This is a genomic window from Capnocytophaga sp. oral taxon 326 str. F0382 (assembly GCF_000318295.1).
Taxonomy (GTDB): Bacteria; Bacteroidota; Bacteroidia; order Flavobacteriales; family Flavobacteriaceae; genus Capnocytophaga; species Capnocytophaga periodontitidis.
In genome coordinates this window covers 1-57,671 of sequence record NZ_KB291413.1, presented here as the reverse complement: position 1 = coordinate 57,671, position 57,671 = coordinate 1, and the positions used below count along the sequence as shown (strand labels likewise).

Genomic DNA, 57,671 nt, shown 5'->3' with positions numbered 1-57,671 from the left:
ATATCTTCAAATCCCTTATTTTCTCTAAGGTAACCCTTACTGATGATGAATTTGTGTTGTACCGCAAACTTTTCTATATTCTCTATAGCCAAATCATCAAACCCGATTTGTACGTATTCCTCTATCAAAATACCGATCGCCTTATTGAGAATATCAAAAAACGCGGCAGAGAGTACGAACAGAACATCTCCCCCGATTATTTGAAAAAAATACATTATGGCTATTTGGATTTTATACAGAAAAATACTGCTATCAATTCTCTTATCATCGATGTAACCGATCTCGATTTCGTGCAACACTACACTCACTACGAGTATATTATAGAAAAAATCCGTGAGAATTAAGCTATGAAATGTACCCTTTTGCTTTTAGTATTTTCTACAATTGTCCTCAACCATTGTAATAGTCAATCCCCTGCCTCTACCGCTGTTAAAGAGCCTGAAGTAATAACCATTCCTTTCAGCGATGATATTTCTCTACAATGGGATGTCGCTTCTCAACAACTGCTTCAAAACACCAATTATCAACGCTATCAAGAAGATAGTGAGGCTATCACTCTATTGCTTAATAGTATTACTGATACTACAAATCTTAAAGTAATGGTCTGTTCCAAAGAAAAACCATTGCGCAAAGGTGATGTAGCTTTTCTTTATTTGCAAGAAACACTAAATATTCCTTTGTTTCAATGTTTTTATATCCAATTTGATGTATTTGAGAAAAAATGTACTTATCCTTCAAACTTACTGAATTATGTAGAAGAATATCGGACAGAAGTACAACAAAAGCTACGTACATACCTTGGAAAATCCTTGTCTAATCCAAAAATTGGCGTACAAGCAACACTAAACTACACTGATGTAAACCGAGAATATGCTGAGGCAGTTATTGTAAATTACTCAGGTAAACCCATTGAAATCAATACTTATTATGTGTTTCACTTTGGGTTACAATATGAAGATGAGAATGGCGAAGTTAAAGATATACAAGGTTGTCCACCTCCTTCTGTGCCTCCAGCAAATTTAGATGATTGCAAAAAAACTTTGCAGAAAGGTGAGAAATACAACCTTGTCTATTACATAATTTATGAAATGAACAATTGCGAAGATATGCTCAACTTTGATAAACCGGTTGTAAAAATCCGTGCTTCTATACATTACAAGTATCCAAATGATAAGAAATATAATGTAGCTTATACCAATTGGATAACTTATGAAAAACGCCCTTAATATTTTCCTCTTAACAAATTATTTTCGCTATTCGTAACTCGTATTTCGTAATTATTTGTATCTTTGCCAAAAATTGATTTTTAAGATACAAATGAATATATTACGATTTATCACCGCAGGTAGTGTAGACGACGGTAAAAGTACTCTCATCGGTCGTTTGTTATATGATAGTAAAAGCATTTTAGCCGACCAGCTTGAGGCACTCGAACAACAATCTAAAAATAAGAACGATGATGGTATAGACCTCGCTATCCTCACCGATGGTCTTCGTGCAGAACGTGAACAAGGTATTACTATTGACGTGGCTTATCGCTATTTTGCAACCCCTAAACGCAAATTTATCATCGCCGATGCCCCTGGTCATACGCAGTACACCCGCAATATGATTACTGGTGCCTCTAATTCCGAGCTTATTATTATTTTAGTAGATGCTCGTAATGGTGTAACCGAACAAACTCGCCGCCATTCCATCATTGCCTCACTGCTCAATATTCCAGAAGTAGTTGTAGCTGTAAACAAAATGGATTTGGTAGGCTATAGTGAAGAGGTATTCAAAAATATCCAACAAGAATACGAAGGTATCGCCAAGCGTTTAGGTTTGAAAAGTGTACACTATTTCCCGATTTCTGCTTTTGTAGGTGATAACATTGTGAATACAACCAAAGCAATGCCTTGGTACAAAGGAAATTCATTATTAGACTTCTTAGAAACTATAGAAATCAACAAAGATAATTACGATCAACCTCGTTTTCAGGTACAGTATGTAATACGCCCTCAAACTGAAGCCTTACACGACTATCGCGGTTACGCAGGACAAATCATATCGGGTGTCTATCGCAAAGGGGATGCTATAGTGGTACTCCCTGAAGGTATCAACACTAAAATCAGCAAGATAGAGCACAATGGCGAAGAAGTGGCTGAAGCCAAAGCAGGTGACCCTGTAGTGTTACATATCGAAGATGATATCGATATTTCTCGTGGCGACTATTTTGCTAAACAAGGAGCTGAACCTCAGCAAGGTCAGGATATAGAAGCCCTTGTGTGCTGGATGGATAAACGTGAATTGCGCGAGGGTAATAAGTACTTGTTACAACAACGCAGTAGGATCGTAAAAGCCGTTGTAAAGGAAATTGAATACAAAATTGATGTCAATACCCTTGACCAAACTGAAGGAGTAGAAAGCGTAAAACTCAACGAAATAGCAAAAATCCGACTCAAAACAGCTGCCCCTTTAGTATATGATGCATTCCAAAGCAATCCTCCGATGGGTAGCGCCATCCTCATTGATGAGACTAGCAATGCTACCGTAGGAGCTGTGATGATTGAACATTGATAATTTTTTCAATAGTTCCTCAATAGATACAGGAATGTTAAATAACGTTAAAAAAGAAAAGGGTATATGTATTATGTTTATATTTGCACTTGAATAACATATAAAAAATAAAGCGTATGACAGGTACAGAATTACAAGAAATGGTCGACAAGCTATGCTTAGATATGAAAGCCAATTTGTCAGGATTTATCTTTTGTGGAATCCTTAGATGTGCTGATGCAACTATTATAGGATCATCAGTAGCCAATACAGGAATTTCAGAAATTGCAAAAGAAGTAGCACCCTTTTTCTCAACTATTGTAGAACAAGTGAAAAAAGTAGTTGCTTCAAGTGAATCCTTAGGAGTTAAAGAAACTCATAGTATTCTTATTGAAACTGATAAGATTACTAATGTTATTGGAGTTTCAAATTCAGGGAAATTTTTTATCCTCTTAGCCTTAGAACGAAACAAAGCTAATATAGGAATAACGAGAACTTTGGTTGAAAAAAGTAGACCTATCGCAGCGATATTAGACGAACAACTTTAGAAAAATAGCTAATAGTATTTTTACAGCACAAATTTAGAAACTCTAAATTTGTGCTTTTTTTGTATAGAAATCTGCAATCGCTGGGTGGGTATGTATAAGGTAGGTTTGTTTATTTGCAATTTATTTTTGCTTGACTATAAAACTATTCAACATAAAATATTTTTTTTATAAAAGTTTGATTTTGAGTAAGATGATTAGATTGTTTTAACACAGTGTAAAAGAAGTCTAAAAAATATGTTAAAAACACTTGGAGGTTATCAAAATAATATATAGCTTTGCGCCATAAAAACCAAACACTATATATATTTTTTATGACAGGAACAGAATTACAACGATTACTCGATGCTCACTGTTTAGATATGAAAGCCAATATGCCTGGTTTTCTATTTTATGGAATCCTTAGCTGTAAAGATGGAACCATTTTATCTAAAGCTTCAGCTAATGAAGAATCTTCAAGAATTGTAGAACAAGGTTCTGCCTTTCACTTAACAATTGTAGATCAAGTGAAAAAAGTAATAAACACTAACAAAACTATGGAAGATTTAGCGTTAGATTACATTCTCATTGAGGCTAATAAAATAACCTATATGCTAATGATTTCAGCTTTAGGGAAGTTTTTCTCGATTACTGCCTTAGATAGACCAAAATCTAATGTAGGTATTTCAAGAGCTTTACTATATAAATGTAAAGCAGAATTTGGAACAATGTTAGACGACTTCTTTTAGAAACGAGCACTAAAGTAAAAAACTTTATAACACAAATTTGGAATATCCCAAATTTGTGTTTTTTTTGTTTTTACGAAAATATGTCGTATATTTGTCGTCTGAAAATAAAACGAAAGATATATGACGTTACCAAAATTAACCTCAGAACAAGCAATGGCACTCGAAAACCAGTATGGTGCCCATAATTATCACCCACTACCCGTCGTACTCTGCAAAGGACAAGGCGTGTATGTGTGGGACGTAGAAGGCAAACGCTACTACGATTTTCTCTCTTCTTACTCTGCTGTAAACCAAGGGCATTGTCACCCACGCATCATCAAAGCACTTACTGAGCAAGCTCAAACCCTTACCCTTACTTCTCGCGCTTTCTACAACGATAAGCTCGGAGTGTACGAAAAGTACATCACCGAGTATTTTGGCTTCGAGAAAGTTCTACCAATGAACACAGGTGCTGAAGCTGTAGAAACAGCCATTAAAATATGTCGCAAATGGGCGTATGAACAAAAAGGAGTACCCGAAAGCGCCGCAATCATCATTGTGTGCCATCAAAACTTCCACGGGCGCACCACTACAGTAGTTTCTTTCTCATCCGATAAAAATGCACGTAAAAATTTCGGCCCCTATACACCTGGTTTTGTTTCTGTTCCTTACAACGATTTGGCAGCTTTAGAACAAGTGCTCGCCGATAATAAGGCTACAGTAGCAGGCTTTTTAGTAGAACCTATACAGGGTGAAGCAGGCGTATATGTCCCCTCCGATGGCTACTTGAGTGGAGCTAAAGCTCTATGCGAAAAGTATAACGCCCTTTTTATCGCCGATGAGGTACAAACAGGAGTAGCGCGTACTGGGAAGCGTTTGGCAGTAGATCACGAAAATGTAAAACCCGATATATTGGTATTAGGCAAAGCCCTTAGTGGGGGGGTATATCCTGTGAGTGCTGTTCTTGCCGATGACCGTATAATGCACGTAATCAAAGCAGGACAACACGGTAGTACCTTTGGCGGTAACCCTTTGGCTGCTGCTGTAGCAATTGAAGCCTTACAAGTAGTAAAAGACGAGCATCTGGCTGAAAATGCCGCTCGATTGGGTGAAATTTTCCGCAAAGAAATAGGCGATTATATCAAAACCTCAAAAGTGGCTACCTTAGTACGTGGTAAAGGACTCTTAAATGCTGTGGTTATCAACGATTCCGAAGAGAGCAATACAGCGTGGAATATCTGCTTAAAGATGCGCGATAATGGCTTGCTCGCCAAACCTACACACGGTAATATCATTAGGTTTGCCCCACCATTGGTGATGAATGAAACCGAATTGAAAGAATGTATTGCTATCATTACAGAGGCATTAAAACATTACGAACCATAAAAGTATAATAAAAAAAGTCTGAAAAATTGCTGTTCTTATAACGCATTTTTTCAGACTTTCTTTTGTTGATATAGAGAGAATACTAAAAAAAATCATCTAACATTGTCCCAAACTCAGCTTTACATTTGTAGAGTAAGGCTCTCGAAATACCCATATTCGCCTTAGCTCTATCTAAAGCAGTAATAGAAAAGAATTTACCAAGAGCAGAAATCATCAGCATAAAAGTGATTTTACTCGTTTCAATAAGAATGTAATCAAGCTCTAAATTACCTAATTCTTTATTGCTTTCAACTACCATTTTTACTTGATTGACAATAGTGAGGTGAAAAGCAGAACCTTGTTCAATAATTCTCGAAGCTTCAGCATTAGCCGAGGCTCTGCTTAGAATGTAACCATCAGCACAGCTTAAAATTCCATAAAAGAGGAACCCTGGCATATTAGCTTTCATATCTTGACAATGAGCATCAAGCATCAATTGTAGCTGAGAAGCTGTTAGTTTTTCATTTGTACTTGTCATAATTTGGTTTTTTTAAGTTTTTGTAGAGCAAAAGTAGAAAATAAAAATTAATAATCCTAATTTTTTAGATAGAAAATTTTTTTCTTAAAAAATATTTTTTTGTACATTTGCACCACAGAAACAAATTTTACTTTATAAAAGAAAGAATTATGTACAATTTATTAAAAGGAAAAAGAGGCATTATCTTTGGTGCTTTAGATGAAAATTCTATTGCTTGGAAAACAGCAGAACGCGTACACGAGGAAGGTGGTAAGTTTGTACTTACCAATGCTCCTGTGGCAATGCGTATGGGACAAATAAAAAACTTAGCCGAAAAAACAGGTTCTGAAATCATTCCTGCCGACGCTACCAATATGGACGACCTTCAAAACTTGGTAACTAAAGCAATGGAAATTTTAGGGGGCAAGTTGGATTTTGTGTTGCACTCTATTGGTATGTCGGTGAATGTGCGCAAGAATATCCCTTATACCGAATCTAACTATATGAATACTGAAAAAGGTTGGGACGTTTCAGCACTTTCTTTCCACAAAGTATGCCAAGTGCTTTACAAGAATGATGCAATGAACGAGTGGGGTAGCATCGTTGCCCTTACTTATATGGCAGCCCAACGTACTTTCCCTGATTATAACGATATGGCTGATAACAAAGCTTACTTAGAATCTATTGCGCGTAGTTTTGGCTATTTCTTTGGTAAAGATAAAAAAGTGCGCGTAAACACCATTTCACAATCGCCTACTGCCACCACTGCAGGACAAGGTGTAAAAGGCTTTGATGGTTTTATTGCTTACGCCGATGCAATGTCGCCATTAGGCAATGCCACCGCTCAAGATTGTGCCGATTATACGGTATCTCTCTTCTCCGACCTTACTCGCAAAGTAACGATGCAAAACCTCTACCACGACGGAGGTTTCTCTAATACAGGTGTAAGCCAAGAAGTAATTGAACGATTCGCTAAGTAATGAAATACCTTTTCATTTATTTAGTACGCTTTTATCAGGTAGCTATTTCACCTCTGAAACCGCCTACTTGTAGGTATACCCCCACCTGCTCTCAATACACTTTGGAAGCTCTGCAAAAATATGGCTTTTTCAAAGGAGGTTGGTTAGCTATCAAGCGTATATGTAGTTGCCACCCTTGGGGAGGTAGTGGCTACGACCCTGTACCTTAACAAAAAAGCAAAGTGAAATAAAATCTCCACTTTGCTTTTTTTGTAACTGATTATTTTATACTTTTGTACTTGTAATTAGCATCATTAAATATCTAAACTTTATGAGAACCATTGCTTTTATTGTATTATCCTTACTGTTGTTTTCGTGTAAAACAGTACAGCGCCCTAAAATGACAGCTTTTATGGATGAAGCTGCTATTAAGACTCTTAATGAAGGAACGTATTATGTGTATTCTGAGCCTATGGAAAAGCAAGCACCCTTGTTCTTTCCGCTACTGCCCAAAGAATACCAAGAAAAAGCACAATCTTCAAGTAAATTCAAATTGCAAGTAAAAGCTGATTCGCTGTACGTGAGTTACCAAAAGGTGAAGGATAGCACAACTACCGTTACGATGAGGGCTGGCTTCAAAGGCAAACAAAAAAAGAACTTTTGGCAGCGTTATAATAGGTTTAGAATCTATCCGTTTATTCCTATTTATTTAGGAGTGGATATCGATAGAATACGTATAGCTCCTGATAAAGACGGTAATTTATTAGTAGAAGTGTATAGAGACCTACAAGGCGCTGTATTTTTAATACAATTTTTCAACACTTATTACGATACTTTCGTATTTAAAAGAGAAGAACAAACTCAAAAACCTATATCTAATGAATTATCTAAAGAAACTACAACAAAGTGATGAATTTGAATACTGTGAAGGTGCTACCGCCGAAGAAATTCAAATTGTAGAAACATCTTTAGGGGTATTACTCCCTGAAGTGTATGTAAAGTTTTTGAGCGAATGTGGCTCTTGTAACTTTGGGGATACTTATATCAATGGAGTTTACAAAGAAGATGGAATATTATCATACCCAATAATAGAACTCACAAAACAGTTGAGAGAAGAGCTCAACCTCCCCGATGATTTTATTGTACTCAATTACGAAATAGATGAATACTTGATTCTATATAAAGTCTCAAAAACAGATCGCCTCAACGATTCAAAAGTATATGGTGCTGAAGTACATTGTAATAAAAACAATGATTTTGTAATGAGCAAACCTACACTTCTATTCAATTCTTTTGATGAATATTTTGAGGATTTCTTAGAATTAGCAGACTAATTACTATGTAAAAATAAGCCTTTAAAATGTTGTAAAATTGCTTATTTCTACAAAAATGTAAAAATAAGCTATTGTTACTATGTTTATTTTTACTATTTTTCTTTCCAAAAAAATGAAATATTTTATAAAAAAGAGCAAAGCACTTTAACGCGCTTTGCTCTTTTTGTTCCTTAAATAATGTAAGTTTGGTATAAGTAATTGTTTAAAAATCAGCGAAATATTCTAAGTCTTCCACGAATTTTACGAATTTTCACGAATTTGAGTTCTCATAAAATTTTCCTCTTTACATTATCTCACAAATTTTCACCTGACAGTGAATTATTTTAATGTGAGTTCGATATAAGAAATATCTATTTAATTATATGCTAATCAAATAGATAAACAACTTTGCTGTTTTTGGTAAGCTGGTGCTGCTGGATTTACACGGATTATGACGCAAATATAATTTATTCTGTTATATAAATAATGTGAGCTACAAGCTATTTAAGTAGGCACGAGCTACAAGAAATGCGTCAGTGAGGGGATTTTTTTATAATTTTACTATTAGATGATTTATTACTTCCAATCTATTACGAGGTCTGAAAGTTCAAGACTCGCAAACTCACTAGACCAACTATCAGCTGGTCCAAATCCTACTCTTGCTGCTGCAAATTTCAATCCTTTAACACTTGGAAGTATCTGTTTAAATACTATATAGGACTTTACAGGTACTTCTGTAGGAATTGTATTACAGCTAAAATCACCACTTTTTGCATTACCTACAGCAACTGCTTTAGAATAGTACTCATTACCTTCATAATCAAAAGCATTTATTCTGCTATTATCAAGACATACCTTTTGATGTACTAATTTATGAGAAATCAAGAGATTTACAGTTACGGTTTGAGCTTTTTTATCACCTACTACCGAAAGAATTTTTACGTCAATATTAGGTGAAAAGCTTTTTACCTTCCCATTGCCATCACCTTGACCACTAGTTGCATTTGCAAAGATTTTATCAGCAGTAGTTTGAAAGTCTTGGGCTTGTGATTTGATTTCACCATTTTGTAAAGCCTTATCAAAGAAAGCTCTTATCTCTTTCTTATCATCTAATTTTAGAACTACCAACTTATTATTGTCTATACCATTGGCAAAATGTTTAATTGTAGCCTTATTACCTAAAGCTGAAAGTTGCTCTTTAGTAGCATTGTCAGAGCTCTTCTCTTCGATAGTACCTCCTGTGAACATAGAAATATAGTCACCAGTGGTTATAATATCATTGATAAAGATATTTTCGTACTGAGTACCTCTTGCAGGTACTCCAAGAACTAATGTTTCACCTTTTTTATAGGTGTGGTTATCTACAGCAGTATACTCTTTTCTGGAGTTTTTAGCTTGAGCTACTGCAAAACTGAGATTTAGTACTAAAAGTGCTACTAAAATGATGCTTCTTTTCATTTGTTTATTAATTTTTTGGATTACTATACCTACTCTATTCAGGCTTTTCGGTTACCGCCTTTATCGTGTAGGTTTCGTTACATTTAAGCAATAAAAAAACGTGGAAACATTCCTTATTGCTCAATTTCTGAAGCCCGACCAAAGGCTATGTTACAAAGCAAAAGGAATGCCCACGTAACCGCAGGCATTTCCACTTTCACTTTCCTTGTAACATTGAAAAATTGGTCGTTTTCAGAAATTAGGAAACTGTAAAGCGAAACGCTATATGTTATTTTATAATACTATTTTAAAAACTATACAAGTTAATACTTCTTATAATAGCTATTTTGGTTTAATGAGGCAAATGTACAAAAAAGTTTTATTTCTACAAAGCAAAAGAACAATTTTAACACAAAAAAGCAATGTGCATTTTCTCGCACATTGCTTTTTTTATTAATTACTTCTTATTTCTTATTTGTAAAGATTGCGAAGTTCTTTGGCGGTATCAACCATTGCGTGGAGAGCTGCTTTGGTTTCTGGCCAGTGGCGTGTTTTGAGTCCGCAGTCGGGGTTTACCCACAATTGCTCTTTTGGCACTACCGAAATGGCTTTCTTCATCAAGTTGGTCATTTCTTCTTGTGAAGGTACGCGTGGTGAGTGAATGTCGTATACCCCAGGTCCTATTTCGTTAGGATATTTGAAGTCACCAAATACATCGAGGAGTTCCATTTGTGAACGTGAACACTCTATGGTAATCACATCGGCGTCCATATCGGCGATAGCTTCAATCATATCGTTGAACTCGGAATAGCACATATGGGTGTGGATTTGAGTTTCGTCTTTCACACCTGAGGCTGAAATGCGAAATGCTTTGATTGCCCAATCGAAGTAGGCTTTCCACTCGCTCTTGCGCAATGGCAAACCTTCGCGGATAGCTGGTTCGTCAATCTGAATGACTTTGATGCCAGCTTTTTCGAGGTCTACCACTTCATCACGGATAGCCAAGGCTATTTGCAAACAAGTTTCAGAACGCGGTTGGTCATCGCGTACGAATGACCATTGCAAGATAGTTACAGGTCCTGTAAGCATACCTTTCACAGGCAATTTAGTAAGCGATTGTGCGTATTTACTCCAGCGTACAGTCATTGGTTCAGGACGAGAAATATCACCAAAGATAATCGGTGGCTTTACGCAACGTGAACCATAGCTTTGTACCCAACCGAATTTGGTGAAGGTGTATCCTTTGAGCAATTCGCCAAAGTATTCCACCATATCGTTGCGTTCGAACTCTCCGTGTACGAGTACATCGATATTGGTATCTTCTTGAAAACGGATAGACTCTTCAATTTCTTTTTCCAATAACTTGTCGTATTCGGCTTGAGTGAGTTCTCCTTTTTTGAAGCGAGCACGCCAGCTGCGTACCTCGTCGGTTTGAGGGAATGACCCAATAGTAGTTGTAGGGAAAAGAGGTAAGTTTAACGCTTTGTGTTGTGCTACTTTACGCTCGTTGAACGGACTGTGGCGCACATCGTCTTTGGCTGTGATGTTGTTCACGCGCTCTTTCACTTTGTTGTCGTGGATAAGCGGTGAAGTTTTACGTGTTTCAGCTGCTTTTTTGTTTTCTTCAAAAACGGCTTTTACCTCAGGTGTTATGTGACCTGTAGCAAGGGCTTGCAAAGTAGTTACTTCTTTTACTTTTTGTTTAGCAAAAGCCAACCATTGTTTGATTTCAGGGGTAAGCACTTTCTCGTTGTTTTCGAGTTCGAGATTGCAAGGAGAGTGCAATAATGAGCAAGAAGTAGCTATCAATAGGCGATCAGCCCCGATAGCTTCTTTGGCTTTCTCAATCAATGCTAATGAATGTTCGAAGTTATTTTTCCAAATATTACGTCCGTCCACTACTCCAAGCGATAGTTTTTTATCGGCAGGAAGTGCTTTGAGCACTTTGTCAAGCTGAGCTGCGGCGCGCACTAAATCGATGTGCAATACATTGAAAGGCAATGATACAGCCAATTCGGTATTGTTATCCAATGCCCCAAAGTAGGTAGTGAGGATAAATTCGGTAGTAGGGAATTTGCTTCTTAGCTCCGTATATACTTTTTTGTATACATCGGCAGCGCCTTCAGGAAGGTCGAGAGCTAAGTAAGGCTCATCTATTTGAATAGTTTTAGCACCTGCATCTACTAAACTTCGTACGATTTGTACATACACAGGCAACAAACGTTCAGCCAAGTCTAAACGGTGGAAACCTTGTTCTTTTTCTTTACCGAGAAGCAAATAAGTTACCAAGCCGATAAGTACAGGTTTAGTGTCGAAACCGTGTTTTTTAGCCAAGTTATATTCTTGCAAAGGTTTGTTTACAAGAATTTTGAAAGATTGGTCTTTAGTAAATTCGGGTACGATATAGTGGTAATTGGTATCAAACCATTTGGTCATTTCCATAGCAGTAATATCGATACCATTTTTTTGATAACCACGTGCTAAAGCGTAATAACGCTCCAAATTACTCAACTGATGAATAGGAGTAAAACGCTCAGGAATAGCGCTTACCGTGAACGAAAAGTCAAGCATTTGGTCATAGAGAGAAAAGTCGTTAGAAGGAATCAAATCTACTCCTGCTTCTCTTTGTAGTGTCCAGTTGTGAACACGAATATTTTCAGCTACTGCTAAGAGTTCTTCTTCTGATATTTTACCAGCCCAGAATGACTCATTAGCTTTTTTAAGTTCTCGTTTTTCACCGATACGAGGATAACCTAATACGTTTGATTTCATATAAAATTCTTATTTAAAGTGCAAAACTACAATATTTTATCAATCTACCAAAATAATGTATTAAAAAATATTTTGGTGTTTTTATAAGTTTATTAAAACAGTTTAAAGCTCGCTCTTGCAAACACATAACGCCCGTTGAGCCCGAATTGAGAAGTGGCGCGTGAATATACAAATTGATCGTTGTTGTTATTCACTTTTACGTTCTTTTCGGGGTAAAGATCGAAAAGGTTGTTTACGCCCAGAGTGAGGGTAGCTTTTTCGCTGAAATTATAAGCAATAGAAAGGTCGGTAATGAGTTTGCCGCGTATCACTTGATGACCGTAGCTATCAAACTCAAAGTCTCCTATTTGGTCGGTAGTTTTGATGATATCAGGACCTGTGGTTTTGCCGTAATAGGTATTGCGCAAATAAGCGTTCCATTTGCCTATACTGAGGTTGTGAGAAAGGGTTGCTTTGAATCGTGGAACGGCTTCTTCTAAATAAATACGAGCTCTTTCGGAGAAGAATTTACTCTCTAAACCTGCATTTTTTATTGCTTCGGGGGTGTGAATAGTCCCTACTTTGCGCGTTTGGGTGAGATTGAGACCAAAATCGTTATTGATACTCCATTTATCTCCTTGATAATGATGTGCTATTACAACATCTATCCCTTTGGTTTCGGCATCAACGCCATTGGCGAAGAACTGTACGCTGTTCACATTAGCAGTATCGAATATTTGTTTGAGTTCGTTTTCAGCAGGTGAAGAACCTGTTGGCTTGCTAAAAGTTTCGGTGAGGATGATGCGATTGTCTACACGGATGAAGTAGGCATCGGCACTGAGAGAAATACCCGCTTTTGGCAAGTTTAGAGCGAACCCTGCACTCACTGATTTAGATTGTTCTTCTTTGAGTTTTTCGATGCCAAAGAGTTCAGCCGCTTTAGAGATATTGTTGAACGTACCTGTTTCTTGCAAATTTCCGTTGAGGTAGAGGGTGCCTATATTGGTGTAATACAATTGGTGGATAGAGGGGGCGCGGAATCCTGTAGAGGCAGCAGCGCGCAAATTTACATTAGGGAGGAGCTTCACGCGAGTTGCTAATTTATAGTTGAAAGTATCGCCAAAATCGGAATAGTTTTCATAGCGCAAGGCGGCATTGGCTAAGAGCCAACGAGTGATGTCGGTTTCAAATTCGGCATAACCCGCCCATACATTGCGCGTTTTGGTGAGAGCACTCTCCTCACGCAAACCACTGAATACCTGTGCACCACCAGGGAGGTAAGCCCCAAAAAAGTCAGTAGGTTTTTGGTTATTAGGGGTATTGCCGTCCTGCACTCTGCCCAAAAGATCATAAGTAGCATAAGAACTTTCATCACCTGCTACAATACTATAGGCTTCGTGGCGTTGCTCAGCACCCAATGAGAGGTTGGCTTTCTCGAAAAGGTTGAGGGCTCTGGAAAAATCGAGGTTAAGAGTGTTTTGCAAGAAGCGCAATTTGCCAGCATCAAAAGAAGAAGGAGAGGCAAAACGCAAACTGGTGTTGCCCGTATGCTTGATAGTATAGGCAAACTCATTGCGTCCAAAAGTATTGCTGACATCAATATGCCACGCTCCTGCTTCGCCTTTAAAACCTGCTGAGATAGAACTATCCTGAATATCAGTAGTTATCCAAGGCAGATATCCGTTAGGATGTAACCCTGTGAAGGTGCGCGCTTGATTAGGTCGCCTAAAGAAACCACCAGCCTCACCATAGCGGTAACTCTGTCCGCCAAAAGCATAGAATTTCCAGCTATCGGAAATAGGAAGTTCGGTATTGAGGAAGAATTGCGTACCGCGCAGACGCGATTGCCCCACGTGCATATTAAAGTCTTTACGCGTTAGCTGACGATAAGCGAGTTCATCATCGGTAACATCTTTACTCAGAATACTGCGCAGACTGGTGAGCGAAGTAGCATTTTGAATTTGTGATAGGAAGGAACTGTTGAAATAGCTAACTTGACCAGCGTAGTTTTTGATGAGCCCCAATAGTTGAGGGGCGGCATTTACATTGCTATTGCTAAAATAGTTAGATAGATTATCGCCTGCTTCTAAAGCGCGCTGTTCAATTGCATTATAGGCGTTGAAGATAGTGCCATCAAAAGTGCCTGCTCTAAAAGTAGGGTTGCGGAATTGCGCTGAGAAAGTGAGGTTGATAAAGCCGCCTTTTTTGCCGAGGTCAGTGCTATAATTGAGGTCTAATTGTCCTTGTTCGCCGTCGTAATCACCGCGATGATCATTGGCTTTTGGGGTTATGTTAGCCCCGTAACTCACTTGGGCAGAGAGTCCTTTTTCTTTTTTGAGGTTGAGATTGAGTACCCCAGCAATGGCATCCGACCCGTATTGAGCAGAAGCACCATCGCGTAAGATTTCAATTTTAGAAAGTGCAAAAGAGGGAATTGCATTGAGGTCAGTACCAACGGTACCACGACCAGGTGCGCCATTTACATTGATAAAGGCAGAAGTGTGTCGCCTTTTGCCATTGAGAAGCACTAAGGTTTGATCGGGGCCTAAACCGCGTAGTTGAGCGGGGTCTAAGTGGTCGGTGCCATCGGTTACCACTTGAGGTGTAGAGGTGAAGGAAGGCGCTATACTATTGAGTATCTGATTAATATTCACTTGCGGTTGTGTTTTTACGGTTTTCACTACATCAAACACATCCACCGGCACAGGACTATCTACTTTTGTGCGTCCACCAGCACGTGACCCAACGATGAGCACCTCGTCAAGTGCTTCAGCATCACTTTCTAAGAGAATGTTTAAAGTAGTGGTTTTGCCTACTTTCACTTCTTTGGTTTTAAAACCTATATACGAAAATACAAGTACATCGTTTTCGGAGACTTGTAGACTAAACTGTCCGTTTTCATCAGTATTAGTACCTTTTGGGGTATTTTTTACAACGATGCTCACCCCTATTAGAGGTTCTTTTTGGTTATCGGTTACGATACCTTTAACGGTTTGAGCCGAAGCAACGGCTGAAAACAGAAAGACTAAAAATACTAAAAAGCGGGTTTTCTTTCTCATCACTAAATTATTTTTAAAAAGGTTATTACTAAGGGGAAATAAAAAAGGAATGCAATGTAACATCATTGCATTCCTTTTTATATAGGGTAAAGTAAAGAAACAACGATGCCTTCCTATGGGGAAACCATAGAACAAAGCATCATCATATTTTTACTTGTGAAAGTCATATTATGTGTTATGTGTTAAATTCGGGGGCAAAGTTAGTGATTTTTTCTGAACTACCAAAAATTTTAAGTATTTTTTTTTAATACAACCACTAATTGTTAACTACTAATACCCTACGGCAGTATCATCACCACGAGGGTCGGCACCACCTTCTAAACTACCATCGGGCTGTACTAAAATAGCATCTACTTTACCAATGATAACAAAGTTTTCTTCACGAGGTTTATAGCCTTTAGCTTTGAGTTTGGCAATGACTTCGGGAGCAAATCCGTTGGGCTCATACATCACATCATCGGGTAGCCATTGGTGGTGGAAACGCGGTTTACTCACCGATTCTTGCATCGTCATACCGTATTCGGCTACGTTGAGAAAACATTGTAATACCGAGGTGATAATCGTTGAACCGCCAGGGGTGCCTATCACCATAAAGAGCTTGCCTCCTTTTTCTATAATGGTGGGGCTCATAGAACTAAGCATACGTTTGTTAGGAGCAATGGCATTTTTTTCAGAACCTACTAAACCATAAGTGTTTGGTTCACCAGGTTTGATGCTAAAATCGTCCATTTGGTTGTTGAGGAAGAAACCGCCTCCTTTCACATATACCTTACTACCATAATTGGTGTTGAGGGTAGTAGTAACCGCTACGGCATTGCCAAAACGGTCTACAATGGAGTAATGAGTCGTTTCATCACTTTCGTAACCTGCAATTTTTCCGTGTGCTATTTCAGAAGATTTGCTCGCTTTATCCCACGAAAAACTACTCATACGTTCTTTGAGATAATCGGGAGAGAGAAGTATTTCGGTAGGGACTTTCACAAAGTCGGGGTCGCCCATATAGTAAGCCCTATCGGCATAAGCACGGCGTTCGGCTTCTACTAATAACTGAATGTATTGCTCGCCGTTATGAGGATACTGACCTATATTATAAGGTTCTACACTTTTAAGAATCTGTGCCAAGCAAATTCCTCCACTTGAAGGCAATGGCATAGAGTTGACAGTATATTTTTTATAAGTAAAAGTAACAGGCGTACGCCATTGAGGTTCGTAGTTTTTGAGGTCGTCTAAGGAGAGGATACCACCGAGTTCTTGCACGTAGGCAACAATACGTTTGGCAGTTTCACCTTCGTAGAATTCAGCTCTACCATTATCGCGTATACGCTCTAAGGTTTTAGCAAACTCTTCATATTTAAAGCGCTCACCTGCTTTCCAACCATTTTCAAAAGGAGTAACATAGTTATTCACTTGCTTGATGAGCTCTACATTTTTATTCATATAAGAATCAGCCTGCAGTTTGGTGATGATCACCCCATTGCGCGCCAAGTCGATAGCAGGCTGGATGAGTTCGGCAAAAGGGAGAGAGCCAAACTTTTGATGTACAGCGAAGAGTCCTGCAATAGTGCCAGGTACACCTACAGCCAAAGCACCCAGAGTACTCTTATTGGCAATTACGTTGCCATCTTTGTCTAAATACATATCGCGATGCGCTTTAGCAGGTGCTTTTTCGCGGTAATCTAAAGCTCCTTTTTCACCATTAGCTAAACGGTATACCATAAAGCCTCCACCCCCTATGTTACCTGCATTGGGGTAAGCTACTGCTAAGGCAAGTTCGGTAGCCACCATCGCATCGAAAGCATTGCCTCCTTTTTTGAGGGTAGCAAGACCTATTTGAGAGGCTTCTTCTTTGGCACTCACTACCATAGCGTGTGCGGCTACTACCCCTTTTTCGGGAGAAGATTGTTTTTCAGTAGGAGTATTGCGGCAACTCACCAATAAAGCAATTGCCGTTAGTATAGAGAAGATTTTTTTGAGCATAAGTTTTCTGTTTTTAGAGATGAGAAAAAAGCGTCAGAATTATCATAATAGGCTTTGTCAAAGTCCTTGGACTTTGACAAAGCTTTGGATACAAATCTGACACTTGTTATCTAAATTCTAAGCAAGTACCGCTTTTACTTTATCGGCAGCTTCTTGGAAGAGGATTGCTGAGTGAACGGCTAAGCCTGAATTGTCTAATATTTCTTTAGCAAGCTCGGCATTCGTACCTTGCAAACGTACAATGATAGGCACTTTGATAGCATCGCCCATATTTTGATAGGCATCTACCACGCCTTGTGCTACGCGGTCGCAACGCACAATACCACCAAAAATATTGATGAGGATAGCCTTTACATTAGGGTCTTTGAGGATAATGCGGAAAGCAGCTTCTACGCGTTTAGCATCGGCGGTACCTCCTACATCAAGGAAGTTAGCAGGTGAACCACCCGCTTGTTTGATCAAATCCATCGTAGCCATTGCGAGTCCGGCACCATTTACCATACAGCCCACGTTACCATCGAGAGCGACATAGTTGAGCCCTACTGCTTTAGCTTCTACTTCTATTGGGTTTTCTTCACGTGTATCGCGATAAGCTGCATACTCAGGGTGACGGAAAAGCGCATTGTCATCAAGAGTTACTTTGGCATCTACTGCCATTATTTTATTATCAGAAGTTTTTAGAACAGGGTTGATTTCAAACAAGCTAGCATCAGAAGATACATAAGCATTGTAGAGTGCTGTTACGAACTTTACCATTTCTTTTTGAGCGTCACCAGTAACTCCTAAGTTGAAAGCTATCTGGCGAGCTTGAAAAGGCAAGAGCCCTACGGTAGGGTCGATTTCTTCGGTGAAGATAAGATGAGGTGTTTTTTCGGCTACTGCCTCAATATCCATTCCGCCTTCGGTAGAATACATAATCATATTTTTACCTTTGGCACGGTTTAATAGTACCGACATATAGAACTCTTTAGGATCGCTTTCACCAGGGTAATATACATCTTCCGCGATGAGTACTTGATGTACTTTTTTTCCTGAAGGTGGTGTTTGAGGGGTAACGAGTTGCATACCTATAATTTGAGAAGCGATAGGTTCTACTTGGTCTAAACCTTTGGCTAACTTAATGCCGCCGCCTTTACCGCGCCCTCCGGCGTGCACTTGTGCTTTTACCACATACCACTGAGTATTAGTGGCTTCGGTGAGTTGTTTGGCAGCCTCTACGGCTTCAGTGGGGGTGTGAGCAACGATGCCACGTTGTACGCGCACCCCAAAACTCGAAAGGATTTCCTTTCCTTGGTATTCGTGTAAGTTCATACGAGATTGATTTGGTAACTATTCGGCAAAGATACGAAACAATTTATTAATTAGCAAAAAAAATAATTAATAATACTTCTAAAAAATGCTAATTTGCTAATTAGCAAATAATCCTTACTTTTGCGCTCTAAACTGAAAAAGAATGAAAAATACCTATATATTAGCTATAGAATCTTCTTGCGATGATACTTCAGCTTCAGTGCTTTGCAATGATAAAGTGCTTTCTAATGAGGTGGCAAATCAAGAGGTGCATAAACAATACGGCGGGGTAGTGCCCGAATTGGCTTCACGCGCTCACTTGCAAAATATAGTGCCCGTAGTGGCTCAAGCGCTCAAAAAAGCAGGAATAACCAAAGAAGAGCTCTCGGCTATTGCCTTTACCAGAGGGCCAGGATTAATGGGGTCGTTGCTCGTGGGGACTTCATTTGCAAAATCGCTGGCAATGGGACTAAATATCCCACTCATTGAAGTGAACCACATGCAGGCACATATTTTAGCACATTTTATAGAGGAGGGTCAGCCGAAACCCGAGTTCCCTTTTCTCGCGATGACTATCAGCGGAGGACATACCCAAATTGTGAAGGTGAACAGCTTTTTTGATATGGAGGTGTTGGGCGAAACCCTTGACGATGCAGTAGGGGAGGCGTTCGACAAGACCGCTAAAATATTAGGACTGCCTTACCCTGGAGGACCTCTCATTGATAAATACGCCCAAGAGGGCAACCCTAAAGCCTTCAGTTTTTCTAAACCTAAAATATCTTTCCTAAACTTCAGTTTTTCAGGACTTAAAACAGGTATTCTCTACTTTATACAGAAAAACACTGAAGAAAATCCTAATTTCATAACTGAACATTTAGCTGATATTTGCGCTTCAGTACAACACACGATTGTAGAAATACTGATGAGCAAACTCAAAAAAGCTGTAAAAGAAACAGGTATCAAGCAAGTGGCTATTGGGGGAGGAGTATCGGCTAATTCGGGTATTCGCAATGCGCTCACAGCTTTAGGACAGCAATACGGTTGGCAAACCTTTGTGCCTAAATTTCAGTATTGTACCGATAATGCAGCGATGATAGGTATCGTAGGTTATCACAAGTTTTTGGAAGGAAATTTTGTAGCACAAGAAGTAACTGCCCAAGCGCGACTTTCTTTTAATTAGCAGATTTGTTAATTTATTTTGAAACATTCAAAATAAATTCGTACTTTTGTCTCCTAAATTATAAAAACCATTAAAACGATGAAGACAGAAACATCATTAAATGAAAAACAAGGGCACTGGATTCTCGCCAAGCTCGGCAAGAAAGTGTTACGCCCAGGAGGAAGAGTACTCAGCGAATGGTTAGTAAAAAACTTAGAGATTACCTCCAAAGATGATATTGTAGAGTTTGCCCCAGGCTTAGGATTCACGGCTAATATAGCTTGTTCTTATAAGCCTTTCAGCTATACGGGAGTAGATATGAATGAGGCAGCCGCAGCTTTGGCTAAAAAGAATATTCACTATGAAAATGCACGTGTGATTGTAGCTGATGCCGCTGCTTCTACACTTCCCGATGCTTTTGCTAATAAAGTGTATGGAGAGGCAATGCTCACTATGCAACCTCTTGAACACAAAAAAGCTATTATTGCAGAGGCTTTTAGGATACTCAAACCAGGAGGTTATTACGCTATTCACGAATTAGGCTTACAGCCAGACAATGTGAGTGATGAGGTGAAAAACGATGTTTTTAAAGAACTAAGTGCTAATATACGTGTACACGCACGCCCAATGACCCCCAGTGAGTGGAAAGCTCTTTTTGAAGAGCAAGGTTTTAAGGTGGTGAAAGAACAGCACAACGCAATGCTCCTACTTGAAAACAAGCGTGTATGGCAAGATGAAGGGATATTCCGCACGCTTAAATTCTTCTTTAATCTCTTCACCCACCCCGATTTGCGCAAACGCGTGATGAATATGAAGAAAACCTTTAGAAAACACCAAAAGAACTTAGATGCTATTGCTATTGTTGTTCAAAAACCCCTTTAAACGATTTTACAAAAAAGCTCATATCTTTATAGGAAATCTCCTATAAAAATATGAGCTAAAAAAAGTAACAAATAAAAATAATTCTTCTCTTTTATTGGTCTTTTACAATTACGAGTCGTGCTTTTGAGCCTGTTGCTAAATCCCAACGGTTGCGTATAATGGTGTTGCCTTTGTCGTCTAGCACCATAAACTCGGCAGTATTAGGCCCCGATTCTCCTTGGTTGAGCGCTAAAAACTCTACTTTGTTGAAGCCAGGTTTCAATTCTACTTTAAAACCTCTGAATTCTCCAAGGAGAAAAATGTCGCGAACTTCTTCTACTCCATTCACATATAAACTCACTCGATCGCCATCAATAGCAGCGAAGTCGCGACAATATACATTTACAAACTTTCCATTATTGGTGAAGTCGCCAAAGAATTGATCGCCTTTGGGTGCTTCATAATCTTCTCGCTTATGGTCGTTGAGCACCTCATAATTAGGTTTGAACTCTACTTTGCGCTGTACTAAATTACTCTTCCCCGTAAAATCAATGTTTTTTTCAGGCATCTTCATCCAAGGATTATTCTCTTTTTTAGGAGCTACCCGCAGATTGATAGGCGTTCCCTTATACTCTAACTCAGGTGATTTCTCTAACGGAATGACAACCTTATTATCTTTCTTTTGTATTTCAAAAGGTTGAGCCTGAGCAGCTAAGCATCCTAATAAAAGTGATATGTACAAGCATAAATATTTCATAATGTTTGAGCATTTACTTTTTTATAGCGATAACTATGCCAAATTTGCTATTCTGCTAATTCTTTCATACCTTTGCGCTTCATTATTAAGTATTCTTTTATGAAAAATATTACATTATTTGTAGCGCTATCTTCCTTTTTTATAGGAACTGCACAGGACGACCTTATCAAATCGGTAGCTGGTAACCACTCAGAAAACGCTGGTTTTAAGTTTACTACCGTTATCAACCTCGAACGCACCGACGTGAAAGACCAAGGTAGCAGCGGCACTTGCTGGAGCTATGCAGGGGCTTCGTTTATAGAAAGTGAAATGAAACGTATGGGCAAAAAGCCTATCGACCTTGCCGAAATCTTCACTGCTCGCAATTGCTATATCGAAAAAGCTAAACAATATGTGCGTATGCACGGCAATTTAGATTACGGACAAGGAGGTGAACTCCACGATGTAATCAATATGTACGCCAAATATGGTGCTGTACCTCAAAATATTTATACAGGTTTGAACTACGGTACTACTCGTAATGATTTTGGTGAACTGCACGCTATCTTGAAAGGATTTCTTCAAGGAATGCTAAAGAACGGAGAGAAAAAGAATAAACTCACTCCTAATTGGTTACCTGCTTTCACAGCGACCATCGATGCCTATTTAGGTGCAGTACCCGAAAGTTTTATGTATGAAGGCAAAAAATATACTCCTCAGAGCTTTGCTAAAGAGCGCGTAGGTATCAATCCTGCCGACTATATAGAAATGGTATCGTATGCCGACCAACCTAAATACCAAAACGTGTTTATGGCAGTACCCGATAACTGGAGCTTTGATTATGCTTACAATATTGCAATGACCGACCTTACAAAAATCATTGACAACGCTCTTAAAAAAGGTTATACTGTAGCGTGGGCAGCCGATGTGAGTGAGCGTTATTTCAGTTGGAAAAATGGAGTGGCTTTTGTGCCTGAAAAAGAAGTGAGTGAGATGAGTAACGAGGAAGCCTTGTATCTTTTTTCTAACCCTCCTACTGCCGAGAGAACCATCACCCCCGAGATGCGTCAGCGTGATTTTGACAACTATCAAACTACCGATGACCACGCAATGCACATCGTAGGGCTTGCCAAAGACCAAAACGGACGTGAGTACTACATCGTGAAAAACTCTTGGGGCTTGCGCAACGACTATGAAGGCTACTTGTATGTAACTAAAGCCTTTGTAGAGTTCAAAACAACTGCCATTATGCTTCACAAAGGCGGAGTGCCTAACGATATCCTCAAAGAGTGGAAAAAGTAGTATTAATAATGCAAAATTGCTGATTGGCAATTATTTTATACTTTTGTCTTTAAATACAAAATGTTTATGGAAACACTCACTATTAAACCTCCTAAAGGAGTTACTCTAAATGATGCAAGAATAGCTCTTGAACGACTCAATTTTGAAATAGTAGAGAATCAGGAGTACACAATTTCTGATAGTTACAAAAATGAGTTGCACGATCGTTTAAGAGAATGGGAATTATCTCCAGAAACCGGAATCTCTTTAGATGAAGCCAGAAGATTGGCTTACGAAAAATATGGAAGAATATGAAGTAATACTCTCTTCATTAGCTAATAAAGAATGGCTGAAAGTCATTGATTGGTATAATGATAAAAGAGAAGGACTCGGTTTTGAAGTTTTTGACGAGATAGATGAATATTTGAAAAGGTTAAAAACATTACCTTATATAAATCGAATAGTAGAAGGTGAGATTAGATTATCAACTACTCCAAGATTTCATTTTGGAATATTCTATACTGTGAAAACAAATACTGTTTTTGTGATAGGTATACACAATCTAAGAGAGGACTACCAAGATATTTTGAGAAGAATATAATTTTTTTCTTCTTCTTTAAGAAACATTTAAACACTATTTGAAAGAAACAGAAAAAATACTTACATAGAGACATAAATTAGCGTTTCACTTTACAATTTCCTGTCATAGAAAACGACCATTTTTTAATGTTATGGGGAAACTAAAAGTGGAAATGCCTGCACTATAGCGTGGGCATTTCTTTTTACTTTTGCAGTGTGCCTTTAGTCGGGCTTCTATGAGAAAGTAATAGGGAATGTGCTCACGCTTTTTTTAAGTGCTTATGTAAAATAAGAAATGATGAAATAATAATGAAAAGGAGTATTTTATTCTTAGTATTATGCTTTCCCTTATACATATTTTCACAATATCGTGTTACAGGGATTTTAATTAGTAATAACCAAATAGTAGCTAATTGTACTGTTAAATTGCTCTCACAAGACAAGGTATTACAAACAACTGCTTCAGATGAAAAGGGTACTTTTTCTTTTGAAAACCTTTCAGCAGGGCAATACCAGCTAAATGTGGTTTCTATTTTCTATGAGCCTTTTCAGCAAGAGCTAATGGTAGATAAGAATATCGCATTAGGCAATATTGTGATTACCGAGAAAGTAGAAAACCTTAAAGAAGTAACCGTTACTGGTCGGAAAAATCCTGTCATCCCTACTCAAACGGGCTCACTTATTGAAGTAACGGGCACACGGCTCGCCTATCGTTCTGCGGTGACCGATATTTTAGAGTATGCTCCCAGCATCTCCACTACTAATGGCTTGAAAATCTATGGCAATGACGATATTTTAATAATGCTCGACGGTAAGGAATTACACATCGATAAAGATAAAATAGCGTCTTTCTTAGATAAAATACCCGTCAAGAGTATTAAAAGTATTGAAGTAGTTGATAAAATTGATGCCAGTATCGATAGCTCAAAAGTGGGTATCATAAAAATAACGACTATTGCAAAATACGGCTGGGTAGGCTCGTTAAGTCACAACTTTCTGTACAAACAAAAATTAGGCTATAACGATGATGTAAACCTGTTTTATTCTACTGATAAATATCGTCTTTTTACTAACCTATACCACGAACGACATCACACCTTTAGCAATACAGAGGAGCAATCTCTCTTGAAAAATAGTAATATACTTTATCAAAGTACTTCCGATAGACAGTTAAAACGAAAAGCAAACGGGATAACATTAGGAGCAGATTACTATTTCAATAAAAAATCGACTCTTAGCTTTCTGTATATCTATAATTATGATGCCGATGCTGATAATGAATACAACATATTAGCTAATGTGTATAATAACAATGTGTTCAACCATCATTTTACTACGCACAGAAAATGGGACGCCATATCTAATGACCACTCTTTCTCACTGAACTTCGACCATACTACTGACTCCTTAGGTTCAAATATCAAAATAGCCTTAGACTTGGTTAAGAAAAAGTATGAAAGTCCTCTTACTGAAAAAGATATTTATTACCGCACAGTAACTACCGAAGAAAATACTGAGCAAGATTCATACTCTTACAGCGATGTTTACGCTTTCAAAACTACTTGGAGTAAGTTTTTTACCTCTAAATACCCTTCAGAAAAGCAGAACTTAGTACTTGGATTGCGTTATTCATTGGTAGACAATCAAGATGAGTTTGCTTATTTTGATATTTTGCCTACCCAGAAGTTAAAAAACACTACTCTTTCTAATGATTTCTCCTTCAAAGAACACATCTTTGCCACTTTTGCCAATTACGTCTTTCCTCTTACTCAAAAATCAAAGTTCTCAGTAGGCTTACGTTCTGAATATAATTACAATACGTTTAACAATCACTTAGATAATTTCCATAACGACAACACACAATGGTCACTCAATGCCCTCTATACTACCAAGCTCGGCAAAGAAACCTTCTTCTTTTCTGCTCGCCGATGGTTCAGCAGGGTGAATTACAGTCTGTTTAACCCTACCTATATCAAAAGTTCTCCTACCGATGCCTATATAGGTAATAAAGATTTAAGTCCCATAGAAGGATATACGTTGCAATCGGGTTATAGGTGGAAAAAAGTAGATATGGCTGTGGCTTACCGCTATTCCGAAAAAAATGTGCTTAACATTCCTACCGCTATTGCTGGCGTAATAACTACTCGTCCCGAGAATGTAGGTTATAAAAACGATGTGTATTTGTTCCTATCCCGTTTTACTAAGTTCACCGATTGGTGGGAGTGCAATGCGAAATTCACAGGGGGGTATTTTAACTTCAAGTATTTAGGGAATGCTTTCAACTCCTTATATGCCGAATTTTACACCTCACAGCGCTTTTACCTCCCCAAAGATATCGAAGCTTCTCTTACTTACCAATATACCTCAACCAATAAGAGTTTGTATACCAAAAACTATTACAATCACCAGCTCAACTTTAGCCTAATGATTCCTTTTTCAAGCTCATTTAGGTTAAAAGCCTTTGTAACTGATATATTGAAGACCTCTCGTTCTAAAAGTGAATATGATTTTAATGGCATTTATAACACATTATATTCAACCATTAACAGTCGTCAGTTTGGTATAGGTATTAGCTATGATTTTGCTAAAGGTAAAGAAGTGAATGATAATATAAGAAACACAGGGGTAGAAGACGAGAAAAACAGGCTATTGAAGTAATACTATGAAAATCTAAAACATCAATTTGTGATATAGTTTTTTTATCAAATTGATCATAAAAAAAGCTGTATAGTATTTTGCTATACAGCTTTTTTTTGTTTCTACACGGCATTACTACAATACAGCAATGCAAGAAATTTCTACTTCTACAGCTTTAGGCAATTGTGCTACTTGCACAGTTTCGCGTGCGGGTGCTGTTGCCTCGTTGAAATAGCGTGCATATACGCCATTTACTTGCGCAAATTGCCCCATATCGGCTAAGAAAATAGTGGTTTTTACTACATTCTCAAAAGTAGCTCCTGCCTCGGTGAGGATAGCTTTGAGGTTTTCCATTACTTGCTCGGTAGCAGCTTCTATGCCTTTTACTACTTCACCCGTTGCAGGATTCACAGGTATTTGTCCTGATACGTAGAGCGTGTTGCCAGCTTTTACCGCTTGTGTGTAAGGACCAATGGGCGCTGGCGCTTTTTCTGTAAAAATGATATGTTTCATATAGCTATTAGTTATTAGTCGTTAGTTTGGTAAAGTTTGCTTTTAGAGTTCCTACGTTGCCTACTTTATCTTTGGCATTTACGATAAGCTCGTATTTATCAGTTTTAGTAGTATCGATATCACTAAAATGAAAAGTAAGGCATTTGTTTTTGGGTTCGTATTCAAAAAGTATCCATTCGCCATTGAGGGTCGCTGAACAAGAGGAAAAGCCACTGAAATTATCGCTTACTAAAATTTTGAGAGTATCAGCTTTTACAATGCCACCATTTTTGAAATTCACTGCTTTGAGAGTGGGAGCAGTTACATCTTTGCGCAAGGTGAAAGTGCCAAAATTGCGCACACGGGCTGTAAATATACCATCTTTATAAATTGTAGGCTCGTAACTACCGCCACGCGAAAGGAACATTTTGCTGGCTTCTTCGGGGGTATAACTATCGTCTTTGATGGTTACAGTAAAGTATTTCTGAGCAGGAATGCGGTAATCACCTACGGTAATAGAATCTTTTTTGCTGGTGATGAGCATTTGCACATCCTCATAAAGGGTATTTTCAGGTAAATAAACACTACCGTGTTCTAATTCATAGTAGTTATCGCGAGTAGCTACCACCTGTTTGTTGCCTTTAGGTTCTGGTCGAGGTGTTTTTAGTATTTCGCGTTTGCCCTCTATAGGGATATTTATTGTAGTAGTATTCCCTTTGAAATCTTCGGCTATAATAGTAGCAGTGTATTGTTTACCTTCTTCTATGGTAAGATACCCAAAATTGCTTTTGGTAGGAGGGATAGGGTAGACGTCTAAACGGTTGTTAGGCAGTTTGTAAAGGCGTTGTACCATACCTCTTTTTTGAGTATACATCTCGTAGTCTATCAGAGCGTTGAGGTAGCGAGTATCGTTGTAATTCACCTTGTTTAAAACAGTTTGGAACTGCACCTCTCCGTTGAGCAGGAGAGTTACTTTGTAGATGCCATTTCGGTGCATTGTTTCATTTTGGCGGTCGAAACCTTGAATGCCAAACCCAATAGTACCAATAGCACTGATATTATCGGCGAGGTAAGTGTGATCGGCTTGTAAAGTTTTATTGATTTGTCGGGGGAGTTGAGTGCTTTCTATTTGAGCATCTTTGCCGAGTGAATAACCATAGAGGTGTATGATTTCGGGAGGAGTAGTATCTTCAATGAGGTCTTTAAAGCCAAAGAGTAGTGGATTCCAGCCATTGTCGCTGGTATCGCGCACCTCAAAGTGTAAGTGAGGTCCTTGGCTACCCCCTGTGTTGCCACTAAGGGCTACCCAATCACCTTGTGATACAGGAAATTGTTTTTCGTCGAGGATAATATCAATGTCGTAAGTTTGTTGTGCATATTGTTTTTGTTTTACGAAAGCTTCTACTTCGGGAGCGTATTTTTGCAAGTGTCCATAAGTGGTTACATAGCCGCTGGGATGGGTGATATACAGCATTTTACCATAGCCATACGGACTTACTTTGATACGAGAAATATAGCCTTTATCGGCAGCCAAAACTTGTAACCCCTCGCGACCTTCAGTTTTTAGATCGATACCGCCGTGGAAGTGATTAGGGCGCAATTCGGCAAAAGTACCTGCGAGTAAAGGTTTAGTATTCAGAGGAATGATAGGTTTAAATTCTTGACCTTTTAAGGTAAGAGGTAAGGAGTAAGAAATAAGAGATAAGAGGATAGTTAAGTGATAAGTGATAAGTTTTTTCATTCTTTGCTAATAAAAGTTTTGCATATAAAACGGCGCAAAAGTAAGAATAATTTGTCAATTAGCCAATTTGTCGATTCGTCAATTTGTAAAATGTACAAAAAAACTTTGTTGAAATCTCTAAATTTCAACAAAGTTTAATAGTTATTATTTGACACCTAATACCTACAAGGTACTAATATTTAAATCTTTTAAATCTAAAGAAGCCCCTATTTCTAAGAGGTGAAGGCGACGATGGTCGTCTTTGAATTTGCGTTTAGCAGCTTCTTTATCAATTTTGATTACAGGGAAGGTGTCGTAATGCACGCCCAACACATTGCCTACTTCTACAAAGCGAGCCGCTGTAAGAGCATCGCGTACCCCCATAGTATAGTTGTTACCGATAGGGAAAATTGCCAGATTTACCTTGTATTGGTGGGGGATAATTTTCATATCGTAGTGCAAGGCGGTATCTCCTGAAATGTAGATAGTATCATCGTTGTAATCAATCAAAAAACCAGCAGGATTGCCTCCATAAGAACCATCGGGGAAAGATGAAGAATGTTCAGCTTTAATCATCTTGATTTTCACTTTGCCATCTACAAATCGGTGAGAGCCACCGAGGTTCATAGCGTGACCGCTAAGCCCTAATTTTTCGTAGTGAGCGAGAATTTCGGGATTGGTAATCAGTTGAGCACCTGTGCGTTTGGCAATAGCTTCTACATCGGCAATGTGGTCGCCGTGGGCGTGAGTGATGAGGATGTCATCTGCTTTGATAGAGTTTATATCAATGTGTGAAGCCAAAGGGTTAGGGCTAATAAAAGGGTCTACAAGAAAGTGAGTCCCATCAATGTTTATATTCACGCAAGCGTGACCTAAATAAGTTACTTTCATAATGAATTTTTTTATAGGTTATCAATAAGGCAAAGATAGTGAATTATTTTTAAAGTGCAAAATAATTTAATAATTGGCCGAATTGGCTAATTAGCAAATTATTCTTATCTTTGCCCCCGCAAAATAAAAAAATATCACAATGGTTTTACCTATTATAGGATACGGCGACCCAGTGCTCAGGAAAGTAGGGGAGGATATTACTCCTGATTACCCCGAGCTTAAAGCGCTTATCGCCAATATGTACGACACTATGCGTCACGCTTATGGTGTAGGCTTAGCTGCCCCACAAGTAGGGCTTGCTATACGTTTGTTTGTAGTTGATGCCTCTCCGTTTGCTGAGGATGACGACTTAACCCCTGAAGAACAAGCGTTTTTGAAAACCTTCCAAAAGACTTTTATCAATGCCAAAATCACTGAAGAAACAGGTGATAAATGGAATTTCAATGAGGGTTGCCTCAGTATTCCAGGGGTGCGTGAAGACGTGAACCGCTACAAGCAAATCACTATTGAATACCTTGACGAGGATTTCAAGCCTCAAACGCTGACTCTTGATGGTTTGGCAGCGCGTATTGTTCAGCACGAGTACGACCATATAGAAGGCATATTGTTTACAGATAAACTTTCGGCTTTTAAAAAACAGCTTATCAAAAGCAAGCTGAACAATATTATGAAAGGAAAGGTGAAGGTAGATTACAGAATGAAATTTTTAAATGCTAAGTAAATAATCAATATTAAAAATATAAAAATGAATTTAACAAAAATACTTGCCATATCGGGGAAACCAGGTTTGTATCATTTAGAAACGCAAACGCGTTCAGGATTTTTAGCTACTTCTTTAGCCGATGATAAACGCATTTCGGTAGGGATTCGCAATAATGTGAGCTTGTTATCAGAAATAGCTATTTACACTATGGAAAAGGAAGTGCCTTTAAGTGAAGTGTTTGAAAGTATGAAAACTTTAGAAGGAGGCAAAGAAGCAAGTATATCAGCAAAATCGGATGGGGCTACTTTAGAATCTTATTTTGCCAAAGTACTTCCTAACTACGATCGCGACCGTGTATATGCGAGTGATATTAAGAAAGTAATACAATGGTATAATCTTCTGCTCAACAAAGGATTTTTAGAAGAAGAACCTTCTACAACTACTAAAGAAGAAGCATAAAAAAAATAGGCTGTGAGGATTAATCTTACAGCCTATTTTTTATTTAAACTTCATTTTTGTATGAGAGTTCATCTTCTACTTACTGATTATTCAGCTTTTTCAGTGTTATCGATAAGCACTTGTCCACGGTAGTAAAGTTTACCTTCATGCCAGTGAGCACGGTGGTACAAGTGGTTTTCGCCTGTTGTAGGGTCTTTTGCAATTTGTGGAAGTACTGCTACGTCGTGAGTTCTTCTCTTATCTCTTCTTGTTTTTGATTGTCTTCGCTTAGGATGTGCCATTGCTTAATATTTATTTATCAGTTATTAATTTTTTTAAACTTTCCCATCGTGGGTCTATAGCTTCGGGGGCTATATGGTTTTCTTTTGGGGCTAATGCTTCAAGTTTATCTAAAATTTCGGAGTGCATTGAACCATTGAGTACATCGGGGTGTACACGTTTTGCTGGAATTGATAATACGATGAGCTCATAGAGGTATTGTGCTATCTCTATTTGATGTTCGCCGTGAGGGAGTATCAGTAGCTCTTCGTCGTCATCATTATATTCTTCACCGAATTTTACTACTAAGAACAATTCACCAGATACAGGTAGATTGAAAGGTTCATTAGAAACATCACAATTTACATTCACTGTTCCACTATTGTGGAAGTGCAACTCCATAAGGTTGCTTTTTTTTTCTAAATCTACAGTGATAGTTTGTTGAGTATCGTTTATTTCATCAAAACTAAAAAGTTCTAAAAACTTTCTATCAATGGTATAAATAAACTGATGTTTTCCTTGTTTTAAGCCAGCAAAAGAAATGGTGTAATCTTTTAACTTTCTCATTATCTATAAGTTCAGCAATTGATTGCCTACCTTTTGAGGCGCAAAGGTAAGAATTTTCGGTGAACTACCAAAAAAAAAGTAAAAAAGTTCCTAAATAAAGCCGTCAGCATCTTTGTTGGCAACCAATCTAAAACCTTCACCGTGGATGTTTAGAATTTCTACTTTTTCATCTTTTTTGAGTAATTTTCTCAGTTTAGCAATATATACGTCCATACTGCGAGATGTGAAATAGTTGTCGTCTTTCCATATTTTAGAAAGGGCGAGTTCTCGTGACATAAAATCGTCGGTATGTAGAGCGAGGAGGCGCAATAGTTCATTCTCTTTAGGGGAGAGTTTCATAGGTTCTTCGTCCTTGTATTTAAGAATACGCAATTTAGTATTGAGGAAGAAATTGCCTATTTCAAACTCAAACTTATTGTTATCGACCATAGTCTCAATGTTTTTACGTTGTAACATTGAGCGTATTTTCATCAAGAGAATTTCGGAATCAAAAGGTTTGTTGAGGTAGTCGTCGCCGCCAGATTTGTATCCTTTGATTACATCTTCACGCATAGTACGAGCTGTAAGGAAAATGATGGGGATTTTTTCATTTTTCTCACGGATTTCTCTTGCGAGCGTAAATCCATCTTTGTAAGGCATCATCACGTCGAGGATGCACATATCAAAGAGTTCTTTTTTGAAAAGCTCAAAGCCTTCCATACCATTTTTGGCTAATGTAACATCGAAACCGCTCATTACTAAGTAGTCTTTGAGTACTGTACCAAAGTTAGGGTCGTCTTCCACTAAGAGGATACGTTTATCTTCAGAGGAGGGTTTGGCAGAGTAATAGTTTCCGTTCATATTCATTTTTTTATTTGTTTTTAGTTATTTTTTGAGCTTATTTTAAAGCACTTATATTACAGGTAGCTTAATAAAGAAAGTAGAGCCTTTTCCTTTTTCGCTTTCTACATAAATACTTCCTTGATGGTATTCTACGATACTTTTTACATAAGCAAGTCCTAAACCGTGCCCTTTTACGTTGTGTAAGTCGCCAGTGTGTTCTCTATAGAATTTATCGAAAATGTATTTAGCGGCTTGTTTACTCATTCCTTGACCTTTGTCCTTAATGCAGATAAGGATTCTATTTTTGATGTTTTCTGTATAGATATCTATTACAGGAGCTTCTGGTGAATATTTGATAGCGTTTTCAATTACATTTACAAATACATTGGTAAGGTGAGATTCATTAGCTGATATGTCACTATTATCTGCCAAAAAGTGAGTGCGTATCAATCCATTACGTTCGTTGAGCATCACTTGTACGTGGCTAATAGCATTTGTGATAAGGTCGTGTACGTCTAAAGGTTCACGTTCTAATTGCAAATTGCCTTTTTCGAGGCGGGATATTTGCAAGATATTTTCAACTTGTGCGAGCATTCGTTTGTTCTCTTGTTTGAGGATTTTCACGTAATGCATTACCTTGTCGGGGTCGTTTAATGCAATAGGGCTCTTGAGCGTATCGAGTACTAAGTTCATTGTAGCGATAGGTGTTTTGAACTCGTGAGTCATATTGTTGATAAAGTCTGTTTTTATTTCTGAAATGCGGCGTTGGGTAATCAGTTGGTTTAGTGTAATGATAAACACCGCTATAATAATGAGCATAAAAACAGTAGAGAGGCTTGCGATACCTATAATTGACGATAAAACAAAGCGTTCTCGTTGAGGGAATACTACAGCTAATTCATAGAGAGAATCGTCGTTGCTATTGGCGCCAAAGAGCAATGTTCTGTACTCTCTGGTCTCATTGGGTTCAAAGTATTTAGAATGTACTTTTGAGAGTACGTTTTTATTGTATATAGCGAACTCAAAGTGCAATTTGAGTCCTCTTTTTTCCAATCGTTGTTGGATGAGTTTTTGTATTTGAATAATTGATACGCGTTCGCTTATGGATTGTTGACGGATGATGTTTTTGAAAGATTCTTCAATCATCAAACGTTCTATTTTAGGTAAATTGCTCAATTTTTCATAGGCATTTACCAAATATGGATTGGTGTCTAATTTTTGTATTTTTGGATTGTAGTCTAAGTAATGATTGTTAAACGAATGAGGAGTAGTTGTTGTTATAGGTAGTTCATAATCTTCATCTAAAACACCGTGGTTATAAGCAAAATTTTCCTTGTTGTCTTTGTAATTTTGTATATAAACAAAGTCATGCAAGAGAGGGTCTTTAAGCTTAAGGGTACTATCGTTTTCTCTTAAAAAGATGATTTGAGCTACGTATTTATCTACTTCATCTTGCTCTATTTGCCTTGCTACATTATTGAGAACCTGCTGAATAGAATAAGTAAAAGCTTCTTCTTTATCGTCGATCGCCATCTTAATCCAATACCCTTGAATAAAGATAATTCCTACAAGTGATAAGCTTGTAAGTATTAGAGCTATTATGTATAAACGTCTATTCATCGCGCAAAGTTAATACAAAATATTAAAAAAACAATAATAAGTCTTAAAAAAACTTTAGTCATAGAACAAAATAGTTTTTCGAATTTGAGTAAATAGAACGGAAATGCCTTTTATAACTATAAAAAAAATTCCTTAAAGTGCAGTGTTACTTTAAGGAATTTTTTGTTAATTGTATATTGTTTTTTCAGTCGAAAAGTGTTCCTTGTTTTGCGGGATGAACTTTTCCTAAGTGTTTGTAAGCTAACTCGGTTACTTCTCTACCGCGAGGGGTACGTACAATAAAACCTTCTTGAATTAGGAAAGGTTCATAGACCTCTTCAATAGTTTCGGCACTTTCGGACACGGCAGTTGCTAAAGTGGTGATTCCTACGGGGCCTCCTTTAAATTTATCGATGAGGGTAGAGAGGATTTTGTTGTCCATCTCGTCTAATCCGTGTGCATCTACATTGAGGGCTTTGAGCCCAAAGCGGGTAATAGCGATATCTATTTTACCATTGCCTTTTATTTGCGCGAAGTCGCGAATACGACGTAAAAGGGCATTAGCAATACGCGGGGTACCTCTACTTCTGCTTGCTAATTCGATAGCAGCTTCCATAGAAATTGGGACTTTGAGAATAGAAGCACTACGCTGAACGATATCAGCTAAAAGTTCAGTAGAATAATATTGCAATCGGCTTTGAATACCAAAACGTGCACGCATAGGAGCTGTAAGTAAACCTGAACGGGTGGTTGCTCCTATAAGTGTAAAGGGATTGAGGTTGATTTGCACGGTGCGAGCGTTGGGGCCTGATTCTATCATTATATCAATCTTGTAGTCTTCCATAGCTGAGTAAAGATACTCTTCGACTACCGGACTCAAGCGGTGTATCTCGTCGATGAAAAGTACATCGCGCTCTTGCAAATTAGTGAGTAATCCAGCTAAATCTCCAGGTTTATCAAGCACGGGACCTGAAGTAATTTTGATACCTACCCCCAATTCGTTAGCCAAAATATGAGCGAGGGTAGTTTTTCCAAGTCCTGGAGGCCCGTGAAAAAGGGTATGATCGAGAGCTTCGTGGCGCATATTAGCAGCTTTTACGAATACTTTTAGGTTTTCTAAAACTGCTTCTTGCCCCGCAAAATCATCAAACGACAAAGGGCGCAAGGCTCTTTCTATATCGAGTTCTTGCGCCGAATAATTTTCTTTATTTGGATCTAAGTTTTTATTCAAGCTTTTAGGATTTAGAAGATAGCATCACTTCATATTGCGAAGATTGATTACTTCTTGCTGAGTGAGGCGACGCCAATGACCACGAGGTAAATCTTTTTTAGTGAGTCCGGCAAACACTACGCGGTCGAGTTTTTCTACTTGATAGCCCAAGTGTTCAAAAATACGGCGTACAATACGATTGCGACCGCTATGGATTTTAATACCGATTTCATTTTTAGGTTTATCGTTTACATAGCTGATTTCGTCTACCTCAATGAAACCGTCTTCTAACTCCAAGCCATCTTGTATCTTGATAAAATCTTTGTAGTCGAGTTTGCGGTCGAGGATTACGTGGTATATTTTGCGTACACCGTGAGTGGGATGAGTGAGTTTTTTGGTGAGCTCACCATCATTGGTAAGCAATAACAAACCTGTAGTAGCTCTGTCTAAACGGCCTACAGGTAAGATGCGTACATTAGTAGCATTTGCGACCAAATCCATTACTGTTTTACGGCCTTTTTCGTCGTTGGTAGTGGTGATAAAACCTTTGGGTTTGTTGAGCAAGATGTATTCTTTCTTTTCAGAAGAAAGGAGTTTACCATCAAAACGAACTTCATCGGTAGGTTTTACGCGGTAGCCAAGGGTTGTCATCACTTCACCATTTACCGTTACATTACCTGCAGAAATATACATATCGGCATTGCGACGTGAACAGATGCCTGCATCGGCGATGAATTTGTTCAAGCGCACTTCGATTGGATCGGCAGCGGGGTAATCAATAGGAGCTTGGTTATAAGGTTTATAAGCGTTGTTGTTATAAGGTTTTTTGTTGAAAGGTTTTTTGTAGTTGTCGTTTCGGTTGTAACCTTCATTGCGGTTATAATTTTCATTACGGTTGTAGTTGTTAGGCTTGCTATACCCGTCGTTCTTTTTGAAGTTAGGGTTGTAAGGTTTTTTGTTTTCGAAATTATAACCGTTGTTATTGTTATAATTATCATAGCGATTGCCACCATTATTGTCATAACGGTTACCATTGTTATTGTTATAGCGGTTACCGTTATTATTGTTGTAACTACGTCCTTCGTTCTGTCCGTAAGTTTTCTTTTTGAATGAACTATTGCTGTTGTTGCGATTGTTACCGCTGTTGTAAGAAGAATTGTAAAACTTTTTCTCTGAATTCCCATTAGAGGAATAGCTATTCTTCTTGTAGTTGTTGTTAAATTTTTTGTTTTCCATATAAAATTAAATCTCTCTATTATTTAAGGCAAATTGCCATTCTATTAAGGGCGAATTGCTATTCGTCCCTACAGATTTTAAGCTAAGGCTTCAGACCCTCCAACGATTTCGATAATCTCACCAGTGATGGTAGCCTGACGAGCTTTGTTGTAGGTGAGGATGAGTTCGTTTTTGAGGTCTTGAGCATTGTCGGTAGCTTTGTGCATAGCCGTCATACGTGCGCCGTGTTCTGCTGCTACAGAGTCGCGTAAGGCTTTAAACAATTGTGTTTTTAGCGAACGTGGAATGAGTTTTTCTACAATTTCTTGTTTAGAAGGCTCATAGATATAATCGGTATTTAGTTTTTTGTTATTTGTTTTAGAAGTAGTAATGGGTTGTATAGGCAAAAATGTTTCTTCTGTAAGAATTTGAGTAGCTGCATTTTTAAAACTGTTGTACACCAATACTATCTGGTCATATTTACCCGAAGTGTACAATTCCATTAGTTCTTCAGCCAAAGCAGCAGCTGTAGCAAAGGTGAGCTTATCGAAAATTTCGCTATTATGAGCTATAATATTATCGTATTTTTTCAACACATCATTGCCTTTTTTACCTATGGTGTAGAGTCGTACCTGCTTGTCTTTATAGGTAGTTTGCTCTAACTCTAACACTTTTTTTATCACGCTGGCATTGAACGCCCCGCAGAGGCCTCTATTGGAGGTGATAGGTACCAAAAGTACTTTTTTTACTTCTCCTTTGCGTGGATTATAAACATTCTCATCACCCAAGGCAGCGCTAAGGTGTTCTAACAACTGCTTGAGTTTATAAGCATAAGGTTTCATCGCTACAATAGCATCTTGAGCCTTTTTCAGTTTGGCTGCCGATACCATTTTCATCGCTGCTGTGATCTGCATTGTTGAACTTACCGATGAAATTCTGCTTCGTATTTCTTTTAAATTTGCCATTTTATTAGGTAAGAGGTAAAAGAGGTAAGAGGTAAACTCTAACCATTTACCGTTAATCATTAACTGTTAGTTATATGTTTTAAGGTTTCTATCAAAATTAGAAAGAATACCTTTGATAAACATCTATTCCTTCTATTTTCCTTAAAGAAGGAGATTTACTATGAAATAGTTGAGAGGTTAGAATAATAAGGTCTTCCAAATCAAACCCCTGAATAGTACGTCCTAAAAGGAAAGATATGGTATATTCTTGCCAATTTTTACCTTGTTCTTTCGCTATATCGGATACTTTTTGCAATATATTCCACATTTCAGTTTCAGAGATATATTGGCACCAATAACACCATTTAGCCAAAGAAGCTGCTCTACACAAATCCCACGCATAAGCCGATTTTACTGCCTCTACTTGTGCTAATTCTATTCCCAAACCATTGGCTATTTGTTTCTGTATTTTGCTAAGCTCAGGTGAGGTTTGCGTTAGCAGATGTCGGAACTGTAATGAACGTTTCTGTGCTAATAAGTCACTTATAGTTTGTTTAGCAGATGCTGTATCTATTATTTCCCATTGTTGACGTAATCCTTTCTGATATGTTTCTAATATTTCAGTAGGTATTAGGTTTAGTAGATTTTCGCCACGGTAATACGTTAGTATCGCTCCAAAAGTGAGCAATCGTATCTGTTCCTCAGTTAAAGGATTTTGATTGATGTGTCCTATTTGTTTTTGCAAATGTTTTTTTGTGTAAGCTTTGTTTATATAAATCTGTAGCGCAAACAAAAAGACAGCTCCAATAATTATCCATATAATAACACTCATAAGAATAAATATTTAAAAAGATGTATTTACTATTTTGCGTATTTTTCACTTAAATCTTGGGCTACTTTTTCAAGAGTGGCTGTAATCTCATCGGTGAGTTTGCCAGCTTTGAGCTGATCTAAAATGTCACGATGAGATACATTGAGGAATTCTAAGTATTCTTTTTCGAATTCTTTAACTTTATTTACAGGTACTTGGCGCAATAAATTTTTAGAACCTGCATAAATAATCGCGATCTGATTTTCTACGGGGTAAGGGTCGTTTTGTGGTTGTTTTAAGATTTCCACATTGCGTTTTCCTTTTTCGATAACCCCCATAGTAGCTGCATCGAGGTCAGAACCAAATTTAGCAAAGGCTTCAAGTTCGCGGTACTGCGCTTGGTCTAACTTGAGCGTTCCTGCTACTTTTTTCATAGATTTAATCTGAGCTGATCCCCCAACACGTGATACGGAAATACCCACATTGATAGCAGGACGTACTCCAGAGTTGAACAAGTCAGATTCCAAGAATATTTGTCCGTCGGTAATAGAAATCACGTTAGTAGGGATATAAGCTGATACGTCGCCCGCTTGAGTTTCAATAATAGGTAAAGCAGTGAGTGAACCACCCCCTTTTACGAGTGGAGCGATGCTTTCGGGGAGGTCGTTCATTTGGCGTGCAATGGTATCATCGGCAATCACTTTGGCAGCGCGCTCTAACAGACGAGAGTGTAAGTAGAAGACGTCACCAGGGTAAGCTTCACGTCCGGGTGGACGGCGCAACAAGAGCGATACCTCACGGTAAGCCACCGCTTGTTTAGAAAGGTCGTCGTAGATGATAAGCGCAGGGCGACCTGTATCGCGGAAGTACTCGCCAATAGCAGCTCCTGCAAAAGGAGCATATACCTGCATAGGAGCAGGATCGGAAGCATTAGCCGCCACGATAGTAGTATAAGCTAAAGCACCAGCATCTTCTAAGGTTTTTGTAATACCTGCTACTGTTGAAGCTTTCTGACCAATAGCTACATAGATACAATATACAGGATTGCCTGCATCGTAGAACTCTTTTTGGTTCAATATTGTATCGATGCACACGGTAGTTTTACCTGTTTGACGGTCGCCAATTACTAACTCACGTTGCCCACGACCTATAGGAATCATCGCGTCGATTGCTTTGATACCCGTTTGTAAAGGTTCGTTTACAGGCTGACGGAAGATAACTCCAGGGGCTTTGCGTTCCAACGGCATTTCGTATAGTTTGCCCGTAATAGGGCCTTTACCATCAATAGGTTGCCCTAAGGTGTTTACGACACGACCTACGATACCTTCGCCTACGTTGATAGAAGCGATGAGCCCCGTGCGTTTTACAGTATCACCTTCTTTAATATCAGTTGACGGTCCTAAGAGGGTAATCCCTACGTTGTCTTCTTCAAGGTTGAGGACAATCCCTTGTAGTCCGTTGTCAAATTTTACTAATTCACCATATTGCGCATTTGATAGTCCGAAGATACGCGCAATACCGTCTCCCACTTGTAATACCGTTCCTACTTCTTCTAAAGAAGCATTGGCATCGAAGTGTGCTAATTGTTCTTTTAAAATTGCTGAAATTTCAGCGGCTTTTATTTCTGCCATTTTTTCAGGTTTTATTTCTTAGTTTTTAATGCTAATCAAGGGTTAAATTAACTTGTTGATTTAAAATACCCCCCCCTTATCACATACTCCGCTCTCGCGGACTTCCCTCAAGGGGGGAGATGCGATTCAAAAGCGACAATGCGCTGTATATCAATTATGTTTGTTATTCATAATCAAGAACTGCTGCACATTCAGCTGTGTCTCCATATTCATTTTTTTCGTATTTAGACATATATTCAATTTGCATTAGAACTTTTGAAACTCTATTGTGCTTATCTAACTCTCTGTTATATTTAATACTCTTAAAATCATATCCCCAAAGTTCCTTTGTAGTTTTATTCATAGTAAGGACATTGTTCTTATTCCATTTTCCTATTTTTCCATACAATAAGAGAGATTTAGAAAAAGTCAATTCTGAAAGAGGAGTTCCATAACCTACATCTCCATAGGTAATATAAGGTTTATCATCATAAGTATAGATTGTTTCATCTCTATCTGATTTTATTTTTACTATATTACCATTCTGCCAAAACACTTCTTTTTCTAATCTTTTTTCATATTTACCTTGTGTGTAATAAGGTATCTTTGAATATTTAGTTATTTTTGTTAAATAATCATTTTTATATTCAAAAGTAATAGAGTCGTGATATATATACAAAGGTTTTTTAGGATCATTATATTTTGTGCGATTTTCAGAAACAAAATACTGTACTTTACCATCTGATAATGAGTAAAGAGTCTTTATTCTAGATTCTTGTTCTACAGAATTAAAATTATACAAGTTATCAGTTTCAATTTGATTATCTCCTATATACTTGACAGTTGTTTTAAATAAGTAGGTTAATATTCCTACAATTTTATTGTTTTCATAAGTATAAGAAGAGGGGTCTCTACTAATCAAAGTTCTTCCCTTATAAGTGTCATATTTCTCATTTACTACATTCATAGTGATAGTTTTTTTTTCTTCTTCTTCTCCTACTACTGTTGTATTTTCTTTATCTTTAGTACAAGATATGAATATAAGTGTTGTTAGCAAAAATAGTATTTTTTTCATTTTATTCAATTTTTAAATAATTCCTTTGTTGAAAAACTTAAACTTGGAAACGTTATTGAGGTTACAGTATCACCTTCTATTATAGGAGGTTGTGCGAAATACTTTCCATTCTCTAAGCAATAGATATGTATAGCTTTGTAATCGGCGAAAGGATAGACTACCCAATATTCACGTACGCCACTTTCTTGGTATAATTCAAATTTTTGTTTAGTATCGTTTTCAGTATTTGTAGGTGAGAGTATTTCTACTACCAAATCGGGAGCACCTTTACAACCGCGTTCGTCTAATTTTGAGGTATCGCATATTACACATACATCGGGTTGTACGACTGTATTCTCACTAAGACGCACATCAAAAGGTGCATAATAGAGTTTGCAACCACATTCTTCATCAAATACTCCTAACATAGTACGTACCAATCGGCGTGAAATATCTTGATGAATCCGCTTAAGGGCAGGGCTCATCGCAAATATTTTTCCTTTGAACAATTGTATTTTTTCCTTTAGTTGCCATAGCAAATAATCGGCATAAGTGTACGTTCTGTTCAAGTCTAACTGGTCTATACTTGTTACCATAGTTTTAGCTTTTATCTACAAAAACAATTTTTCTTGAAACTCTTGTTGTAATCGGTTGAGTTTGTGAGCTACACTAGCATTGTATTGGACATCACCTACACGGAGGATAAAGCCCCCTATAATGTTTTTATCTACCTTGTTTTCAAGAGTAACATTTTCATTCTTAGTAAGTAATTTTACCTTTTGGAGCATTTCTCGTTGGGTAGAGTCATTCAGTGGGGTAGCTGTAGTAACTACTGCTACTTTGTGATTTTTATAGATGTTGTATTGTACTACAAATTTTTCAGCTACTATCCCGAGAATAGACAAGCGTCCGTTTTTAATTAGTAATTCAAATAAACGCAAGGTTTCGGGAGTTATTGTAGTAAAGATTTTGGAGAGCACATTCTTTTTTACCGTTGTTTTTACGATAGGGGAGATGAGCATACGTTCCAAATCTTTATGAGATTTTATAGTTTTATCTATCAAGGTCATATCAGCGAAAACCGCCTCTAAGACATTTTGCTGTAGGGCGTATTCCAAGAGAGCCTTGGCATATCTGTTTGCTACTCTGAATCCGTACATAACCTATTTAGTTTAGGGTAACACTTTTTAAATAATCGTTGATGAGGGCAGTTTGTTTTTTCTCGTCGGAGAGCTCGCTCATCATCACTTTTTGCGCCATTTCGATAGAAAGTGCTGCTACTTGGTCTTTTAGTTGTGCTAAAGCTACTTTCTTCTCACTTTCAATTGCCTGTTGTGCTTGTTGAATGAGTTTTACACCTTCACGATGGGCTTCTTCTTTGGCTTCACTTACAATTTTATCTTTGATATCTCTTGCTTCTTTTAAGATAACATCTCTTTCAGCGCGTGCTTCGGCTAAAAGACGCTCGTTGTCGGCTTTGAGGTTTGCCATTTGTTTTTGAGCTTCTTCAGCAGCTTCCAAAGCCTTATTGATAGAGTCTTCGCGTTGTTTTACGGCATTCATTATGGGCTTCCAAGCATATTTTGCTAAGAGGAAGAGCAAGATGAGAAAGATAATGGTATTCCAGAATAATAAACTTTCAGGATGTGATAAATTCATTGTATTTAATTATTAGGTGTTAGGTGTTGTCAGTAAAGAACCGTTGTGCAACCAACCGTTACACAACGGTTTTTTTAGTACTATTTGAGGAAAGCTACAACGATACCGAAGAGGGCTGCCCCTTCGATAAGAGCTGCTGCAATCAACATCATAGTTTGGATTTTAGAAGAGACTTCGGGTTGGCGTGCTACACCTTCTACGGCTGAAGCACCGATTTTACCAATACCGATTCCGGCTCCGATGGCTGCTAATCCAGCCCCAATTCCTGCTAAAGATAAAGTCATATTTATAAAAATTAATTAGTTACTTGTGTTAATTAGGTTGATTAGTGTGTTTCTTCTACAGCTTGCCCTATGAATAGTGCAGAAAGCAGTGTAAAAACATAAGCTTGCAATACGGCTACTAATAACTCTAACATTTGCATAAACACTGTAAAGGCAACTGATACAGGGGCTATCGCTACTGATTTGAATATGAATATCAGTGATATCAAACTTAGGGCGATGATGTGACCTGCTGTCATATTAGCAAACAAACGTATCATCAAGGCAAAAGGTTTAGTGAATACACTCAATATTTCGATAGGTATCATAATAGGTAATATCCACGAGGGTACCCCAGGTGGAGCAAAAATGTGTTGCCAATAGTGTTTGTTGCTACTAAATAAGGTAAGGATAAGTGTGAAAAGAGCTAACATACCCGTAAAGAGAATGTTGTTGGTTACAGTACCTGCAAAAGGGAAGAAAGGTATAAGTCCGAAGAGGTTTCCTACCCAAATGAGGAAAAAGACTGTAAGCAAATAGGGCATATATCTATTGTAATACTTTTCTCCTATATTAGGAATAGCTATTTCATCGCGCACAAAGATTATGATAGGTTCCAATAGACCTGCCAATCCTTTTGGAGCTTTAGGATTCTTTTTATATGAACGCGCTACCGCAATGAAAGTGAGCAATAATAGTATTGATATTAACATCAATGAAACGACATTCTTAGTAATAGAAAAGTTCAGAGGGCGTGCATTGGTTACATCACCTTGAGCGTTAAACGTAAGGGGCGTATCGGCATTGGCGTAGTAGATATCCTCTTTATAGCGAACAAACCGCTGTCCGTTTTTCTCAACTACAACAGTTCCTTTGTTGTCGTGATGAAAAGCGCTTGACAAAAAAGTTACCAATCCGTTATCAGTCCATAGGATTATAGGTAAGGGCAATGAATAAGCGTGCCCATTGTAATCAAATAAGTGGAAATCGTGAGAATCCCCGATGTGTTCATCGATTAACTCATTGATATTAAACTCCTCACTCCCTTCATTTTCGGTAGCAAAACCTTTTAGAGGTATCAGTGAGATTACAAATAAAGTGATATATAGAATGCAATTCTTTATTTTCATTACTTGTTTGTTTTTATTCGCGCAAATGTAGGATTTTTTATTTAAGTAGCGAAATTTTTTGGTATATTTTTTTAATTAGAAATATTTAAATAATTGATATTTAAGTCTTAACATTTCTAATAAGTAATTTTCAATTCTCTGATTTTTACAGAATGCTATACACTTTGTAATTTTTTAGTTTATCGCGTCCTTTGAGAAAATGCAGTTCCATTAGGAAATCAAGCTGCACGATATCCCCTCCGAGACGTTCTATAAGTTTTACTACAGCTTCGGCAGTACCTCCTGTAGCGAGGATATCGTCGTGAATTAGTACTTTTTCATCTTTTGCAATGGCATCTTCGTGGATTTCGAGCACATCTTGCCCGTATTCCAAATTGTAAGTCTGTGAAAGAGTTTTATAGGGTAATTTTCCTTTTTTGCGTACGGGTACAAAACCCGCTCCTAAGCGTTGAGCAAGGAGCATACCAAAGAAAAATCCACGGCTTTCCATTCCGACCACTTTGTCGATTTTCTGACCGTGTAGGTTTTCTACCAATAGGTCTATTACGTATTCTACCCCTTTTACGTCCATTAGTAGAGGGGTAATGTCTTTAAATATAATACCTTCCTTAGGGAAGTCTTTAATGTCGCGTATTTTACTTTGAATGTATTCTTTTTTGTCCATTTTAGTTATTAGTGTTTAGATGTTAGAGGGTTAAAGACTTCTGCAAGCATACAACGAGCACTACCACCCCCACAAGTTTCAATGGTTTCTAAATTGCTGTGAATAATAGCGGTATGCTTTTCTATAGTTTTTCGTTGTTCGGGAGTTAGACTGTTATAGGCAGCATCACTCATTACTAAGTAAGTGCTTTCTTTTCCTTGTACTTGTAGCATATTGCCAGCGTATTGTTCCATTTGTTTAGGGGTAATGTTAATTACTTCTTTTTTGTCTTCTTTGAGATGATGCAAGAAATTTTTGCGCTCGCTTTTATCAGTGATGGTGTCTAAGCACACTACTGCGAAATCTACACCTAATGCCATCATTACATTAGTGTGATAAATAGGTAATTGTTCATTACCTACCTGCTGATAGGCTTTGAAAATCACTGGAGTATATTCAAAATCTTCGCAGAACTCAATAAAAAGCTCTTCATCGGCACGAGGAGAGAGTGCACAATAGGCTTTGCGGTTTACCCTATCAAGCACCATAGCGCCCGTACCTTCCAAGAAGATATTTTCTTTTTCGGCATCGGTATAGTCGTATACGTTTTCAATATCAAAACCTTCAGCTTCTACTTTGTCTAAAATATCCTCACGGCGTTCGCGTCGGCGGTTTTCGGCAAACATAGGGTAGATAGCCACATCGCCGTTTTGGTGGAAGGTAATCCAATTGTTCGGGAATACTGAATCTGGAGTGTTTTGTTCATAAACATCGTTTACAACAATCACTTTTACTCCAACAGCACGTAGTTTATCCACAAGAGCGTCGAACTCTTGCTGAGCTTTGAGGTTTATTTCGTCGTTCTTCAAATCCATTTCCTCTTGGAAATAGTTGTTTACAACGGTTTGTTCATTCATACGGAAGCGCACAGGGCGTACCATTAACACAGTATTGGTAATTTGCTTTTTCATCAGTAAACAGTGGTTAGCAATCAAAGGCACAAAAGTACAACAAAAATAACAATTAGCAATTAACAACTAATAAATTCTTTTTTAAAGGGATGACAAATCTATACAAAAAGGACTTTCATTACTTCTCGATCTTTTCTAATTCAATGTTATTTTCTTTCATTTAGTAAATTTGTGTTTAAAAAAAGTTATTGAGCTTGTCAATTTTTTTCTATAAATGATTTTGTGTTTGAAAAAACTAAAATTCAGGAACTTTTTGGGGCAAAGATACAATAAATAAATTGGATTACTATATTATTTGATATAGAAAAGTAGAGTTAAAAACTATTGCCAAAATTACTTATTCATCACTAAACATTTTCCAAAAACTTAGCCTTTGTGTCAAAACTCTAATACTCTGCACTGTAATTAACGATTGTTAAAAATGTTAATTATTAATTGCAAATTGTCAATAGTTTTTTATCTTTGCCCCGATTTATATTCTCCTATAATGTATCTCCCATTATGAAATATACTTATACACTATTCATACTACTCTTTTTCAGTGTTTTAACAACTCAAGCTCAAGTAACTCCCACTACTACCGAAGGTACTCAAACCGAGACGACAGTGCGCAATGGCATTGGGCGTGTGGGCTTAGAGCAACCTAAGAGTATTGTGCAGCAGTACACATATAACCCTACTCTTGATCGCTATGTGTATACTGAAAAAATCGGTAAGTATGACCTTAGAACACCTATGTTCCTCACTGTAAAGGAATACGAAAACTTGGTACTGCGTGAGCGTATGAAAGCGTATTACGATGAGAAACTCGCAACTTTGGGTGATACGACAACAGGTACTACCGATAAGAAAAAAGCACAACGCAACTTATTGCCTGAGTTGTACATAAATTCTGATTTTTTTGAGAGTATCTTTGGGGGGCGCAATATAGAGCTCACACCTCAAGGGAGTGTAGGGGTAGACTTAGGAGTTCGTTATACACGTAATGATAACCCTATAGTGAGTCCGCGTTACCGAAGCTCGTGGGGATTGGATTTTGAACAACGCATCAGTTTAGGACTTACTGGTAAAATAGGAACAAGGTTGAAACTCAATGCGCAGTACGACACTCAAGCTTCTTTTGATTTTCAAAATGTCTTCAAATTAGAGTACGCTCCCGATGAAGATGATATCGTACAGAAAGTAGAGTTAGGAAATATCTCAATGCCAATGTCTAACTCACTGATTACGGGCTCCCAAAGTCTGTTTGGGGTGAAAACTGAACTAAAGTTTGGGCGTACCACTATCACAGGAGTATTTTCTGAACAGAAGTCTGAACGCAAAACGGTAAGTGCACAAGGTGGTGGTACCATTACCGAATTTGAATTTTCAGCTTTAGACTACGACGAAAATCGCAACTTCTTCCTAGCACAATTCTTTCGCGATAATTATGACCGCGCTTTAGAGAACTATCCTTTCATTAATAGTAAAGTACAAATCACCCGATTGGAAGTATGGGTTACCAACCGCAATAGCCGTATGGGTAATATTCGTAATATTTTGGCATTGCAGGACTTAGGAGAACCTAAACAAGTGAATACCCGTTTGGGAGATAAAGCAGGTGCAGCTTTCTTCAATGCCACGACTAACAATATGCCTGCCAATGGTGCTAATAAGTACGACCCTACAAAGTTAGGTACCCCTAATTCAGTGCTTACTGAGGCAATTCGCGATGTAGCAACGGTACAACAAGGTTTTGGTACAAATGCTTCGTATGTAAGTCAGGGGTATGACTATGCTATCATTGAAAATGCGCGAAAACTCGAAGAAGGAGTTGATTATAAAGTAGATAATAAACTTGGTTATATTTCACTTGTTACAGCTTTGAGCAGTGATGAAGTGCTCGCAGTAGCCTACCAATATACCTATGGTAGCCAAGTATACCAAGTAGGTGAATTTGCTAATGATGGTATTTCGGCAACTACTAACCAGATTTACGGTGGGGGAAACAATGCTATTACCAATAACCTTTTAGTACTGAAGATGCTCAAAAGCAACCGTTTGAACGTGAATGACCCTATTTGGGATTTGATGATGAAAAACGTTTATTCGGTAGGTACAGCGCGACTTTCAGCTGAAGATTTTCGTATGAATATCTTCTATTCTAATCCGTCGCCTATCAACTATATAGAAAAGGTGGATAATGTAGGTTGGCCTGCAAGCTTAGACGATCGTATTTTGCTCAATCTTTTTAATTTCGACCGCCTCAATAAATACAACGACCCACAACCAGGAGGTGATGGTTTCTTCGATTACCTACCTGGCATTACTATCGATGAACAGTACGGCAAAATCTTCTTTACTAAAGTAGAACCTTTTGGTAGTTTTCTCTACAACACTTTAGGAGGAGGAACAGATTACGGCAACCCTCTTTCTTATAACAACAATCAGAAAAAGTACGTATATACTTCACTGTATAAAAACACTAAGTCACAAGCCCAAATGGATGGCGATAAGAACAAGTTCGTAATGAAAGGTCGCTACAAAGCTTCCTCACGTCGGGGCATATCCTTAGGGGCTTTCAACGTCCCGCGGGGTTCGGTAACCGTAACGGCAGGTGGACGTATACTCGTGGAGGGTATCGACTATTTGGTGGATTACCAATCGGGTACAGTGGAAATTATCAACGCAAGTTTAGAAGCTTCTAATTTACCTATACAAGTATCCGTAGAAAACAACTTGATTTTTGGCGGACAGACCACGCGCTATATGGGTGTGAATGTGGAACATAAGTTCAGCGATAAGTTCATCGTAAATGGGGCTATTGTAAATTTACGTGAACGTCCTTATACTCAGAAAACTAGCTACGGACAAGAGAGTGTGAACAATACTATCTTTGGGGTAGGAGCTACCTATTCTACTGAGTTGCCCTTCCTTACTCGCTGGGTGAATCGTATTCCTACGATTAAAAGCGATGCTCCTTCTAACCTCTCACTGCGTGGTGAGTTTGCTTATTTGAGAGCAGGCACCCCGAAAGCCGATGATTTCAACGGTGAAACTACTGTATATTTAGATGATTTTGAGTCAGCTCAAGCTACTATTGATATACGTTCACCTCTGGCTTGGAAATTAGCGAGTCCACCTTTAGAGTTTGGACAAGGTAGTGGCACAGCTTCACGTACGCTTTACGGTAGCAACCCTACCGATGCTAATAACTTGCGCAATGGTTTTGGGCGTGCTAAATTGGCGTGGTATACCATCGACCCTGTATTCTATTCAGGTCAAAAACCTTCGGATATAAACAGTAATGAAATTTCTAAAAATAGTACTCGCCGTATTTTTATAGAAGAAATCTTCCCACAACAGCAATTAGCGCAAGGACAATCACTTGTACAAACTACTTTGGATTTGGCTTACTATCCTAATGTAAAAGGCCCTTATAACAACAGCCCTTCTTTCAATACCGAAAATAAATGGGGGGGGATTATGCGTGGTATGAGCTATTCTGATTTCCAAGAAAGCAATATAGAGTTCCTACAATTCTGGGTAATGGATCCTTACTATTCAGGTGAATACAGTGGTAATGGGGAGTTGGTGTTCAACTTAGGAAATATCTCTGAAGATGTACTCAAAGATGGTCGTAAGCAATATGAAAATGGCTTGCCAGGACTTTCGTCTACCGCTAGCACTAACCAAACTTCTTGGGGGAAAGTGCCTGCCGCTCAATCCTTAGTTTATGCTTTCGATGAGAATCCTTCTAACCGCGCTTTGCAAGATATAGGGCTCGACGGACTTACCGATACCGATGAAAGAAATATCTATACGAACAACCTCGCTACCTCGCCTAATGACCCTGCGATGGATAACTATGAGTATTTCTTGGCACGTAGCGGGGGTATCCTTAATCGTTACTACAACTATAATGGTACTCAAGGCAACTCACCCGTAAATAATACCGATAGCAATAGAGGTTCTACAACCATACCTGATCATGAGGATATCAATGGCGATTATACGATGAATACCGCCAATAACTACCTTGAATATCGCGTACGTATGCACCCTAATATCACTACTTCCGACCCTTATGTGAATGATATTCGTACAGTTTCAATAGAAGCCCCCAATGGACAACAGGTGTCTGCCCGCTGGATACAGTACAAAATACCAATTGCCAGTGGTGCACTATGGCGTGAAGGCTATAGCTTCCCTGTAGGAACGGTTTCTAAAACTGAGCAAATTAACATCATCAATTCGATGACACATATGCGTATGTATCTCACTGGTTTCCAAAACGAGATGCTCTTACGCTTCGGTACACTCGACCTTATTCGTGGTGATTGGCGCTACTACAATTATCCACTCAATGAAAGTTTGGGGGTTACTTCAGCTACTACCGTCGAAATCAACTCCGTTAACCTCATCGAGAACGAAAATCGCCAGCCTATTCCTTATCGTATGCCACCGGGGGTGCACCGCGAACGTATCAATACCAATAATACTTTGGTAGAACAAAACGAACAAGCCTTGTCGTACATTGTGCGCGACCTTAGAGATCAGGATAGCCGTGCAGTGTATAAAGCCTTGCGTTTTGACTTGCGACAATACAAATATATCAAGATGTTTGTACACGCCGAAGCCTATAAGAACAATGCTTTAACCGATAATCAGGCAGTGGCTTTTATACGAATAGGTACAGATTTCAATAACAACTACTATCAAATAGAAGTTCCCTTGCAGGTAACTCCTGCAGGAGCAAGTGCCGATTACCTAATATGGCCTAAAGAAAACGAACTGAATATCCCAATGGAAGTGCTCACTAAGCTCAAAGCTATCAAGCTTAGAAGTGTAGGAGGACTGAGTGATGAAACGTATTACGATCACAATTTTAATGTAATTACTAGTCCTTACACTACTCCTCATATCGCGGGGCAAAACCGCTATGTCATCAAAGGAAATCCATCCTTAGGTACCGTGCGTGCGGTGATGTTGGGAATTAAAAATGCATCGGGGCACGACCTCAGTGGTGAGTTTTGGTTCAACGAACTCCGTGTTGCCGAATTAGAAAATCGCGGTGGCTGGGCTGCCGTTGGTTCATTGGATGCTAATGCTTCTGAATTACTGAATATTTCGGCTACAGGACGTATGCACACTGTCGGCTTTGGGGCTGTAGATCAAGCACCTAACCAACGTGCGCTCGAAAGTACCCGTGAGTACGACGTGATGATGAATATCAATGCAGGGAAACTCTTGCCTCCTAAGTGGAATATGCAAATACCCGTAGGTTTGAATCACTCTCAAAAGCTCTCAACACCAGAGTATGATCCTGTATATCAAGATATCAGATTGCAAGACCGCTTGGATGTTGCCCAAAATGAAAATGAACGTGAAATTATCAAGCGACAAGCCGAAGATTATACCTTGCGACGCGGTATCAACCTTATCGGGGTGAAGAAAAACTTAGCTGAAGGACAAAAGAACCATATCTACAACATCGAAAACTTTACTTTCAACTACGCTTATAACGAGAAAAACCACCGCGATTACGAACTTAGTTATGAAGATGAGCAACAAGTACGGGCAGGCTTTATGTACAACTATACGTTTAAACCTACAACGGTAGAGCCTTTCAAAAAGAGTAGCAAATTTGCAGGCAAACGTTATTGGCAGTGGTTGGCTGATATGAATCTGAACATTTTGCCAACAAGCATTATGTTCACTGCAGATGTTAATCGTTCGTTTACTAAGCAGTTGTTCCGCGATGTGCATTTCGATGGTGTAAATGCAAGTCAGCAACGCGCTTTGCCAGAATTGCAACAACGCAATTACTTGATGAATCACCAATATGCTATCAACTATAATCTCACCAAATCATTGCGACTCAATTTCAATGCAACTAACAATAGTATCATTCGCAATTACTATAGGTATGATGCCAATGGTGATATATCAGGAGTAGATAGAGAGGTATCGTTGTGGAATAACTTCTGGGATTTAGGAACTCCTGATCACTTCTTCTCTAAATTCCAAGTGAATTACGAATTGCCATTTGCAAAGTTCCCTTACTTTGAGTTCTTACGTGCCAACTATACATATTCAGGTGATTTTGATTACCAACGTGGGTCTCAAACCCTCTTGCAATTGGCACGCCAAGACGTGAATACCTTGCAAAATGGTAACACTCATAACTTTACCGCAAACCTTACTTTCGATCAGCTCTATCGCTACTTAGGCGTGAAAGCTACCCCAAGAGGTGAGAAAGCAAGTGTTGGAAAAACGCTTTTAACGATGATTAAAACTGCTGGTGTGAACTATTCAGTTACTAATGCTCGCACCATCCCTGGCTACACCCAGCAAGTAGGATTCTTGGGTACGTTCAAACCTTCGGTAGGCTTTATGTTTGGTGACCAAACCGATTTGCGCTACGAAATGGCTAAGCGCGGTCAGCTTACTGAATTTGCTGATTTCAACGACCAATATATCAAATCACAAGAAAAACAACTCTTGCTCACCGCTAATTTGCAACCAATCCCTGATTTGCAAATCAACTTAAAGGCTAATAGGCAATTTACAGAAAACTATACCGAAACCTTTGAGGTGCGCAATTTTGTATACAACAAATTAGTAGGCAATCAGGTAGGTAGCTTTAATATTTCTACCAACCTCATCGCAACTGCTTTCAACAAAATAGACGAGTACAACTCGGCTGCCTTTGAACGCTTTAAAGATAACCGGCTCACCGTCGCACGCCGTTTAGCTGAGGCTCGCGGCTTGAATCCTTCATCAGTAGATGCCGAGGGTTATCCTATAGGATACAGCAAAAAAAGTCAGGCGGTAATGATACCAGCGTTCTTTGCAGCGTATTCTGGCGGTAGTGCCAGTGGTGTATCGCTTGATGCGTTCAAAAATATTCCTATCCCTGAGTGGAATATACGTTATACAGGCTTGATGCGCATCGATTTTATCAAGAATACTTTCCGCCGTTTCTCATTAGCCCACGGCTATCGTGCGAGCTATTCACTTAGTGAGTTCCGTACCAACTTGGAGTATGAACCTGCTAATCCTAATAAAACGAATGTAGCAGGCGACTTCCTCAATGAAAAATTGTATTCTACGGTTACCCTTGCCGAGCAGTTCAATCCGCTTATTCGCGCCGATATGGAACTTAAAAATTCTATGAGTCTCTTGGCAGAGTTCAACCGTGATCGCACCATTTCTATCAGTTTAGACAATGATTATCTCACTGAAATCCTCAAGCGCGAATATAAATTTGGCTTAGGTTATCGCTTTAAAAATTTGAGCTTTGTAACCCGTGTGAATGGTAATCTCACTACACTGAAGAGTGATTTAGTACTCAAAGGTACGCTTTCTTACCTCAATGAGTTCACCGTAATACGCAATATGGAAATATTTAACAACCAAGTAACTGCTGGGCAAACCTCGTGGTTGGGTAATCTTACCGCCGAGTATGCCCTCAGTCGTAACCTCTTAGCATCGTACTATTTCCAATACAATTTCTCTAAATCGGCTATTTCTACAGCTTTTCCAATGACCACAATCCGTACAGGACTCTCAGTGAAATACACCTTTCAATAACCCCTGAAACCTGACCCCTGAATAATGGATACTTACAAAACTATAGCAATCCCTATAGAAGAAGTAATCTTTAAGGAAAAGAGTAGCAAGTTTATCGGCTATGCTTTTCCTGTTACTTCCGAAGAGGAGATAAAGGTACATCTTGAAGAAGTGAAAAAAGCTCATTTTTCGGCACGACATTGGTGTTATGCGTGGCAATTGGGTTATGGAACTGCCCAACGTTATCGTGCCAACGACGACGGTGAGCCTAATAATACGGCAGGTATTCCTATTTACGGACAAATTCAGTCCTTTGAACTCACTAATATATTGGTAATTGTCGTGCGCTATTTTGGAGGAATCAAGTTAGGTGTAGGCGGATTAGTACAAGCCTATAAAACTACCGCCCAACTTACCCTGCAAGTGGCTGAAATTGAAGAAAAACTCATCACTGAAGAGTTGCGTATCCGTTTTGATTATCCATTGATGAACAAAGTAATGAGGGTAGTGAAGGAGCAAAACCTCACCATCACCCAACAAAACCTCACTGAGAATTGTGAGTTACAGCTTGCTATTCGGCAAAGTGATTATCAAAGAATGCAAGAGCTTTTTGAGAATATCTATGGAGTATTAATAGTTAAAGATTAACGTTTTTGTTACCCCATAACCTGTTACTTATTATCTATTACCTGAAAAATGAATATAGCACTTTGTAGTTTTGGAATGAGCGGACGTGTATTCCACGCCCCTTTTATCGCTCAACATCCTCATCTTAACCTCTATGCGGTGGTAGAACGCCATCGCTCGGAATCTCGTGAATTATATCCCAAAAGCAAATTGTATCGTTCAGTAGCTGAAATGCTACAAGACCCTGCCATAGAAGTAGTAGTGGTCAATACTCCCGTGCAAACTCATTATGAGTACGCCAAAGAAGCTCTTTTAGCAGGAAAACACGTATTAGTTGAAAAACCTTTTACGGTAACTGCTGAAGAAGCTCGTGCTCTCAATACTTTAGCCAAAGAAAAAGGGAAGCTACTCACCGTTTATCAAAATCGTCGTTATGATGGTGATTATCTGAAAGTAAAGGAAATAGTAAAAAGTGGTGTATTGGGCGAACTTAAAGAAGTAGAAATACGTTTTGATCGTTTCCGCGATAGTATCAGTGCCAAAGCCCATAAAGAAACTGCTAAAAGTGGGGGAGGAGCACTTTATGATTTGGGGGCACACCTTATAGACCAAGCCTTACAACTCTTTGGGAAACCCATAAAAATATACGCCGATTTGGGTTACCTCCGCAAAGGTACTCAAACCGACGATTATTTTGAAGTGATATGCTTCTATGACAATCAGTTGCGCGTACGACTCAAATCTTCTACTTTTGCCTTAGAACGCCAATGGGAATACGTGTTACACGGCACTAAAGGCAGTTTTTTGCAACAGCGTTTTGACGGACAAGAAACTGCTTTAGTGGCAGGAACTATTCCTGCTCCTACACCTTGGTTACCAAATATTCAAGAGCCTAATGGCATTTTGCATACGCTTGAAAGTCGCACACTCACCACAGCTCAACACGGTAATTATTGGCAGTTTTACGAAGATTTCTATCAAGCTCTCATAGGAAAAAAAGAAAACCCCGTACCTGCAAGTGAGGCTTTAGAAGTAATTAATATCATTGATGAATTGGCAAATCGCCAAATTAGCTAATTTATAACCTTCCTTGTAGAAATTTCTTAACCTTTTTAGGATCGTATCCTTTACCATCTTCTAAATCTTCACTTTTTTGAGTGAAGAGCACTTCGCCTTTAGAACTCAGGATAAGGAATGCAGGATAACCGTATTGTACTCCAGGATTACCATACTTTTTAAAAGCCTTTTCATTCTCGTTTTCAGGTGAAAAATTTAAGTGGTAATAGATATATTTCTTGTTGAGAATTTTCTTCAATTCAGGATTGGTAGTTACTAAGTGATTGAATCGCAAGCACCACACACACCAGTTACCACCAATTTGTACGAGTACTTTCTTGTTTTCTTTTTTAGCCTGTTGCAATAGCTGGTTGATACGCATATACCCATCTTCTTCAGGATGATAAGGTTGCTCATAGCCCGTGCGTTCTTTTTGTATTTCTTCACTACTTTGTGCACTTAAAGTAATCCCAGCCCAGCATAGTAATGCTATAAAAATGATTTTCTTCATAAAGTAATATTTTTTTGATGAAGCAAAAGTACAAAATTCATACCATTGAGAAACGACAAACTACCTTTTTTTGTAAATATCATCATTCCCTACAGCCTTATTATAATCTTGCACTTTACGCCCTACATAGGCTTTTACTCTTCGGAAGATCAGAGGCTATCGTATCTAGCACTGTTAATATAACATAAAAAAACAACTTTTCTAATTTTTATTTTTATACAATATATGTGTAAGTTAGGTAAAAAATATTCGTTACATAAGTGTTAAAATGATGTTAAAGTCTTGATAAAGCATTGGAATGTAAAAATAATACTGTATTTTTGCGCGTGAAACCCTAAGTGTATCAATTTCTACACATATTTTCATTCTCAGTAATTAGCATTTTTAAGAAATACATTCATATCAATATGAAAAAGTTTATACTATTACAATGTTTCTTTTTAGCAACAATTGTTACAACGGTTGCTCAAGATATACCATTTACACCTCTTTTTCAACAAACGGTGAAAGGGGATATGATTATAGTGGGTAATGCTATACTCAATAAAGGAGATTCGCGCCCTGCCAATGCCCCATATAATGGAGATCACGACAACTCTCGTATCAATATGGAATATACCGATGTTGATAATGATTTAAGTACTTTTAACTCCAGTTCAGCTGATGTAAAAGAGCCTGTGTCTACTTGTAACAAGCGAGTAATAAAAGCTTATTTGTATTGGGCAGCCGCCTATACACAAGAAAGGGTAGACAACCAGCGTAATCCTCGTTTGGAAAGATCAAAATTTGGTCAGGTAAAATTCAAAATAGGTAATGGAGCTTACCACAATCTTGTAGGTCATAAAGTCTATGATGGTAATCACATCGTGAGCTCTACAGGCTGGGATCAAAACAAAGGTCAGAGAGCGTATGTATATCGTGCTGATGTTACTAATTTACTTACAAATATAGGAGCTACTTACACTGTTGCCGATATGCAAGCCCCTTTCGGTACTGAAGATTCAGGAGCAGGATATGCCGCAGGTTGGAATTTAGTAATAGTGTACGAAGATTTGGCTCGTGAGAGCCGTAATATCACTTTATTTGACGGTTTTTCAGTAGTGAGAAGCGGTCGCTATCCAGATATTAGTATATCAGGATTTAAAACCGTACCTTCAGGTCCAGTAAAAGCTAGAATTGGTTTTGCAGCTTTAGAAGGAGAAATAGGAATTTATGGTGATAAACTTCGCATCAATGGAACTGAAATATCAGCTCCTGGTCGTAATCAAAACAACTTCTTCAATAGTAGTATCACCAATGAAACAGGAGCCAATCTCGATAGAAATCCTAAATCTACTAACCTGCTTGGTTTCGATGCAGGTATCTTCAATTTGCCTAATAATGGCAATAATCTTCTGCATAACAACGCTACTACAGCTACAATCAGCCCTTATACAGTACAAGATTCATACTATCCATTCTTCTTCGCTTTCAATGTGGAGGTAATCGCCCCTCATATTGTGATGGAAAAACGCGTATACGATGTAGCTAATAATGATGTTACCAATGCTACCAATATAGCCTTTGGCGCTTCTCTTCGCTATAAAATCCGCTTCAGAAATACTGGAAATGACGATGCTAAAAATTTAGTAATTACAGAGGTGCTTCCTAATAGTTTACAAAACAAAGTAACCAGTATCAATGTACCTTCAGGAGTTACATTTACATCATACAATACTAACACCCGTGAAATAAAATTTACAGTAGCTAATTATTTAGTCAAAAGAAATAGTACTTGGCAAGAAATATCCTTTGGTGTACAAGTAGCTAATAACTGTAATGATTGGCGTGACCCTTGTGCCAATCAAATAGCAAATAGTGTTTCGGCTACTTATAATGGAGTAGAAAATCCTACTTCCGATGGTTTTACAACTAAAAGTTTTCCCCAAGCGGGTTCTTGCGACTCAGGAACAGCAGCTCCAACCCTTTTCACTGTAAATACCAATTTTACCAATTGTGCCTATAAAGAAACCGTTACCCTCTGTCAAGCCAATGCTGTACTTACAGCTGCCGATGGCTTTGATAGCTATAAGTGGGAAAAAACAGCAGGAGGTAATATAGGTCAAAAAGGTACTAATCGCGTCCTTACCGTTTCCGAAGCTGGTACTTATAAAGTAACAAAAACCAAAGCTGGTTGTGCTACTATGTACGAAATCTACGAGGTAAAACCCAATCCTGCCGAAGCCGATCACCCTATCCATAAAATGATTCAAAACAAACAAGTCAATGGAGAACTATACGTCTGTCCAGATAATGGTCAGTATTATCCTCAGGTGTATTTGTGTGGTGCTAATGCTTCTGTAAATTTTAAAGTGAGCATTTCTAATGCTATAAACTTCGTATGGCAAAAAAAAGGTACTTGTAATGCAGCTGAAGCAACTCGCTTTAAAGAATGCCCTCCAAGCCTTGAATCCTATAATTGTACTTGGACAAATGTACATACTAACAACGGCACTACCACCCAATATACATTTAATCAAGAAGGTGACTATCGGTTGGTAGTAACTTATAGCAATGGAGGTGGTAATTGTGTAGTGTACTATTATTTCAAAATTACTAAAAATAACTTAGCTCCTAAAGCTGAGGTAAAGGATGTTATTTGTACTACCAAAGGACTTATCACTATCAAAGATGTACCAGCTACGGGCTATCAATATGCTTTACTACAAGGTACAAGTACCATTACAAATTATCAAAACTCCCCTAATTTTCCAATTAATAATCAGGGTACCTATAGAGTACTTATCAAACAAACAGTTACTAAAACTACTACAGTACCTTGCGTGTTCGAAATCGATAATATCTTTGTAAAAAAACGCGAACCCAAACTCAAAGTAACAGTAACTCCTATGGCGTGTGCCAATAGCAAAGGAGGTATGCGCATAGAACTTACCGATGCTCCCTATCCACCTTATGATATAGTAGTGAGTAACAACGGAAGTACAGTAACCAAAGTAACAGCTACCACAGCTAATCCTGTGAATGTAGTAGACTTCCAAAACTATTTCAATGATGGTAGATATCAGGTGAGTTTAGAGAATACTTATGGTTGTACAGTTACCCAAACAGTAGAAATTAAAAAAATACCTGAACTCAAAGCTACTGCTACGGTATTATCACCTATAATGTGTGGAACCGGAGTAATACGTGTA

49 protein-coding genes and 1 pseudogene (1 of these 50 running past the window's edge) are annotated in these 57,671 nt (G+C 38.3%); 22 read left to right on the top strand and 28 right to left on the bottom strand.

Features of this window, described 5'->3' with window-relative positions; all coding sequences use genetic code 11:
* From folK to rocD, 6 genes are all read left to right on the top strand, one after another.
* On the top strand, positions 1-344 hold the end of the coding sequence (gene folK / locus HMPREF9073_RS07940) for a 2-amino-4-hydroxy-6-hydroxymethyldihydropteridine diphosphokinase (RefSeq protein ID WP_009413329.1). 784 nt of this gene lie to the left of the window's left edge; the window shows 344 of its 1,128 coding nt (coding positions 785-1,128); its start codon lies beyond the left edge, outside the window; its stop codon occupies positions 342-344.
* Between the two features lie 3 nt (positions 345-347).
* Complete coding sequence (locus tag HMPREF9073_RS07935) at positions 348-1,226, top strand: hypothetical protein (RefSeq protein WP_009413328.1); 879 nt, start codon at positions 348-350, stop codon at positions 1,224-1,226.
* Positions 1,227-1,317: 91 nt separating this feature from the next.
* Complete coding sequence (locus tag HMPREF9073_RS07930; RefSeq protein ID WP_009413327.1) at positions 1,318-2,559, top strand: sulfate adenylyltransferase subunit 1; 1,242 nt, start codon at positions 1,318-1,320, stop codon at positions 2,557-2,559.
* 116 nt (positions 2,560-2,675) lie between these two features.
* Complete coding sequence (locus HMPREF9073_RS07925; RefSeq protein ID WP_009413326.1) at positions 2,676-3,086, top strand: hypothetical protein; 411 nt, start codon at positions 2,676-2,678, stop codon at positions 3,084-3,086.
* A 311-nt stretch (positions 3,087-3,397) separates the two neighbouring features.
* Positions 3,398-3,811, top strand: a complete 414-nt coding sequence (locus tag HMPREF9073_RS07920) for a hypothetical protein (RefSeq protein ID WP_009413325.1) — start codon at positions 3,398-3,400, stop codon at positions 3,809-3,811.
* 120 nt (positions 3,812-3,931) lie between these two features.
* Complete coding sequence (rocD, locus tag HMPREF9073_RS07915) at positions 3,932-5,176, top strand: ornithine--oxo-acid transaminase (protein WP_009413324.1); 1,245 nt, start codon at positions 3,932-3,934, stop codon at positions 5,174-5,176.
* An 82-nt stretch (positions 5,177-5,258) separates the two neighbouring features.
* On the opposite strand, the gene HMPREF9073_RS07910 is transcribed toward rocD, so the two are convergent.
* Entirely contained in the window at positions 5,259-5,693 is a 435-nt protein-coding gene (locus HMPREF9073_RS07910; protein WP_009413323.1) for a hypothetical protein, read from the bottom strand.
* 149 nt (positions 5,694-5,842) lie between these two features.
* Between HMPREF9073_RS07910 and HMPREF9073_RS07905 the strand changes: the two genes are divergently transcribed.
* From HMPREF9073_RS07905 to HMPREF9073_RS07890, 4 genes are all read left to right on the top strand, one after another.
* Positions 5,843-6,652: an enoyl-ACP reductase gene (locus HMPREF9073_RS07905; protein WP_009413322.1), complete on the top strand. Its 810-nt coding sequence runs from the start codon at positions 5,843-5,845 to the stop codon at positions 6,650-6,652.
* Positions 6,652-6,861 carry a membrane protein insertion efficiency factor YidD gene (gene yidD / locus HMPREF9073_RS07900; protein ID WP_002680684.1) on the top strand — a complete coding sequence of 70 codons (210 nt, stop codon included), beginning with the start codon at positions 6,652-6,654 and terminating at the stop codon, positions 6,859-6,861. The genes HMPREF9073_RS07905 and yidD overlap by 1 nt, the downstream gene beginning before the upstream one ends.
* A gap of 101 nt (positions 6,862-6,962) precedes the next feature.
* Positions 6,963-7,541 (top strand): hypothetical protein, encoded by a 579-nt coding sequence (locus tag HMPREF9073_RS07895; protein WP_034555652.1) that lies wholly within the window; start codon positions 6,963-6,965, stop codon positions 7,539-7,541.
* Positions 7,510-7,965 (top strand): SMI1/KNR4 family protein, encoded by a 456-nt coding sequence (locus HMPREF9073_RS07890; protein ID WP_009413320.1) that lies wholly within the window; start codon positions 7,510-7,512, stop codon positions 7,963-7,965. The genes HMPREF9073_RS07895 and HMPREF9073_RS07890 overlap by 32 nt, the downstream gene beginning before the upstream one ends.
* Positions 7,966-8,520: 555 nt before the next feature.
* On the opposite strand, the gene HMPREF9073_RS07885 is transcribed toward HMPREF9073_RS07890, so the two are convergent.
* From HMPREF9073_RS07885 to sucC, 5 genes are all read right to left on the bottom strand, one after another.
* Positions 8,521-9,402, bottom strand: a complete 882-nt coding sequence (locus HMPREF9073_RS07885) for a hypothetical protein (RefSeq protein ID WP_009413319.1) — start codon at positions 9,400-9,402, stop codon at positions 8,521-8,523.
* Between the two features lie 450 nt (positions 9,403-9,852).
* Positions 9,853-12,153, bottom strand: a complete 2,301-nt coding sequence (metE, locus tag HMPREF9073_RS07880; protein WP_009413317.1) for a 5-methyltetrahydropteroyltriglutamate--homocysteine S-methyltransferase — start codon at positions 12,151-12,153, stop codon at positions 9,853-9,855.
* Between the two features lie 92 nt (positions 12,154-12,245).
* Complete coding sequence (locus HMPREF9073_RS07875) at positions 12,246-15,191, bottom strand: TonB-dependent receptor (protein ID WP_034555676.1); 2,946 nt, start codon at positions 15,189-15,191, stop codon at positions 12,246-12,248.
* Positions 15,192-15,461: 270 nt separating this feature from the next.
* Entirely contained in the window at positions 15,462-17,168 is a 1,707-nt protein-coding gene (ggt, locus tag HMPREF9073_RS07870) for a gamma-glutamyltransferase (protein WP_009413315.1), read from the bottom strand.
* A 117-nt stretch (positions 17,169-17,285) separates the two neighbouring features.
* Complete coding sequence (sucC, locus tag HMPREF9073_RS07865; RefSeq protein ID WP_009413314.1) at positions 17,286-18,479, bottom strand: ADP-forming succinate--CoA ligase subunit beta; 1,194 nt, start codon at positions 18,477-18,479, stop codon at positions 17,286-17,288.
* Positions 18,480-18,621: 142 nt separating this feature from the next.
* Here sucC and tsaD point away from each other — a divergent pair, with 142 nt between their 5' ends.
* Both tsaD and HMPREF9073_RS07855 read left to right on the top strand, forming a co-directional pair.
* Complete coding sequence (gene tsaD / locus HMPREF9073_RS07860; RefSeq protein ID WP_009413313.1) at positions 18,622-19,638, top strand: tRNA (adenosine(37)-N6)-threonylcarbamoyltransferase complex transferase subunit TsaD; 1,017 nt, start codon at positions 18,622-18,624, stop codon at positions 19,636-19,638.
* Positions 19,639-19,716: 78 nt separating this feature from the next.
* On the top strand, positions 19,717-20,499 hold the full coding sequence (locus tag HMPREF9073_RS07855) for a class I SAM-dependent methyltransferase (protein WP_009413312.1): 783 nt from the start codon (positions 19,717-19,719) through the stop codon (positions 20,497-20,499).
* A gap of 91 nt (positions 20,500-20,590) precedes the next feature.
* Here HMPREF9073_RS07855 and HMPREF9073_RS07850 read toward each other — a convergent pair whose 3' ends face one another.
* Positions 20,591-21,235 (bottom strand): hypothetical protein, encoded by a 645-nt coding sequence (locus tag HMPREF9073_RS07850; RefSeq protein ID WP_009413311.1) that lies wholly within the window; start codon positions 21,233-21,235, stop codon positions 20,591-20,593.
* Positions 21,236-21,334: 99 nt separating this feature from the next.
* On the opposite strand from HMPREF9073_RS07850, the gene HMPREF9073_RS07845 reads away from it, so the two are divergent.
* The 4 genes from HMPREF9073_RS07845 (at position 21,335) to HMPREF9073_RS07830 (ending at position 25,732) form a co-directional block, all read left to right on the top strand.
* Positions 21,335-22,516, top strand: a complete 1,182-nt coding sequence (locus tag HMPREF9073_RS07845; RefSeq protein ID WP_009413309.1) for an aminopeptidase C — start codon at positions 21,335-21,337, stop codon at positions 22,514-22,516.
* Between the two features lie 66 nt (positions 22,517-22,582).
* Positions 22,583-22,810, top strand: coding sequence for a hypothetical protein (locus HMPREF9073_RS07840; protein WP_034555649.1), 228 nt, complete (start codon positions 22,583-22,585; stop codon positions 22,808-22,810).
* Positions 22,797-23,096, top strand: a complete 300-nt coding sequence (locus tag HMPREF9073_RS07835) for a hypothetical protein (RefSeq protein ID WP_009413307.1) — start codon at positions 22,797-22,799, stop codon at positions 23,094-23,096. The genes HMPREF9073_RS07840 and HMPREF9073_RS07835 overlap by 14 nt, the downstream gene beginning before the upstream one ends.
* A 287-nt stretch (positions 23,097-23,383) precedes the next feature.
* Positions 23,384-25,732, top strand: coding sequence for an outer membrane beta-barrel family protein (locus HMPREF9073_RS07830; protein ID WP_009413306.1), 2,349 nt, complete (start codon positions 23,384-23,386; stop codon positions 25,730-25,732).
* 114 nt (positions 25,733-25,846) lie between these two features.
* Here the strand turns inward: HMPREF9073_RS07830 and HMPREF9073_RS07825 are convergent, their stop codons facing one another.
* From HMPREF9073_RS07825 to HMPREF9073_RS07815, 3 genes are all read right to left on the bottom strand, one after another.
* The gene (locus HMPREF9073_RS07825) at positions 25,847-26,224 is read right to left on the bottom strand and encodes a RidA family protein (RefSeq protein WP_009413305.1); all 378 of its coding nucleotides are present in this window, start codon (positions 26,222-26,224) and stop codon (positions 25,847-25,849) included.
* Positions 26,225-26,231: 7 nt separating this feature from the next.
* On the bottom strand, positions 26,232-27,944 hold the full coding sequence (locus HMPREF9073_RS07820; protein WP_009413304.1) for a M23 family metallopeptidase: 1,713 nt from the start codon (positions 27,942-27,944) through the stop codon (positions 26,232-26,234).
* A gap of 162 nt (positions 27,945-28,106) precedes the next feature.
* Positions 28,107-28,814, bottom strand: a complete 708-nt coding sequence (locus tag HMPREF9073_RS07815) for a metal-dependent hydrolase (RefSeq protein ID WP_009413302.1) — start codon at positions 28,812-28,814, stop codon at positions 28,107-28,109.
* Between the two features lie 139 nt (positions 28,815-28,953).
* Here HMPREF9073_RS07815 and def point away from each other — a divergent pair, with 139 nt between their 5' ends.
* Together def and HMPREF9073_RS07805 are read left to right on the top strand one after the other, a co-directional pair.
* Positions 28,954-29,535, top strand: a complete 582-nt coding sequence (gene def, locus HMPREF9073_RS07810) for a peptide deformylase (protein ID WP_009413301.1) — start codon at positions 28,954-28,956, stop codon at positions 29,533-29,535.
* A gap of 24 nt (positions 29,536-29,559) precedes the next feature.
* Positions 29,560-29,976 (top strand): DUF5606 domain-containing protein, encoded by a 417-nt coding sequence (locus HMPREF9073_RS07805; RefSeq protein WP_009413300.1) that lies wholly within the window; start codon positions 29,560-29,562, stop codon positions 29,974-29,976.
* An 86-nt stretch (positions 29,977-30,062) separates the two neighbouring features.
* On the opposite strand, the gene rpmF is transcribed toward HMPREF9073_RS07805, so the two are convergent.
* From rpmF to ctlX, 17 genes are all read right to left on the bottom strand, one after another.
* Positions 30,063-30,257 carry a 50S ribosomal protein L32 gene (gene rpmF, locus HMPREF9073_RS07800; protein WP_009413299.1) on the bottom strand — a complete coding sequence of 65 codons (195 nt, stop codon included), beginning with the start codon at positions 30,255-30,257 and terminating at the stop codon, positions 30,063-30,065.
* Positions 30,258-30,267: 10 nt separating this feature from the next.
* On the bottom strand, positions 30,268-30,801 hold the full coding sequence (locus HMPREF9073_RS07795; protein WP_009413298.1) for a DUF177 domain-containing protein: 534 nt from the start codon (positions 30,799-30,801) through the stop codon (positions 30,268-30,270).
* Between the two features lie 90 nt (positions 30,802-30,891).
* The gene (locus HMPREF9073_RS07790) at positions 30,892-31,647 is read right to left on the bottom strand and encodes a response regulator transcription factor (RefSeq protein WP_009413297.1); all 756 of its coding nucleotides are present in this window, start codon (positions 31,645-31,647) and stop codon (positions 30,892-30,894) included.
* Between the two features lie 45 nt (positions 31,648-31,692).
* Complete coding sequence (locus tag HMPREF9073_RS07785; protein WP_009413296.1) at positions 31,693-33,243, bottom strand: sensor histidine kinase KdpD; 1,551 nt, start codon at positions 33,241-33,243, stop codon at positions 31,693-31,695.
* A 184-nt stretch (positions 33,244-33,427) separates the two neighbouring features.
* Complete coding sequence (gene ruvB, locus HMPREF9073_RS07780; RefSeq protein ID WP_009413295.1) at positions 33,428-34,453, bottom strand: Holliday junction branch migration DNA helicase RuvB; 1,026 nt, start codon at positions 34,451-34,453, stop codon at positions 33,428-33,430.
* 24 nt (positions 34,454-34,477) lie between these two features.
* The gene (locus tag HMPREF9073_RS15500) at positions 34,478-35,668 is read right to left on the bottom strand and encodes a pseudouridine synthase (RefSeq protein WP_009413294.1); all 1,191 of its coding nucleotides are present in this window, start codon (positions 35,666-35,668) and stop codon (positions 34,478-34,480) included.
* Positions 35,669-35,745: 77 nt separating this feature from the next.
* On the bottom strand, positions 35,746-36,612 hold the full coding sequence (gene atpG, locus HMPREF9073_RS07770; protein ID WP_034555672.1) for an ATP synthase F1 subunit gamma: 867 nt from the start codon (positions 36,610-36,612) through the stop codon (positions 35,746-35,748).
* A 97-nt stretch (positions 36,613-36,709) separates the two neighbouring features.
* Positions 36,710-37,423 (bottom strand): DUF1266 domain-containing protein, encoded by a 714-nt coding sequence (locus tag HMPREF9073_RS07765; RefSeq protein WP_009413292.1) that lies wholly within the window; start codon positions 37,421-37,423, stop codon positions 36,710-36,712.
* Between the two features lie 29 nt (positions 37,424-37,452).
* Positions 37,453-39,033, bottom strand: a complete 1,581-nt coding sequence (atpA, locus tag HMPREF9073_RS07760) for a F0F1 ATP synthase subunit alpha (protein ID WP_009413291.1) — start codon at positions 39,031-39,033, stop codon at positions 37,453-37,455.
* 163 nt (positions 39,034-39,196) lie between these two features.
* On the bottom strand, positions 39,197-40,087 hold the full coding sequence (locus HMPREF9073_RS07755; RefSeq protein WP_009413290.1) for a hypothetical protein: 891 nt from the start codon (positions 40,085-40,087) through the stop codon (positions 39,197-39,199).
* 5 nt (positions 40,088-40,092) lie between these two features.
* The gene (locus HMPREF9073_RS07750; protein ID WP_009413289.1) at positions 40,093-40,662 is read right to left on the bottom strand and encodes a Uma2 family endonuclease; all 570 of its coding nucleotides are present in this window, start codon (positions 40,660-40,662) and stop codon (positions 40,093-40,095) included.
* Positions 40,663-40,677: 15 nt separating this feature from the next.
* Positions 40,678-41,226 (bottom strand): ATP synthase F1 subunit delta, encoded by a 549-nt coding sequence (atpH, locus tag HMPREF9073_RS07745; protein WP_009413288.1) that lies wholly within the window; start codon positions 41,224-41,226, stop codon positions 40,678-40,680.
* A 7-nt stretch (positions 41,227-41,233) separates the two neighbouring features.
* The gene (locus tag HMPREF9073_RS07740) at positions 41,234-41,725 is read right to left on the bottom strand and encodes a F0F1 ATP synthase subunit B (protein ID WP_009413287.1); all 492 of its coding nucleotides are present in this window, start codon (positions 41,723-41,725) and stop codon (positions 41,234-41,236) included.
* Between the two features lie 80 nt (positions 41,726-41,805).
* Positions 41,806-42,009: an ATP synthase F0 subunit C gene (gene atpE, locus HMPREF9073_RS07735; protein ID WP_009413286.1), complete on the bottom strand. Its 204-nt coding sequence runs from the start codon at positions 42,007-42,009 to the stop codon at positions 41,806-41,808.
* Between the two features lie 41 nt (positions 42,010-42,050).
* Positions 42,051-43,118: a F0F1 ATP synthase subunit A gene (gene atpB / locus HMPREF9073_RS07730; protein ID WP_009413285.1), complete on the bottom strand. Its 1,068-nt coding sequence runs from the start codon at positions 43,116-43,118 to the stop codon at positions 42,051-42,053.
* A 145-nt stretch (positions 43,119-43,263) separates the two neighbouring features.
* Positions 43,264-43,782: an adenine phosphoribosyltransferase gene (locus tag HMPREF9073_RS07725; protein WP_009413284.1), complete on the bottom strand. Its 519-nt coding sequence runs from the start codon at positions 43,780-43,782 to the stop codon at positions 43,264-43,266.
* An 8-nt stretch (positions 43,783-43,790) separates the two neighbouring features.
* Positions 43,791-44,732, bottom strand: a complete 942-nt coding sequence (ctlX, locus tag HMPREF9073_RS07720) for a citrulline utilization hydrolase CtlX (protein WP_009413283.1) — start codon at positions 44,730-44,732, stop codon at positions 43,791-43,793.
* 501 nt (positions 44,733-45,233) lie between these two features.
* Between ctlX and sprA the strand changes: the two genes are divergently transcribed.
* The 3 genes from sprA to HMPREF9073_RS07705 are packed head-to-tail and all read left to right on the top strand — an operon-like array spanning position 45,234 to position 53,990.
* Positions 45,234-52,307: a cell surface protein SprA gene (gene sprA / locus HMPREF9073_RS07715; RefSeq protein ID WP_009413282.1), complete on the top strand. Its 7,074-nt coding sequence runs from the start codon at positions 45,234-45,236 to the stop codon at positions 52,305-52,307.
* A 24-nt stretch (positions 52,308-52,331) separates the two neighbouring features.
* Positions 52,332-52,934 carry a YigZ family protein gene (locus HMPREF9073_RS07710; RefSeq protein ID WP_009413281.1) on the top strand — a complete coding sequence of 201 codons (603 nt, stop codon included), beginning with the start codon at positions 52,332-52,334 and terminating at the stop codon, positions 52,932-52,934.
* 48 nt (positions 52,935-52,982) lie between these two features.
* Positions 52,983-53,990 (top strand): Gfo/Idh/MocA family oxidoreductase, encoded by a 1,008-nt coding sequence (locus tag HMPREF9073_RS07705; RefSeq protein WP_009413280.1) that lies wholly within the window; start codon positions 52,983-52,985, stop codon positions 53,988-53,990.
* Between the two features lies 1 nt (position 53,991).
* Here the strand turns inward: HMPREF9073_RS07705 and HMPREF9073_RS07700 are convergent, their stop codons facing one another.
* Entirely contained in the window at positions 53,992-54,480 is a 489-nt protein-coding gene (locus HMPREF9073_RS07700; protein WP_009413279.1) for a thioredoxin family protein, read from the bottom strand.
* 407 nt (positions 54,481-54,887) lie between these two features.
* On the opposite strand from HMPREF9073_RS07700, the pseudogene HMPREF9073_RS07695 reads away from it, so the two are divergent.
* Positions 54,888-57,671: pseudogene (locus HMPREF9073_RS07695) on the top strand (DUF11 domain-containing protein); the annotation flags it as partial.

Bases quoted from the DNA above. Each gene is read 5' to 3' on its own strand.
- HMPREF9073_RS07935 (WP_009413328.1), top strand. From the start codon at position 348: ATGAAATGTACCCTTTTGCTTTTAGTATTTTCTACAATTGTCCTCAAC.
- HMPREF9073_RS07930 (WP_009413327.1), top strand. From the start codon at position 1,318: ATGAATATATTACGATTTATCACCGCAGGTAGTGTAGACGACGGTAAA.
- HMPREF9073_RS07925 (WP_009413326.1), top strand. From the start codon at position 2,676: ATGACAGGTACAGAATTACAAGAAATGGTCGACAAGCTATGCTTAGAT.
- HMPREF9073_RS07920 (WP_009413325.1), top strand. From the start codon at position 3,398: ATGACAGGAACAGAATTACAACGATTACTCGATGCTCACTGTTTAGAT.
- rocD (WP_009413324.1), top strand. From the start codon at position 3,932: ATGACGTTACCAAAATTAACCTCAGAACAAGCAATGGCACTCGAAAAC.
- HMPREF9073_RS07910 (WP_009413323.1), bottom strand. From the start codon at position 5,693: ATGACAAGTACAAATGAAAAACTAACAGCTTCTCAGCTACAATTGATG.
- HMPREF9073_RS07905 (WP_009413322.1), top strand. From the start codon at position 5,843: ATGTACAATTTATTAAAAGGAAAAAGAGGCATTATCTTTGGTGCTTTA.
- yidD (WP_002680684.1), top strand. From the start codon at position 6,652: ATGAAATACCTTTTCATTTATTTAGTACGCTTTTATCAGGTAGCTATT.
- HMPREF9073_RS07895 (WP_034555652.1), top strand. From the start codon at position 6,963: ATGAGAACCATTGCTTTTATTGTATTATCCTTACTGTTGTTTTCGTGT.
- HMPREF9073_RS07890 (WP_009413320.1), top strand. From the start codon at position 7,510: ATGAATTATCTAAAGAAACTACAACAAAGTGATGAATTTGAATACTGT.
- HMPREF9073_RS07885 (WP_009413319.1), bottom strand. From the start codon at position 9,402: ATGAAAAGAAGCATCATTTTAGTAGCACTTTTAGTACTAAATCTCAGT.
- metE (WP_009413317.1), bottom strand. From the start codon at position 12,153: ATGAAATCAAACGTATTAGGTTATCCTCGTATCGGTGAAAAACGAGAA.
- HMPREF9073_RS07875 (WP_034555676.1), bottom strand. From the start codon at position 15,191: ATGAGAAAGAAAACCCGCTTTTTAGTATTTTTAGTCTTTCTGTTTTCA.
- ggt (WP_009413315.1), bottom strand. From the start codon at position 17,168: ATGCTCAAAAAAATCTTCTCTATACTAACGGCAATTGCTTTATTGGTG.
- sucC (WP_009413314.1), bottom strand. From the start codon at position 18,479: ATGAACTTACACGAATACCAAGGAAAGGAAATCCTTTCGAGTTTTGGG.
- tsaD (WP_009413313.1), top strand. From the start codon at position 18,622: ATGAAAAATACCTATATATTAGCTATAGAATCTTCTTGCGATGATACT.
- HMPREF9073_RS07855 (WP_009413312.1), top strand. From the start codon at position 19,717: ATGAAGACAGAAACATCATTAAATGAAAAACAAGGGCACTGGATTCTC.
- HMPREF9073_RS07850 (WP_009413311.1), bottom strand. From the start codon at position 21,235: ATGAAATATTTATGCTTGTACATATCACTTTTATTAGGATGCTTAGCT.
- HMPREF9073_RS07845 (WP_009413309.1), top strand. From the start codon at position 21,335: ATGAAAAATATTACATTATTTGTAGCGCTATCTTCCTTTTTTATAGGA.
- HMPREF9073_RS07840 (WP_034555649.1), top strand. From the start codon at position 22,583: ATGGAAACACTCACTATTAAACCTCCTAAAGGAGTTACTCTAAATGAT.
- HMPREF9073_RS07835 (WP_009413307.1), top strand. From the start codon at position 22,797: ATGGAAGAATATGAAGTAATACTCTCTTCATTAGCTAATAAAGAATGG.
- HMPREF9073_RS07830 (WP_009413306.1), top strand. From the start codon at position 23,384: ATGAAAAGGAGTATTTTATTCTTAGTATTATGCTTTCCCTTATACATA.
- HMPREF9073_RS07825 (WP_009413305.1), bottom strand. From the start codon at position 26,224: ATGAAACATATCATTTTTACAGAAAAAGCGCCAGCGCCCATTGGTCCT.
- HMPREF9073_RS07820 (WP_009413304.1), bottom strand. From the start codon at position 27,944: ATGAAAAAACTTATCACTTATCACTTAACTATCCTCTTATCTCTTATT.
- HMPREF9073_RS07815 (WP_009413302.1), bottom strand. From the start codon at position 28,814: ATGAAAGTAACTTATTTAGGTCACGCTTGCGTGAATATAAACATTGAT.
- def (WP_009413301.1), top strand. From the start codon at position 28,954: ATGGTTTTACCTATTATAGGATACGGCGACCCAGTGCTCAGGAAAGTA.
- HMPREF9073_RS07805 (WP_009413300.1), top strand. From the start codon at position 29,560: ATGAATTTAACAAAAATACTTGCCATATCGGGGAAACCAGGTTTGTAT.
- rpmF (WP_009413299.1), bottom strand. From the start codon at position 30,257: ATGGCACATCCTAAGCGAAGACAATCAAAAACAAGAAGAGATAAGAGA.
- HMPREF9073_RS07795 (WP_009413298.1), bottom strand. From the start codon at position 30,801: ATGAGAAAGTTAAAAGATTACACCATTTCTTTTGCTGGCTTAAAACAA.
- HMPREF9073_RS07790 (WP_009413297.1), bottom strand. From the start codon at position 31,647: ATGAATATGAACGGAAACTATTACTCTGCCAAACCCTCCTCTGAAGAT.
- HMPREF9073_RS07785 (WP_009413296.1), bottom strand. From the start codon at position 33,243: ATGAATAGACGTTTATACATAATAGCTCTAATACTTACAAGCTTATCA.
- HMPREF9073_RS15500 (WP_009413294.1), bottom strand. From the start codon at position 35,668: ATGGAAAACAAAAAATTTAACAACAACTACAAGAAGAATAGCTATTCC.
- atpG (WP_034555672.1), bottom strand. From the start codon at position 36,612: ATGGCAAATTTAAAAGAAATACGAAGCAGAATTTCATCGGTAAGTTCA.
- HMPREF9073_RS07765 (WP_009413292.1), bottom strand. From the start codon at position 37,423: ATGAGTGTTATTATATGGATAATTATTGGAGCTGTCTTTTTGTTTGCG.
- atpA (WP_009413291.1), bottom strand. From the start codon at position 39,033: ATGGCAGAAATAAAAGCCGCTGAAATTTCAGCAATTTTAAAAGAACAA.
- HMPREF9073_RS07755 (WP_009413290.1), bottom strand. From the start codon at position 40,087: ATGAAAAAAATACTATTTTTGCTAACAACACTTATATTCATATCTTGT.
- HMPREF9073_RS07750 (WP_009413289.1), bottom strand. From the start codon at position 40,662: ATGGTAACAAGTATAGACCAGTTAGACTTGAACAGAACGTACACTTAT.
- atpH (WP_009413288.1), bottom strand. From the start codon at position 41,226: ATGTACGGATTCAGAGTAGCAAACAGATATGCCAAGGCTCTCTTGGAA.
- HMPREF9073_RS07740 (WP_009413287.1), bottom strand. From the start codon at position 41,725: ATGAATTTATCACATCCTGAAAGTTTATTATTCTGGAATACCATTATC.
- atpE (WP_009413286.1), bottom strand. From the start codon at position 42,009: ATGACTTTATCTTTAGCAGGAATTGGGGCTGGATTAGCAGCCATCGGA.
- atpB (WP_009413285.1), bottom strand. From the start codon at position 43,118: ATGAAAATAAAGAATTGCATTCTATATATCACTTTATTTGTAATCTCA.
- HMPREF9073_RS07725 (WP_009413284.1), bottom strand. From the start codon at position 43,782: ATGGACAAAAAAGAATACATTCAAAGTAAAATACGCGACATTAAAGAC.
- ctlX (WP_009413283.1), bottom strand. From the start codon at position 44,732: ATGAAAAAGCAAATTACCAATACTGTGTTAATGGTACGCCCTGTGCGC.
- sprA (WP_009413282.1), top strand. From the start codon at position 45,234: ATGAAATATACTTATACACTATTCATACTACTCTTTTTCAGTGTTTTA.
- HMPREF9073_RS07710 (WP_009413281.1), top strand. From the start codon at position 52,332: ATGGATACTTACAAAACTATAGCAATCCCTATAGAAGAAGTAATCTTT.
- HMPREF9073_RS07705 (WP_009413280.1), top strand. From the start codon at position 52,983: ATGAATATAGCACTTTGTAGTTTTGGAATGAGCGGACGTGTATTCCAC.
- HMPREF9073_RS07700 (WP_009413279.1), bottom strand. From the start codon at position 54,480: ATGAAGAAAATCATTTTTATAGCATTACTATGCTGGGCTGGGATTACT.